The 45,084-nt window shown below is 71.3% G+C and carries 42 protein-coding genes and 1 pseudogene; 18 read left to right on the top strand and 25 right to left on the bottom strand.

What is annotated here, in order from left to right:
- The 4 genes and pseudogenes from ACRDTB_RS17090 to ACRDTB_RS17075 form a co-directional block, all read left to right on the top strand.
- Positions 1 to 599: pseudogene (locus tag ACRDTB_RS17090) on the top strand (hypothetical protein); the annotation flags it as partial.
- A 46-nt stretch (positions 600 to 645) separates the two neighbouring features.
- Positions 646 to 1,425 (top strand): IniB N-terminal domain-containing protein, encoded by a 780-nt coding sequence (locus ACRDTB_RS17085; RefSeq protein ID WP_431431376.1) that lies wholly within the window; start codon positions 646 to 648, stop codon positions 1,423 to 1,425.
- 100 nt (positions 1,426 to 1,525) lie between these two features.
- Complete coding sequence (locus ACRDTB_RS17080; protein WP_431431375.1) at positions 1,526 to 3,385, top strand: dynamin family protein; 1,860 nt, start codon at positions 1,526 to 1,528, stop codon at positions 3,383 to 3,385.
- Positions 3,382 to 4,920 (top strand): dynamin family protein, encoded by a 1,539-nt coding sequence (locus ACRDTB_RS17075; protein WP_431431373.1) that lies wholly within the window; start codon positions 3,382 to 3,384, stop codon positions 4,918 to 4,920. The genes ACRDTB_RS17080 and ACRDTB_RS17075 overlap by 4 nt, the downstream gene beginning before the upstream one ends.
- A 19-nt stretch (positions 4,921 to 4,939) precedes the next feature.
- Here ACRDTB_RS17075 and ACRDTB_RS17070 read toward each other — a convergent pair whose 3' ends face one another.
- The 3 genes from ACRDTB_RS17070 to htpG form a co-directional block, all read right to left on the bottom strand.
- Positions 4,940 to 7,513: a LuxR C-terminal-related transcriptional regulator gene (locus tag ACRDTB_RS17070; protein WP_431431371.1), complete on the bottom strand. Its 2,574-nt coding sequence runs from the start codon at positions 7,511 to 7,513 to the stop codon at positions 4,940 to 4,942.
- 122 nt (positions 7,514 to 7,635) lie between these two features.
- On the bottom strand, positions 7,636 to 8,247 hold the full coding sequence (locus tag ACRDTB_RS17065) for a hypothetical protein (RefSeq protein ID WP_431431370.1): 612 nt from the start codon (positions 8,245 to 8,247) through the stop codon (positions 7,636 to 7,638).
- A 4-nt stretch (positions 8,248 to 8,251) separates the two neighbouring features.
- Positions 8,252 to 10,132 (bottom strand): molecular chaperone HtpG, encoded by a 1,881-nt coding sequence (gene htpG, locus ACRDTB_RS17060; RefSeq protein ID WP_431431368.1) that lies wholly within the window; start codon positions 10,130 to 10,132, stop codon positions 8,252 to 8,254.
- 40 nt (positions 10,133 to 10,172) lie between these two features.
- Here htpG and ACRDTB_RS17055 point away from each other — a divergent pair, with 40 nt between their 5' ends.
- The 3 genes from ACRDTB_RS17055 (at position 10,173) to ACRDTB_RS17045 (ending at position 12,171) form a co-directional block, all read left to right on the top strand.
- A complete protein-coding gene (locus ACRDTB_RS17055) occupies positions 10,173 to 11,261 on the top strand; it encodes a tartrate dehydrogenase (protein WP_431431365.1) in 1,089 nt (362 codons plus the stop codon).
- Between the two features lie 4 nt (positions 11,262 to 11,265).
- Entirely contained in the window at positions 11,266 to 11,622 is a 357-nt protein-coding gene (locus ACRDTB_RS17050; protein ID WP_431431363.1) for an STAS domain-containing protein, read from the top strand.
- Positions 11,623 to 11,883: 261 nt separating this feature from the next.
- On the top strand, positions 11,884 to 12,171 hold the full coding sequence (locus ACRDTB_RS17045; protein WP_431431361.1) for a hypothetical protein: 288 nt from the start codon (positions 11,884 to 11,886) through the stop codon (positions 12,169 to 12,171).
- A gap of 130 nt (positions 12,172 to 12,301) precedes the next feature.
- On the opposite strand, the gene ACRDTB_RS17040 is transcribed toward ACRDTB_RS17045, so the two are convergent.
- Together ACRDTB_RS17040 and ACRDTB_RS17035 are read right to left on the bottom strand one after the other, a co-directional pair.
- A complete protein-coding gene (locus ACRDTB_RS17040; protein WP_431431359.1) occupies positions 12,302 to 12,967 on the bottom strand; it encodes a response regulator in 666 nt (221 codons plus the stop codon).
- Entirely contained in the window at positions 12,964 to 13,806 is an 843-nt protein-coding gene (locus tag ACRDTB_RS17035; protein WP_431431357.1) for a HAMP domain-containing sensor histidine kinase, read from the bottom strand. The genes ACRDTB_RS17040 and ACRDTB_RS17035 overlap by 4 nt, the downstream gene beginning before the upstream one ends.
- Before the next feature lie 365 nt (positions 13,807 to 14,171).
- On the opposite strand from ACRDTB_RS17035, the gene ACRDTB_RS17030 reads away from it, so the two are divergent.
- The 3 genes from ACRDTB_RS17030 to ACRDTB_RS17020 all read left to right on the top strand — a co-directional run bounded on the left by ACRDTB_RS17030 (position 14,172) and on the right by ACRDTB_RS17020 (position 16,433).
- Positions 14,172 to 14,342, top strand: coding sequence for a hypothetical protein (locus tag ACRDTB_RS17030; protein WP_431431355.1), 171 nt, complete (start codon positions 14,172 to 14,174; stop codon positions 14,340 to 14,342).
- 178 nt (positions 14,343 to 14,520) lie between these two features.
- Entirely contained in the window at positions 14,521 to 14,979 is a 459-nt protein-coding gene (locus ACRDTB_RS17025) for a CBS domain-containing protein (RefSeq protein WP_431431353.1), read from the top strand.
- 167 nt (positions 14,980 to 15,146) lie between these two features.
- The gene (locus tag ACRDTB_RS17020) at positions 15,147 to 16,433 is read left to right on the top strand and encodes an SLC13 family permease (RefSeq protein ID WP_431431352.1); all 1,287 of its coding nucleotides are present in this window, start codon (positions 15,147 to 15,149) and stop codon (positions 16,431 to 16,433) included.
- 90 nt (positions 16,434 to 16,523) lie between these two features.
- Here ACRDTB_RS17020 and ACRDTB_RS17015 read toward each other — a convergent pair whose 3' ends face one another.
- From ACRDTB_RS17015 to ACRDTB_RS17005, 3 genes are read right to left on the bottom strand one after another with little or no spacing between them, the layout of a single operon-like run.
- Complete coding sequence (locus ACRDTB_RS17015) at positions 16,524 to 16,964, bottom strand: SRPBCC domain-containing protein (protein ID WP_431431349.1); 441 nt, start codon at positions 16,962 to 16,964, stop codon at positions 16,524 to 16,526.
- Positions 16,961 to 17,281 carry an ArsR/SmtB family transcription factor gene (locus ACRDTB_RS17010; RefSeq protein WP_431431346.1) on the bottom strand — a complete coding sequence of 107 codons (321 nt, stop codon included), beginning with the start codon at positions 17,279 to 17,281 and terminating at the stop codon, positions 16,961 to 16,963. Before ACRDTB_RS17010 ends, ACRDTB_RS17015 begins: the two co-directional genes overlap by 4 nt.
- Complete coding sequence (locus tag ACRDTB_RS17005; protein WP_431431344.1) at positions 17,278 to 17,703, bottom strand: SRPBCC family protein; 426 nt, start codon at positions 17,701 to 17,703, stop codon at positions 17,278 to 17,280. Before ACRDTB_RS17005 ends, ACRDTB_RS17010 begins: the two co-directional genes overlap by 4 nt.
- A 179-nt stretch (positions 17,704 to 17,882) precedes the next feature.
- Here ACRDTB_RS17005 and ACRDTB_RS17000 point away from each other — a divergent pair, with 179 nt between their 5' ends.
- The gene (locus tag ACRDTB_RS17000; RefSeq protein WP_431431342.1) at positions 17,883 to 18,668 is read left to right on the top strand and encodes an HAD family acid phosphatase; all 786 of its coding nucleotides are present in this window, start codon (positions 17,883 to 17,885) and stop codon (positions 18,666 to 18,668) included.
- 80 nt (positions 18,669 to 18,748) lie between these two features.
- Entirely contained in the window at positions 18,749 to 19,378 is a 630-nt protein-coding gene (locus ACRDTB_RS16995; RefSeq protein WP_431431340.1) for a class I SAM-dependent methyltransferase, read from the top strand.
- A gap of 33 nt (positions 19,379 to 19,411) precedes the next feature.
- Here ACRDTB_RS16995 and ligD read toward each other — a convergent pair whose 3' ends face one another.
- The 4 genes from ligD to ACRDTB_RS16975 form a co-directional block, all read right to left on the bottom strand.
- On the bottom strand, positions 19,412 to 20,419 hold the full coding sequence (gene ligD / locus ACRDTB_RS16990; RefSeq protein ID WP_431431337.1) for a non-homologous end-joining DNA ligase: 1,008 nt from the start codon (positions 20,417 to 20,419) through the stop codon (positions 19,412 to 19,414).
- Positions 20,412 to 21,023 carry a class I SAM-dependent methyltransferase gene (locus ACRDTB_RS16985; RefSeq protein ID WP_431431335.1) on the bottom strand — a complete coding sequence of 204 codons (612 nt, stop codon included), beginning with the start codon at positions 21,021 to 21,023 and terminating at the stop codon, positions 20,412 to 20,414. Before ACRDTB_RS16985 ends, ligD begins: the two co-directional genes overlap by 8 nt.
- Positions 21,001 to 22,581, bottom strand: a complete 1,581-nt coding sequence (locus ACRDTB_RS16980; protein WP_431431333.1) for a WD40/YVTN/BNR-like repeat-containing protein — start codon at positions 22,579 to 22,581, stop codon at positions 21,001 to 21,003. The genes ACRDTB_RS16985 and ACRDTB_RS16980 overlap by 23 nt, the downstream gene beginning before the upstream one ends.
- A 73-nt stretch (positions 22,582 to 22,654) precedes the next feature.
- Positions 22,655 to 23,005: a YchJ family protein gene (locus ACRDTB_RS16975; protein ID WP_431431378.1), complete on the bottom strand. Its 351-nt coding sequence runs from the start codon at positions 23,003 to 23,005 to the stop codon at positions 22,655 to 22,657.
- A gap of 175 nt (positions 23,006 to 23,180) precedes the next feature.
- On the opposite strand from ACRDTB_RS16975, the gene ACRDTB_RS16970 reads away from it, so the two are divergent.
- On the top strand, positions 23,181 to 24,653 hold the full coding sequence (locus ACRDTB_RS16970; RefSeq protein ID WP_431431331.1) for a protein kinase domain-containing protein: 1,473 nt from the start codon (positions 23,181 to 23,183) through the stop codon (positions 24,651 to 24,653).
- Between the two features lie 56 nt (positions 24,654 to 24,709).
- Here ACRDTB_RS16970 and ACRDTB_RS16965 read toward each other — a convergent pair whose 3' ends face one another.
- The 5 genes from ACRDTB_RS16965 to ACRDTB_RS16945 form a co-directional block, all read right to left on the bottom strand.
- Positions 24,710 to 26,038 carry a PLP-dependent aminotransferase family protein gene (locus ACRDTB_RS16965; RefSeq protein WP_431431329.1) on the bottom strand — a complete coding sequence of 443 codons (1,329 nt, stop codon included), beginning with the start codon at positions 26,036 to 26,038 and terminating at the stop codon, positions 24,710 to 24,712.
- A gap of 12 nt (positions 26,039 to 26,050) precedes the next feature.
- The gene (locus ACRDTB_RS16960) at positions 26,051 to 27,145 is read right to left on the bottom strand and encodes an alpha-hydroxy acid oxidase (protein ID WP_431431328.1); all 1,095 of its coding nucleotides are present in this window, start codon (positions 27,143 to 27,145) and stop codon (positions 26,051 to 26,053) included.
- Entirely contained in the window at positions 27,138 to 28,076 is a 939-nt protein-coding gene (locus ACRDTB_RS16955; protein WP_431431326.1) for an alpha/beta hydrolase, read from the bottom strand. Before ACRDTB_RS16955 ends, ACRDTB_RS16960 begins: the two co-directional genes overlap by 8 nt.
- Positions 28,066 to 29,304: a cytochrome P450 gene (locus ACRDTB_RS16950; RefSeq protein WP_431431323.1), complete on the bottom strand. Its 1,239-nt coding sequence runs from the start codon at positions 29,302 to 29,304 to the stop codon at positions 28,066 to 28,068. Before ACRDTB_RS16950 ends, ACRDTB_RS16955 begins: the two co-directional genes overlap by 11 nt.
- Before the next feature lie 77 nt (positions 29,305 to 29,381).
- The gene (locus ACRDTB_RS16945; protein ID WP_431431321.1) at positions 29,382 to 30,695 is read right to left on the bottom strand and encodes a GDSL-type esterase/lipase family protein; all 1,314 of its coding nucleotides are present in this window, start codon (positions 30,693 to 30,695) and stop codon (positions 29,382 to 29,384) included.
- A 359-nt stretch (positions 30,696 to 31,054) separates the two neighbouring features.
- Here ACRDTB_RS16945 and ACRDTB_RS16940 point away from each other — a divergent pair, with 359 nt between their 5' ends.
- The 5 genes from ACRDTB_RS16940 (at position 31,055) to ACRDTB_RS16920 (ending at position 36,570) form a co-directional block, all read left to right on the top strand.
- Entirely contained in the window at positions 31,055 to 32,659 is a 1,605-nt protein-coding gene (locus ACRDTB_RS16940; protein ID WP_431431319.1) for a class I adenylate-forming enzyme family protein, read from the top strand.
- Positions 32,656 to 33,909: an MFS transporter gene (locus ACRDTB_RS16935; RefSeq protein ID WP_431431318.1), complete on the top strand. Its 1,254-nt coding sequence runs from the start codon at positions 32,656 to 32,658 to the stop codon at positions 33,907 to 33,909. Before ACRDTB_RS16940 ends, ACRDTB_RS16935 begins: the two co-directional genes overlap by 4 nt.
- Positions 33,910 to 33,963: 54 nt before the next feature.
- Positions 33,964 to 34,665 (top strand): SGNH/GDSL hydrolase family protein, encoded by a 702-nt coding sequence (locus tag ACRDTB_RS16930; protein ID WP_431431316.1) that lies wholly within the window; start codon positions 33,964 to 33,966, stop codon positions 34,663 to 34,665.
- A gap of 86 nt (positions 34,666 to 34,751) precedes the next feature.
- Entirely contained in the window at positions 34,752 to 36,143 is a 1,392-nt protein-coding gene (locus tag ACRDTB_RS16925) for a helix-turn-helix transcriptional regulator (protein ID WP_431431315.1), read from the top strand.
- A gap of 52 nt (positions 36,144 to 36,195) precedes the next feature.
- Positions 36,196 to 36,570 carry an ASCH domain-containing protein gene (locus ACRDTB_RS16920; protein WP_431431313.1) on the top strand — a complete coding sequence of 125 codons (375 nt, stop codon included), beginning with the start codon at positions 36,196 to 36,198 and terminating at the stop codon, positions 36,568 to 36,570.
- Between the two features lie 13 nt (positions 36,571 to 36,583).
- Here ACRDTB_RS16920 and ACRDTB_RS16915 read toward each other — a convergent pair whose 3' ends face one another.
- The 8 genes from ACRDTB_RS16915 to ACRDTB_RS16880 all read right to left on the bottom strand — a co-directional run bounded on the left by ACRDTB_RS16915 (position 36,584) and on the right by ACRDTB_RS16880 (position 44,964).
- Positions 36,584 to 37,927, bottom strand: a complete 1,344-nt coding sequence (locus tag ACRDTB_RS16915; protein ID WP_431431312.1) for a hypothetical protein — start codon at positions 37,925 to 37,927, stop codon at positions 36,584 to 36,586.
- 5 nt (positions 37,928 to 37,932) lie between these two features.
- A complete protein-coding gene (locus ACRDTB_RS16910) occupies positions 37,933 to 38,901 on the bottom strand; it encodes an alpha-ketoacid dehydrogenase subunit beta (RefSeq protein WP_431431310.1) in 969 nt (322 codons plus the stop codon).
- The gene (locus ACRDTB_RS16905; RefSeq protein WP_431431308.1) at positions 38,901 to 39,875 is read right to left on the bottom strand and encodes a thiamine pyrophosphate-dependent dehydrogenase E1 component subunit alpha; all 975 of its coding nucleotides are present in this window, start codon (positions 39,873 to 39,875) and stop codon (positions 38,901 to 38,903) included. The genes ACRDTB_RS16910 and ACRDTB_RS16905 overlap by 1 nt, the downstream gene beginning before the upstream one ends.
- Positions 39,876 to 39,898: 23 nt before the next feature.
- A complete protein-coding gene (locus tag ACRDTB_RS16900; protein ID WP_431431306.1) occupies positions 39,899 to 41,308 on the bottom strand; it encodes a condensation domain-containing protein in 1,410 nt (469 codons plus the stop codon).
- Complete coding sequence (locus ACRDTB_RS16895; protein ID WP_431431304.1) at positions 41,298 to 42,566, bottom strand: MFS transporter; 1,269 nt, start codon at positions 42,564 to 42,566, stop codon at positions 41,298 to 41,300. The genes ACRDTB_RS16900 and ACRDTB_RS16895 overlap by 11 nt, the downstream gene beginning before the upstream one ends.
- A 200-nt stretch (positions 42,567 to 42,766) precedes the next feature.
- Positions 42,767 to 43,741: a hypothetical protein gene (locus ACRDTB_RS16890; RefSeq protein WP_431431302.1), complete on the bottom strand. Its 975-nt coding sequence runs from the start codon at positions 43,739 to 43,741 to the stop codon at positions 42,767 to 42,769.
- 1 nt (position 43,742) lies between these two features.
- Positions 43,743 to 44,018, bottom strand: coding sequence for a phosphopantetheine-binding protein (locus ACRDTB_RS16885; RefSeq protein WP_431431300.1), 276 nt, complete (start codon positions 44,016 to 44,018; stop codon positions 43,743 to 43,745).
- 10 nt (positions 44,019 to 44,028) lie between these two features.
- Complete coding sequence (locus ACRDTB_RS16880) at positions 44,029 to 44,964, bottom strand: 3-oxoacyl-[acyl-carrier-protein] synthase III C-terminal domain-containing protein (protein ID WP_431431299.1); 936 nt, start codon at positions 44,962 to 44,964, stop codon at positions 44,029 to 44,031.
- Positions 44,965 to 45,084 lie beyond the last annotated feature (120 nt).

Genomic DNA, 45,084 nt, shown 5'->3' with positions numbered 1-45,084 from the left:
GCGGTGAGGGCGAGGGCGGCGACGGCGGCGACTCGGCCGCGGTGGGTGCCGGACACGGCGGCGGCTGGCCGTTCGGCGGCAACGGCCTCGGCCTGGGCTTCTCCTTCGGTGGCGACGGCGGCGAGGGCGACGGTGGCGCGGGCGGCGACGCCGACGCGGACGCCGACGCGGATGCCGATGCCGACGCGGACAACGACACCTCCTCCGGCCCGTCGAGCGCGGACGGCGGCGTCGGCGGCGCGGGCGGCACGGTTTCCCAGACGTCGAGCCAGTCCACGAGCGTGTCGAACGTGTTCGAGAACGTCGGGAACGACGACAACGACGTGACCTTCATCAAGGACTCGTTCAACCAGGACAACGACGGCGTCGACAACAGCCACGGGAGCATCGCGAATAGCGTGGTGGCCGGCGACGACATCAGTGACTCACTCAACAGCACCGAGACTGTAAACATCAGCGACTCGTACAACGACACCTACACCGAGACCAACGTCGACGCGTCGCACGACACCACGTACGACCACTCGTTCAACGGCAACCGCTTCGACAACGACGGTCTCGACCTCGACATCGACGACGTCGAGATCGAGATCGACTGAGACCGACGCGGGCGTGCCAACGGAGCGGAAAGGCAGGAGGTGAGTGATGGCGACGACGACGATCTCCTCGCTCATCGATTTCCTGCTGGCGTTGCTCGGTGACGAGGAGCTGCAGGCTGAGTTCCAGCAGGACCCTGAGGGCGTACTCGCGAAGTACGGCCTGGACAGCACGTGTGGGCTGGACATCAGGGACGTGCAGCCGATGGTCGCCGACCACGTGGGGGTACAGGCCACGGGAGGCCCCCCGCACTTCGCGAACAGCGATGACGCGCTGCCCGAGATCTCGGTCATCACCAAGCATTACGTGGTGCACGAGGGACCGGACATCAACAACTACAACTACTACTACGTCGACGACGAGGACATCATCATCAACGTCGACGACCGCGACACCGTCGACATCCACGCCGAAGGCGACCTGACGATCACGGACTCGTTCAACGAGGACAACGACATCACCGTCATCGACGACTCGTTCAACCAGGACAACGACGGTATCGACAACAAGGGTGGCTCGATCGACCACAGCACCGCCGCGGGCGACGACATCGACTCGTCGCTCAACTCCGACAGCGACACCTCGCTGTCCGGCTCGGAGAACACGACGGTGACCGAGACGAACACCGACGCGTCCACGGACACGACGGTCGACGCCTCGTACAACCACAACACCTCCGACGACGACCTCATCGACACCGATGTCAGCGTCGAGGGTGTGTCGGGCCAAGCGGCACCGACCGCGGTACACGAGGCGGACAGCCTCTGGCCGCAGGAGGACGCCGACGCGGCGGTCGGGCTCGACCCCGCGGACGCGGTCTCGCAGTAGCCGCCAGTAGCCGCCACTGTCGTCCGCCCGGGGTGTTCGGATCACCGGACACCCCGGGCGGACCCGGTGTGTGGGGACTGATTTCCCTGAGGAGGACGGAATGGGGTCGGAGCCGCTCGAGGCGCTGGATCAGGCGCTCAGCGCGATCGCGCCGTACGGGCGGACCGACCTGGAGGAGCGGCTGCGGCGGACCGGGTACCGGCTGCGCACCGGCCGGGTCCGCGTGCTCGTGGTCGGGGAGTTCAAGCAGGGCAAGAGCATGCTGGTGAACGGTCTGGTGCGGGCGCCGGTGTGCCCGGTGTTCGACGACGTCGCGACCTCGGTGCCGACCGTGGTGCGCTACGCCGAACAGCCCAGCGCCGCACTGGTTCGCGTGCTGGAGCCCGCGGAGGACGGCGATCCGGAGCGGGCGAAGGTCGAGCGCGTGGAGCTGCCGATCGAGGAGCTGGGCCACCACATCGCCGAGACCGGCAACCCGGGCAACCGGGAAGGCTGGCGGGAGGCCGAGATCGGCCTGCCCCGCGCACTGCTCGCCGGCGGCCTCGAGATCGTGGACACCCCGGGCGTCGGCGGGCTGAACTCCGTGCACGGCGCGGCGACCTTGGCCGAGCTGCCCGCGGCGGACGCCGTGCTGTTCGTCTCGGACGCGTCCCAGGAGTACACCGCGCCGGAGCTGGAGTTCCTCCGGCAGGCCACCAAGATGTGCCCCAATGTCCTCTGTGTACTGAGCAAGGTGGACCTGTACCCGGAGTGGGAGCGCATCGCCGAGCTGGACCGCGGCCACCTCGCCGCGGAGAAGATCCACGCCGACCTGCTCGTCGTGTCCTCGGCGCTGCGGGTGCACGCGATCCGCAACGGCGACGAGACCGCCGACGAGGAGTCCGGCTTCTCGGTGCTGGCCTCGTATCTGCGCGAGCAGGTCGTGGCTCAGGCCGACCTGCTCGCCCGGCGCTCGACCGCGCACGACATCGTCGCGGTGACCGAGCAGCTCGCCACCGCGCTGCTGGCCGAGCGGACCACCTACACCGACCCCGAACAGGCCCAGCTCGTGGTCCGCGAGCTCACCGAGGCGAAGGCCCACGCGGTCGCGCTGAAGGAGCGCTCAGCACGCTGGCAGCACACGCTCAGCGACGGCGTGGCCGACCTCAACGCCGACATCGACTACGACCTGCGGGACCGGATGCGCGACATCGTCCGCGAGGCCGAGGAGGAGGTGAACAAGGCCGGCGACCCGCGCAAGATCTGGGACCAGCTCTCCGCCTGGGTCGAGCAGGAGGTCGGCGCGGCGGTCGCGGCGAACTTCCTGTGGACCGCCCAGCGGTCGCGCTGGCTCGCCGCTCAGGTGGCCGAGCACTTCTCCGGCGGGCAGGAGCTGCTGCCGAGGATCCGTACCGGGCACGAGGACCCGCTCGCCGGCATCCAGGCGATGGAGCTACGTTCGGGCGAGCCGTTCGGCCTCGGCCAGAAGGCGTTGAGCGGGCTGCGCGGCGGGTACGTCGGCGTGCTGATGTTCGGCATGCTCGGCACGATCGTCGGCCTCTCGCTGATCAACCCGTTTTCGATCGGCGCGGGGCTGCTGCTCGGCGCCAAGGGCCTCACCGACGACCGGCGGCGCGTGTTCGCCAAGCGGCAGGCCGACGCGAAGGCCGCCATCCGCCGCTACGCCGACGACGTGATCTTCCAGGCCGGCAAGGAGTCCCGCGAGCTGCTCCGCCGCGTGCAGCGCGACCTGCGTGACTACTACATCGACCGCGCGGAGGAGACGAACCGGTCGCTGAAGGAGTCGCTGGCCGCGGCCGAGCAGTCGGCACGCGCGTCGCAGGACGAGCAGCGCCGCCGGCTCGCGGAGATCCCCGAGGAGCTGGCACGGCTGGAGACGTTGCACAAGCGCGCCCGGTCACTGATCCCCGGCGCGGTCGGCCAGAGCCGCGAACCGAAGCTGCTCGAGGCGGCGCAGTGAGCGCCACCCTGACCTCCCAGCACAGCTTGACCGCGGCGGTGCGCGGCGTGCTGCGCCGTGCGGTGCGGGTCTACGCGAACGAGCCGGACATCGTGGCGGAGCTGCGCGCCCAGTTGAACCGGCTGGACGAGCCGCTGCGGGTCGCCATCGCCGGCAAGGTGAAGGCCGGCAAGTCCACGTTGCTCAACGGTCTGGTCGGCGAGCTGATCGCACCCACGGACGCGGGCGAGTGCACGAAGGTCGTCACCTGGTACCGGGACGGGCCGACGCCGCGCGTGGTGTCCTATCCGGACAGCGAGTACGGCGACGACGCGCCCCGGTCGCTGCCCATCCGGCGCGACAACGGCGCGCTCGCGGTCGATTTGCACGGCATGCCGGCCGACCGGCTGCGCAAGCTCGTCGTGGACTGGCCGTCGCGCAGCCTGCGTGGGACCACGCTGATCGACACGCCGGGCATCGCGTCGATGTCCGGCCAGTACTCGCGCCGGGCGCTCCGCATGCTGACGCCCGACGACGACTCACCCGCCGAGGCCGACGCGGTCGTCTACCTGATGCGCCACCTGCACGCCACGGACGCCGAATTCCTGGAGTCCTTCCGGGACCAGGGTGTCGCGCGGGCGAGCTCGGTGAACACGATCGCGGTGATCTCCCGCGCGGACGAGGTGGGCGGCGGCCGGATCGACGCGATGCTGTCCGCGCGGCGGATCGCCCGCCGCTACCGGACCGAACCCGCGCTGCGCGGCCTGTGTCAGACAGTCATCCCGGTGGCCGGCCTGCTCGCCGCGACCGGACGGACGCTGCGGCAGGCCGAGTTCGACACGCTCGCGATGCTCGCCGCCGCACCGCGTGCGGACATGGACGACGTGCTGCTGTCCACCCAGCGGTTCCTGCGGTCGGACCGGGTCGCGGCGCTCGCCGGGCTGACCTACGAGCGCCGCAAGGACCTGCTCGAGCGGTTCGGCATCTTCGGCCTGCGGCTCGCGATGATGTACATCCGGCAGGGCCGCGGCGACTCCCCCGCGCTGGCCGCCGAGCTGGTGCACGCCAGCGGTCTGCACGAGCTGCACGACGTGCTGTCGGTGCAGTTCACCCAGCGCCGGGACCTGCTGAAGGCACGCAGCGGCCTGCTGGCGACCGAGCGCGTGCTGAGCTCCGGCACGCACGCCGCGGACCCCGCGGAGGTCAAGGCGCTCGCGGCGGAGGTCGAGCGCATCGGCTCGGGCGCGCACGAGTTCGTCGAGCTGCGCCTACTGTCCGCACTGCGGTGCGGGGAGGTGGACCTGCCGGAGCGGGAGTCGCGGGAGGCGCAGCAGTTGCTCGGCGGCAACGGAGTGGCGCCGGCGCATAGGCTCGCGCTCGGAGCGGACGCCTCGGACGGCGCCGTGCGTGCGGCCGCGCTGCACGAGCTGGGGCGCTGGCGCCGCAGAGCGGAGGACCCGTTCGCGGACCGCCCCGCGGTGCGTGCCTACCGCGCGGTTGCCCGGACGTGCGAGGGCCTGGTCGACGCCCTCACCCCGGCGCGCTCGCGGGCCTGATCTGGCCCCCGCGGGAGCGTCACGAGGGCTGGGCGTCACCGATCAAGTTGCGCAGCATGCCGAACAGCTCGTTGCGGCCGTCGGCGCCCAGGCGGTTGCGCATGCGCGCCACGTGGTGCTCCACGGTCTTCGCCGAGATGAACAGCCGCGCGCCGATCTGCTTGTGGGTCAGGCCGGCGAGGATCAGGCGGCCGACCTCCACCTCGCGTTCGGACAGCAGCGGGGCCGCGGCCGGTTCCGGCTCGGGAGCCGCGCCGGCCGGCTCCGCGTCGCCGCCGGCCGGTGGCGTGCTCACCGGGTCCTGACCGAATCCAGTGCTGTCGCTGAGGTTGCGGGCGAACGCCATCAGGCCGGCGCCGTCCTTGCGGTCCGCGGTACGCACCGACGCCGATGCGGCCAACTGCGCCCCGTCCGCGATCAGGCCCGCGTGATGCAGCCCGATGGCGGCCGCACGCACCTCGTCCGGGTCGACGTCGCCGCGGGCCACCCGCAGCCAGCAGGCGGCCGCGGCCGCGAACCCCTTGGCGTGCCGGGCGTTCACCGCCGCCAGCGCGCGCGCCCGGCCTTCCGCCGCGTCGAGGTCGCCGGCCGCGAGGTCGGCGTGCAGCCCGCTCCAGTACAGCGGGACTATCCATAGTGGCGGATCGCCGAGCTTGGCCAGCAACGTCCACGCCTGGTCGAGGTGCGGGGCGATGGACTCGCGCTCGCCGAGCAGTGCCGCCGCCACGGCCAGCTCGCCCAGCGGCCGCAGGACGTACAGGTCGACCGGATGCCGGATCAGGGCCGTGCGTCCGCGTGCGAACGCACCGGCGAGGGCCGACGAGTCGCCGCGTCGTCGGGCCAGGCCGCTCGCCAGGGCGGCGACGAGCAGCTCGTCCCCCGGCTCCAGCGGCGTGGCGCCGACGCGGTCGAGCACGCCCTGCGCGGTGTCCAGCGCCCCGCGGGTCAGCGAGTGCCAGCCGTACAGCAGCAGGTGCCGGGTGTGTGCGAGCCCGCCGCCGAGCTTGCTGGTGACCGCGTGGCCGAGGGTGGCGTCCGCGAGTGCCGCCTCCCCGCTCTGCACGGCGACGACCGCGACCAGCTCGACCGGGCTGTACGGCAGCAGCACCGCGTCACCGGCGGAGTCGAGCAGCCCGGCCGCCTGCGTGAGGTGGGACAGCGCCACCGCGGCGTCCCCCACGACGGACTCGAGCGCGCCGCCCGCGAGCAGGCGGATCGCCGAGGCAGTCAGGGTCGGCGCGTCGTCCTGGCTCGGCGGCGCGTTCGCGAGGACCTCTCGTGCCCGGTCCAGCTCGCCGGCCGCGAGCAGTGCGGGCACGGCGAGCAGCACGTCCGGACCGGACAGGCCCTGGTACAGCTCGGCGGTGCGCAAGGCGAAACCCCGCCTGGCCAGGATCGCGGCGCTCACCGACACCGCGCGGCGGCGGTCCTGCTCCGTGGCGTCCGCCGCCGTGAGGATCTCGTCGGTGAACCGCAGGGCCTGCGCGCAGTCTCCCGCGAGCGCCGTGGCCTGCGCCCGGCGCGCGACGACGGCCGGCGTGCTGCCCCCGGCCCGCACGGCCGCGTCATACAGCTCGATCGCCAGGTGCGGGGAGGTCCGCAGCGCCTCGTCGGCCGCGGCCGCCATCACCGCGGACGCGCGAGCGCCGGCCGCCCGGGACTCGGCGAGCTGGCGGCCGACGGTCAGCATCGGACCGCCGCTCGCCAGCTGGAGCTCGGCCAGCCGCCGCTGCAGGTTCCGGCCGCGCAGCACCGGGATGAGGCGCAGCACGAGGTTGCGCACGAAGACGATCAGCTCGCTCGAGTCCGTGAGCAGGCCGGTGGCGAATGCGGCGTCCACCGTGTCGGCGAGGTCGGCCGGGTCGGCGTCGAGCAGCGGGCAGAGCACCTCCGCGTCGAGGGGAGCGCCGATCGCCATGGCCTCGAGGACGGCGTAGATCCGCGGGTCCAGCCCCTCCAGCAGGTAGCGGAGCCGCTCGGCGAGCCCCGGCGAGACGGAGACCCGCGGCGGGCGCCGGAAGCGCTCGGGGTGGCGCGGGTCGAAGCGGCCGGTGTCGAGCATCGCCTGGGTGACCAGGCCGACGAACATCGGCAGCCCGCCCGACTGTTCGTACACGAGCGCGACGAGCGCGTCCGGCGGCGGGCCGCCGACGCGGCGGGCGACCTGGTCGGCGACCTCCTCGCGGCCGAGGTGGCCGAGGACGGTCGGCGAGTGGTGCCGGGACAGCTGGGCGCCCAGCGCGGAGAGGCCATCCGGCCGCGGCCACGGACGGTAATTAACCACCATCCGCGCATCCGCTGCCCGTGCCCGCCCCCGCAGGGCCGCGAGCGTGTCCGGCGAGAGCCGGTGAGCGTCGTCCACGAGCAGCGGCGCCCCGTCGGGAACGGTGGCGAGATCCGTCTCCGGGTCGACGCGCACGGCCTCGATCCCGGCCTCCCGGTAGGCCGCCGCGATGGCCTTGAGCAGTGCGGACTTCCCGGTGCCACCGGGCCCGACGATCGCCGCGGTCAGCGGGGCGCCCGGTTCCGACGCGATCTGCGGGAGGATCCAGCCGGCCTGGGGAACGACGGTGTCGGCGTGCGCCAACGGCACGGCAACCACCACGCCTGCCCCCCTTCGTCGGGATCCTCCCTCCCATTCTTCGGTTACCGAGCGTGTTCCATTACAGATCAGCCACGGGCAGCCATACGCCGAGCTGTCCCCGCTGCTGGACGCTACCGGGCGGAGTCGTCGACCTGCACGGGATAACCCGCGCGGAGCACGGCGACGGTCGACGGCGGCGTGAGCACGAGCGCGGTCCCCCGCCGCGGCCGCCGGACCCGCTCGCCGTAGCCGTCGTGCGTCCACCGGGTCAGGTGGGTGCCCACCACGACCGCGGGAGCGTCGTCGAGACGGACGAAGGTGCCGTCCGGCAGGCCGGCCCATGCCACGTCGTGGTGCCGCCTGCGGTGCGTGCCGCGGACGATCCGCTCGCCGTGCAGCCGCCGGTTCATCTCCTTCGCCGACGGCGGTTCGACGCCGAGCTCGTCCGCCCACCTGTCCCGGTAGTCGGTGTAGCTCGCCCGCCGGCACTCGCCGCAGGGCCGGTGGCCGGCGGCGAAGGACACGGCCTCGTCGTGGAAGTACAGCCAGGTCAGGTGATGCGGCCGCCACTGCTCGTGCCAGCGGCCCCGGAACCGCAGCGCACAGGTGATCCACAGGTCGCTCGCGTGGAACCGCACGACCCGCGTGCCGGAGTGGAGGATGCCACGGTTGCCCGTCCACGCCCCGCGCAGCGGGATCGCGACGAGCTCCCCCGTCGGCGTGATCCTGTTGCGGCTGGGCACCGCCTCAGATTACGTGCTCCAGGCGCTTCGCCAGTACCTTCACGAACCGGGCCGGGTCGGCCAGCTCACCACCCTCCGCGAGGACGGCCATGTCGTGCACGAGCTGGGCGGTCTCGGCGAGCTCGGGGTCGTCGCCGCGCGAGCCGTGCGCGGTGCGCAGGCCGGAGATCAGCGCGTGCGCCGGGTTCAGCTCCAGGATGCGCTTGACCTGCGGCAGCTCCTGGCCCATCGCGCGGTACATCCTCTCCAGTGTCGGCGTGATGTCGTGCTCGTCGCCGACGATGCAGGCCGGCGACGTGGTGAGCCGCGACGAGAGGCGGACCTCCTTGACCGTGTCGGCGAGTGTCGAGGTCATCCAGGAGAGCAGCGCGGCGAAGTCCTTCTCCTGCTCGGCCCGCTCCGCGCCGGCCGCCTCCTTCTCGGCCTCGTCCTCGAGGTCGACCTGGCCCTTCGCGACGGACTGGAACTGCTTGCCCTCGAACCCGGGGACGGCCTCGACCCACATCTCGTCGATCGGGTCGGTCAGCACCAGCACCTCGAAACCCTTGGCCTGGAAGGCTTCCAGGTGCGGCGAGTTCTCGATGCTCGACCGGGACTCGCCGGTCAGGTAGTAGATGTGGCCCTGGCCCTCCTTCATCCGCTCGACGTACTGGCGCAGTGTCGTCGGCTCGGTGGCGTCGTGGGTGGAGGCGAACGAGCAGATCTCCAGGATCGCGTCCCGGTTGTCCGGGTCGGCGACGAGGCCTTCCTTGACGGCCTTGCCGAACGCCGTCCAGAACGTCGCGTAGCGCTCGGCCGGCATCGCCTTGACCGTCGACAGCACCTTCTTGACCAGGCGGCGGCGGATCAGCTGGATCTGCCGGTCCTGCTGGAGGATCTCGCGCGAGACGTTGAGCGAGAGGTCCTGCGCGTCGACCACGCCCTTGAGGAAGCGCAGGTACTCCGGGACGAGCGACTCGCAGTCGTCCATGATGAACACGCGCTTGACGTAGAGCTGGATGCCGCGCTTGGCGTCGCGCACGAACAGGTCCAGCGGTGCCCGGGACGGGATGAACAGCAGGGCCTGGTACTCGAACGTCCCCTCCGCCTGGAGCCGGACGGTCTCCAGCGGCGGGTTCCAGTCGTGGCTGACGTGCCGGTAGAACTCGGTCAGCTCGTCGGAGGAGACGTCGCTCGCGGAGCGCGCCCACAGCGCCTTCATCGAGTTGACGGTCTCGGGCTCGCCCGACTCCCCCGTCATCCTGATGGGCCAGGTGATGAAGTCGGAGTAGTGCTTGATGATCTGCCGGACCTTCGCCGGGTCGGCGTAGTCGTGCAGGTTGTCCTCGGTGTCCTCGGGCTTGAGGTGCACGGTGACCGCCGTACCCTGCGCGGCGTCGGCGACGGGTTCGATCGTGTAGGTGCCCTCGCCGCTGGACTCCCACCGCACGCCCTCGTCCGCGCCGGCGCGCCTGGTCACGAGGATGACCTTGTCGGCCACCATGAACGTGGAGTAGAAGCCGACACCGAACTGCCCGATGAGGTCGGCGGAGGCGGCGGCGTCCTTCGTCTCCCGCAGCTTGGCCAGCAGCTCCGCGGTGCCGGACTTCGCGATGGTGCCGATGAGGCTGACGACCTCGTCGCGCGTCATGCCGATGCCGTTGTCACGAACGGTGAGCGTGCGGGCCGCCCGGTCGAGCTCGATCCCGATGTGCAGGTCGGAGATGTCGGCCCGCAGGTCCTTGTCGCGAAAGGTCTCCAGCCGCAGCTTGTCCAGGGCGTCGGACGCGTTCGACACCAGCTCCCGCAGGAACACGTCCTTGTTGGAGTAGATGGAGTGAATCATCAGCTGCAGGAGCTGACGGGCCTCGGACTGGAACTGATGAGTTTCGATCGACGTGGTCACGGCACTCGATGATATCGACGGCGCTTCGTACGATGCGCTGATGTCCGAACACCACGCCGGAGCGCGGCGCATCGCGGTCATCCCCGGAGACGGAATCGGCACGGAGGTGATCGACGTCGCCCGGCGGGTGCTCGACGCGGTGGCCGCCCGCCACGGCTTCGAGCTGGCCTACACCGAGCTCGACTGGTCCTGCCGGCGCTACCTCAGCGAGGGCGCGATGATGCCGGCCGACGGGCTGGACACGCTGCGCGGCCACGACGCGATCCTGCTCGGCGCCGTGGGCTGGCCGGAGGTACCCGACCACGTCTCCCTGTGGGGCCTGCTGATCCCCATCCGGCGCGGCTTGCGGCAGTACGTGAACCTGCGACCGATCCGGGTGTTCGACGGAGTGGTGAGCCCGCTGCGCGACGCCCGCGCCGGACAGGTGGACTTCGTCGTGGTGCGGGAGAACATCGAGGGCGAGTACAGCGAGGTCGGCGGCCGGGTCAACCGCGGCTTCCCGGACGAGCAGGCGATCCAGGAGTCGATCTTCACGCGGGCCGGGGTGAGCCGGATCGCCGACTACGCCTTCGAGCTGGCGGCGAGCCGGGGCGGCCACGTCACGTCCGCGACCAAGTCCAACGGCATCGTGCACACCATGCCGTTCTGGGACGAGGTCGTCGCCGAGCGCGCCGCCGCGCACCCGGACGTCCGGTGGGACGCCGAGCACATCGACGCGCTGGCCGCGAAGTTCGTGCTGGCGCCGGAGCGGTTCGACGTGGTGGTCGGCTCGAACCTGTTCGGCGACATCCTGAGCGACCTGGCCGCGGCGGTCGCGGGCAGCATCGGCATCGCCCCGTCGGCGAACCTCGACCCGACCCACACGTACCCCTCGATGTTCGAGCCGGTGCACGGATCGGCGCCGGACATCGCCGGCACCGGGGTGGCGAACCCCGTCGGCGCGGTCTGGTCGGCGGCGCTCATGCTGGAGCACCTCGGCCACCCCGAGGCGGCCGCCGACGTCCTGGCCGCCGTCGAGACGACCCTGGCCACGCCGGCCACTCGCACCCGCGACCTCGGTGGCACGGCCACCACCGGTGAGGTCGCCGACGCGCTCCTCGACCGGATCCGCCGGGCCGGCGAGGTGTGATCTCGTGACGGATCCGCTGCGGACGCGCCAGACGCCGTACCGCGACGACCTGTTCGTGCTCACCGTCGCCGGCGAGCTCGACATGCGCACCGCCCCGCAGCTGGCCGAGGCCCTCGGCGGGGAGGTCCCGCCGGTGCTGGTGGTGGACCTGACCCGGGTCACGTTCCTGGCCGCGGCCGGGCTGCGGGAACTGGTGGCCGCGGCGGAGCGCGCGCAGGAGCACGGGGGCCACCTCGGGCTCGTCGCGGATGGTGCGATGGCCTTGCGCGTGCTGCGGATGAGCGGCGTGGCCGCGTCCATCCCGACCTTCGAGTCCCTCTCCGACGCCGTGCGCGAGCTCGCTCCCCGGCCACCCTGCTAGTGGATCATGTCGGGTGGGTAGCGTTCGGGTCGTGGCCCGGTTCAGCGGCGTAGCCGGGGTCCTACATGGTGCGCTGCCCGCAAGATGGGTGTGGGACCCGATGGCGACCGTCGGCCGGATTGCTGACACTGAAAGTACCCAGGTGCTGTGTGTGTCGCACCTGGTCGGTCAAGGGACCGGCCCGCTGCGGGTACGGCGTACTCGCGAACGCGTCGGCCGGGCGTAGGAGGTGCCTGCGACGTGGAGATTGTCCGCACGACCGTGCCGGGTGTCGGCACCATGCATCACTTCACCACACGCAGCGGGCAGCGGTTCGGTGTGCTGGTGGAGGGCAGCAAACACGGCCTCGTCGTCTTCGGGTCCGAAGACCAGGACACTCCATCACAGACCATCGTGCTGGAACAGGACGAATCCGATCTGCTCGCCGATGTCCTGCACAGCCGGTCGATCATGGACCGGCTTGCCGAGCTCGAACGACGAGTCGACGCGGTCGCCAGGAACGGGGATGAGCAAGGCGGTGCGACGCTTCGGCCACAGCTCACCGGTTGACGTCGGGTGAGCGGGTGAGCGACCCCGTGGCGAACGCTGCGCTGGTGCTGACATGAGCGAGTTGCCAGCCCCGGCACCGAGTCGCGCATCGTCAACACCGGTGTCGGTGTGGGTGCTCGAGACTCCCGATCTAGGGTTCGATCAGTCCGGCGCGGATCGCGTAGCGGGTGAGTTCCAGCCTGTCCCGCAGGCCAAGCTTCTGCAGCAGGTTCGCCCGGTGCCGCTCGACGGTCTTCGCGCTGATGAACAGCAGGTCGGCTATCTCCTTCGAGGAGTGGCCTTCGGCGACGAGTTTGAGGATCTCCTCCTCGCGGTCGGTGATCGTCCTGGCGGGAATGCCGTCGCCGTCGCGTGCGCGGTCGAGGTAGTTGCGGATGAGAGAGGTGACCGCACCGGGGTAAAGGAACGGCTCGCCGCGCATCGCCGCACGGCACGCCTCGACCAGGTCGCGGTCGGCGACGGACTTGAGGACGTAGCCGGAGGCACCGGCTTTGAGTGCCTCGAAGAAGAACTGCTCGTTGTCGTACATCGTCAGGATGAGGATGCGCAGGTCGGGTTGAAGACGGGACAGCTCGCGTGCCGCCTGCAGCCCGGTCAGCCGCGGCATCGCGATGTCGAGGATGGCCAGGTCCGGTTCGTGAGCCCGCGCCTTGGCGATGGCGTCCGCGCCGTCGCCCGCCTCTGCGACCACGGTCAGGTCCGGCTCGTTGTCGAGGATCAGCCGGACTCCTCTCCGGACCAGGGCGTGGTCGTCGGCCAGCAAGATGCGCACCTTGTCCATGCCAGGGGATGTCATCGGCTCTCCTTCGCGACCGGCACGACGAGCCGCACCTCGGTACCCGAGTTGGGGACGGGGCCGACCGTGAGCTGTGCGCCGATCAGCAGCGCGCGTTCGCGCATCCCGGTGATCCCGGCCCCTTCGGCCGCGCCGTCGAGCCCGCGGCCATCGTCGCGGACGCACAGCTCGACACCGTCCCGTGTCGCGCGCAGCATCAGTTCGACATGTTCGGCTCGAGCGTGCCGGAGTGTGTTGGTAAGGCCTTCCTGCGCGACGCGGTAGATGACGAGTTCGACCTCGTCGTCGAGCCGCGGCAGGCCCTTGTCGAACCTGCGCCGCACCGTGAGGTCGGCATGGTCGGCGATCTCGGACGCCAAGGCCTTCAGGGCGCTGATCAGTCCCAGTTCCTCCAGCACGCCGGGGCGCAGCCTGCGGGCGATGCGGCGGATCTCGTCGAGGGTGCTGCGGGTCGCCTCCCGTACTTGGAGCAGTTCGTCGCGCACCGGTGCGGGCACGTCATCAGCGACCCGTTTGAGCCCGAGCAGCACGGCGGTGAGCGACTGCCCCACCTCGTCGTGCAGTTCCTGGGCGATGCGGCGACGCTCAGCCTCCTGCACGGACAGGGCACGCGCGGCGCTGAAGCCGCGTTCGGTCTCCAACCGGTCGAGCATGGTGTTGAAAGTCCTGATGAGCTCGGCGATCTCGCCGTGCCCCTCGGCGGGTAACCGGGGCCCGGGACGCAGCAGGTCGATGGTCGTCATCGCGCGGGTGAGCCGTTTCAGCGGGACCAACCCGACCCGGAGCAGCACGGCATTGGCGACCAGCACCACCGCCAGTCCCGTCACCAGGATCAGCACCTCAGTGAACAGTGCCGGTGTCGACACCGTGACCGGCCCCAACAGCAACAGCGTGGTGGCCGCGCTGAGCACCGCGGCATTCAGCAGGAAGATCCGCCCGAACAGGGACACGTGCGCTCCTCCCCTCGGTCGGCTTCACCACACCCCACACCTGCGAGGGTGGCGAGGAATCCGTCGCCTGTCCATCCGGGGCACCACCCATGTTCCCCCACGCGAGGCCATCCCACCCGGGCGGGAATGAGGTCGGCCACGGATGGTGGGCGCCGCACCCGGAACCGATCGTGAGACGCGAGGGTCTCGACCGCTGCTCGACACCACTCGACACCGCTGGCCCGCCGCGACCGGGCCGGGACGAGGAGGTACCCATGCCCCGGAGCGACCGGCGACGCAACCCGCGCACCTCGCGACGAACGGCCTGGCTACTGATCGCGATCGCCCTGCCCCTCATGGTCGCCGGTATCGCCGTGCCCAACGGACTGCTCATCGCAGCCGGCCTCATCCTGGCGGGACTCATCGGCATCAGCGACCATCGCTGATCGTTGCTGACCAGCCGCCTCTACATGTCACGCCCCCGCGGGGATGGGTGCTGTCCCCGATGGTCGCGGACCTGCCGGCCGCAGAGACTGAAGCCGACCACGGACGGCCCGCTGAGAACGGAGGCATCGCGACATGTCCACACCGCAGCCGGCCCCGCACATTGAACGGGCTGATGCCATGCAGGCACGCGACATCGCCATCCACATCCCAACGGTCACCGTCAACGATCCCGTTGCGCAGGCCGTCCGGGTGATGGCGGTGAGCCGGCTGCCGGGACTCGTCGTCGTGGACGATCGCTCCCGGCCGTGGACGGTGCTGCCCGGCACCCAGGTGCTGCGCCTCGCGGTGCCTGGCTCCTACCAGGAGGACCCGGCGCTCGTTCGGGCGATCGACGAGGACCACGCGGACCGCTTCTGGCTGGAGCTGGCCGACCGGACCGTCGGTGACTGCGCACCCCGTCAGCCCACCAAGCCCGTGACGGTGCGCTCCGATGCGACCCTGCTCGAGGTCGCCGCGCTGATGGCCCGGCAGCACACCCCGCTCGTCGCCGTGGTCGACGACGCCGGCGTGCTCGTCGGCGCCATCACCCTCGAACGGCTGATCACGAGCCTCGCCGTGTTCGGCGCAGACGAGTAACGGCCACCTAGCCACCTGTCGAAGTCGCCGCCGGCGTGACCACCGCCGGTGGCGACGCCCATTCGCTCGGAGGTCCCTTCGGTGTGCCCTCGTACCGTCGCGCCTGACGCGCCCTGCCGTCACACCCCACACACCGTCGAGCGCACCGGGCCGCCGGGTCTCACGCAGTGAACGCGATCCTCGCACTGACGATCTTCGTGGTGGCGTTCTTCTACATCGCCACGGAGAAATCGAACAAAGTCAAAGTCGTACTGGTCGCCTCCGGCCTGATGGCCGTGCTGGGACTGATCCCCGGCGCGGAGGTGTTCTTCTCCGAACACGCCGGCATCGACTGGAACGTCATCTTCCTGCTCTTCGGCATGATGATCATCGTCGGCGTCGTCAAGCAGACCGGGGTGTTCGACTACCTCGCCATCTGGGCGGCCAAGAAGGCCAAGGGACAGCCGTACCGCCTGATGGTGATGCTCATGACGATCACCGCGGTCGCCTCCCCGTTCCTGGACAACGTCACCACGATCATGCTCGTCGCCCCGGTGACGGTGGTCATCTGCGATCGGCTGCGTGTCTCCGCCCAGCCCTACCTGATCGCCGAGATCCTCGCCTCGAACATCGGTGGCGCGGCCACCCTGATCGGAGACCCTCCGAACATCATCATCGGCAGCCGCGCCGGACTGACCTTCACCGACTTCCTCATCCACATGGCACCCGCCGTGACCGTCGTCTTCATCGCGTTCGTGCTGTTCACCAGGGTGCTGTTCCGCAAGTCCTTCCAGTACCACCCCAAGCACGTGGCCGCGGTGATGGCGTTGCAGGAACGGCGGGCCATCACCGACATGGCCATGCTGCGCCGCTGTCTGATCGTGTTCGGCGGCGTGGTGATCGGCTTCGGCCTGCACGCCGTGGTCGATCTCGATCCCGCGATCGTCGCCCTCGTCGGCGCCGGCCTCATGCTCATGGTCACCCGCGCCGACGTGTCCGACGTGCTCGCGGAGGTCGAATGGCCCACACTCGCGTTCTTCATGGGTCTGTTCGTCATGGTCGCCGGGCTCGCGCACACCGGTGTCATCGAGACTGTCGGCTCCTGGACGACGCAGGCCTTCGGGGACAACCACTTCCTCGCGGCGACCTCACTGCTGTTCGGGTCGAGCGCGCTCGGCGCGTTCTTCGACAACATCCCCTACGTCGCCACCATGACCCCCATCGTCGAGGACATGGTCGCCGAGATTCCCGGCGACAGGACCGGACAGGCCCTGTGGTGGTCCTTCGCACTGGGAGCCGACTTCGGTGGTAACGGCACAGCGGTCGCCGCCAGCGCCAACGTCGTCGCCATCGGCATCGCCGCCCGCACCGGACATGCCATCACCTTCTGGCAGTTCACCAAGTACGGCATCGTCGTCACCCTGCTGAGCACCGCGATGGCCTGGGGGTACGTCTGGCTGCGCTACTTCACGTGAACTACGGATGGTTCTGCCAGGGTCTGTCGTAGTGGGGCGATGCCGCACTGGCACGGTCATCCGCACAGGGTGGCGCTGCCGGGCTCGGGTCTAGGCGCTCGCGGCGCTGACGAAGTGCGGCAGCAGCGTCGCCCAGCCCTGCTGGTTGCGCTCCCGCCAGACCGGGCCGTCCGCGCCGAGGCGCTCCCAGCCCTCGTGCTCGATGTCGACGCGGGTCCGGCCCGGCTCCACCGGGACGAACCGGATCCGCACGTCCGTCGCGTCCGCGCGGTCGCGGCGCGGGTGCCAGCGGTAGGCCAGCCGGTCCGGCGGCGCGAACTCGGTCACCTCGCCCCAGTCGATCTCCACGCCGGCCGGGTCACGCTGGAAGATCCGGCCGCCGACCCGTGGCTCGAGCGTGACCACCAGGCCGTCCTCGCCGGTCGCGGTGTGGTCGGCGGGCCACCACAGGTCGATCCGGTTCGTCCACACGTCGAACGCGTGCGCCTGGCCGCAGCCGACCTCGAACGACATCCGCAATGGCTCGATCATCGCTCCTCCGCCTCGGGCAGGTTCTCCGCCGCCATCCTGAACCGGGTGGCGACCGATCCCCACACCTGCCGCAGGTACTCCTCGACCGCGCGCACCCCGTCGTCGTGCAGACGGTAGACGCGCCGGGTGCCGCGCGGCTCCTCCACCACCAGACCCGCGCCCCGCAACAGCTTCAGATGCCGCGACACCGCCGGCCGGCTGATCGGCAACCGGTCGGCGATCTCCTGCACCGACCGCCCGCCGCCGGCGAGCAGCCGCAGGATCTCGCGCCGGTTCGGGTCGCCGAGGGCGTCCAGCGCGGCACCCGAGCCGGTCATGTCCCGGTCTCCACCCGCTGCTTCAACCCGTTCGCGAACTTGTCGAACGACGGCTGCAGGTCGGGCATCGACCGCCAGATCAGGGGCAGCAGTGGGCCGGTGTACTCCTCGCGCATGGTGAACTCGGTGACGCCGTCCGACATGGGTCGCAGCGTGTAGCGGCGCACCCCGCGGAACAGCCCGAGCGGCATCCCGCCGGCGAAGGTCATCCCGCGGGCCGGCTCGATCCCCGTGACCTTCAGCGGGAACGCCCGGCCGGGGCTCGCCTCGGAGTAGATCTTCAGCTTGGCGGACTCGGCGATGCGGCCCTCGACCCGCTCGACCCCGGACTCCCAGTCCGCCCAGCGGGCGCCGTCGGACAGGACCGACCAGACCCGGTCGGGGGTCGCGTTGATGCGTGCGCTCGACTCGTAGACCTTCATCGTCTCTCCATCACAGGTTCGGTAAACGGGCCGTTACCGTAACACTGGGGTTACCGATGGGCCAGCCCCTCTTTCCGATCGCCAAACGGTGTGTACTTCGGACTAATCGGGGGTTGGAAAAACGCGGGTTCTTGCCTAGGTTCCCTGGGTCCACATGAATCAATCGGGAGTCGGGGAACATGAAACGCCCACGGATGTCCACAGTCACCAAGATCACCGGCGTAGCCGCCGCGGCGGCGCTACTGGCCGGCGGAGCCTACGCGTGGGCCGGCGAGCCTGTGTCCACATCGGACGGCCGGCCCGGCGGCGGTCCGGAGCCCACGAACCTCGGGCTGGTCAAGACCGAGATCCTGGAGTACTACGGCGACGTCGAGGACGAGGACGGGCATCACCACGCGTCGCCGGACAGCGACTGGGCCGAGGACACCGCCCGACAGATCGACAAGGCCCGCCGCGACCTGCAGCGCGCACTGGACCAGGACGTCCGCAACCCCGCGATCGTGCTCGACGTCGACGACACCTCCGAGCTCACCTACGGGCACAACGCCGACCACGACTTCGGCTACGACCCGGAGAGGTTCGACGAGGCCATCAAGAACGGGGAGTTCCCGGCGATCGAGCCCACCGTGGAGTTCGCCAACTTCGCCGCGCAGAACGGGGTCGAGGTCTTCTTCGTGACCGGTCGCCATGAGGAGCTGCGTTCGGTGACGCTCAAGAACCTGGCCAGCGGGGGCTACCCCACGCCGACGGAGGCGGTCCTCAAGCCCGACGAGAACCCGCCCGACTGGCTGCCCTGCGGCCTGGAGTGCACGACGGTCGAGTACAAGTCGAGCGCCCGCACCCACCTCGAGGACGCCTACGATGTGACGATCGTGGTCAACATGGGCGACCAGCTCAGCGACCTCGAGGGCGGCCACGCGGAGAACACGGTCAAGCTCCCGAACCCGATGTACTTCATACCCTGACCGAATACCCCGACCGAATACCCCGAGGCGATGATATGGCGGGGGCGGCCGCCTGGCCGCCCCCGGTCGCGGAGGGGCACATGACAGGCACATCGAAACGTACGGCACGGTGGCGGCGGTACTGGGACAAGCAGGCCGGCAGCTACGACCGGACGATGGCGGTCTGGGACCGCCGGCTGTTCGGCGACTCGCGCCAGTGGGCGTGCTCGCGGGCGAGCGGGGCGGTGCTCGAGGTCGCCGTCGGCAGCGGCCTGAACCTGCCGCACTACCCGGCGGACGCCACGGTCACGGGCACCGACCTGAGCGACGCGATGCTCGAGCTCGCCCGGCGCCGAGCCGACGAGCTGGGCCGGGCGGTGACGTTGCGGCAGGGCGACGCGCACGCGCTGCCGTTCGAGGACGCGTCGTTCGACACCGCGGTGTGCACGTTCGGCCTCTGCGCGATCCCCGACGCCGACACGGCGCTCGACGAGATGGTGCGGGTACTGCGCCCCGGTGGCCGGCTGATCCTCGTCGATCACGTGGTGAGCTCCACCTGGCCGGTCCGCGTGGTGCAGTGGCTGCTGGAGCGGGCGACAGTCCCCCTCGCCGGCGAGCACTTCCGGCGGCGGCCGTACCTGACCGTCGTGGCGCGTGGGCTCGACGTCGCGGAGCGGGAGCGCTTCAAGGTCGGGCTCGTGGAACGACTCGTCGCCCGCAAGCCGAGCTGACCGGTCGAGCTGACCGGGTCGAGCGATGAGGGCTCAGGGTTCCTTGCGCGCGCGGCTGGGGGCGACCCGCGGCGGCTCGTTGGGCATCTTCGGGTAGACCGGTGGCCAGGGGGCGTCCATCAGGCCGTCGGCCATGTCCCGCTCGTGCAGGGCCAACAGCGGTTCCAGGGACTCGGCGGACATCGTGGCCCACGGGTCACCGCGCTCGGCGACGCGGGCGGGCACGGTCGCGAGGGTCAGCTCGCGCGGCTCGACCGACGCCAGCTCGTCCCAGGCGAACGGGGTGGACACCTGGCCGTGCGGGTTGGCGCGCACGCTCCACGCACCGAACACCGTCTTGTGCGGCGCGTTCTGGTTGAAGTCCACGAACACCCGGCTCCCCCGCTCCTCCTTCCACCACGCCGCGGTCAGCAGGTCCGGCCGCCGCCGCTCCAGCTCGCGGGCCACGGCGACCGCAGCGGCCCGCACCGCGTAGCCGTCCCACCTCGGCTCCAGCCGGACGTACACGTGGATGCCGCGGTTGCCGGTGGTCTTCGGAAAGCTCGCCACGCCGAGCCCGTCGAGCAGGGCCTTCGTCTCCGCCGCGCCCTCCTGGATCATCGCGAACGTGACCCCCGGGCCGGGGTCGAGGTCGATGCGCAGCTCGTCGGCGTGCTCGGGGTCGGCGGCGGTGTTCGGCCAGACGTGGAAGCCGAGGCAGCCCATGTTCACCGCCCACAGCACGTGCGCGAGGTCGACGGCCACCAGCGCGTCGGCCGTCGTGCCGTTCGGCGTGGACACACGCGACGTCGTCAGCCACGGGTCGGCCTTCGTCGGCGCGACCCGCTTCTGGAAGAACGACGACCCGCCCACTCCGTTGGGAAAGCGCTGCAGCAGCACCGGCCGCCCGCCCATCGCCGCCAGCAGCGGCCCGGCCACCGCCAGGTAGTAGCGGGCGAGGTCCAGCTTCGTCTCGCCGCGCTCGGGGAAGAACACCTTGCCCGGGTTGGTGATCCGCACCGCGCGCCCGGCCACCTCGAGCACCTCGACGTCCTCAGCCACGGGACGACGGTACCCGCTGCGCCCGGCCGCCGGAGCCGTAGAGGATCGCGCCGTGCCTGGTCACGCGGACGTCGAGTGCCCAGCCGAGCCCGGCCGCCGCGGCGGTGAGCTCCTCCAGCTGCCAGAAGCGCTTGACGACCGTGAACCGCCGGCCGTCGCCCAGCACCCGCTCCTGCGTGTGACCGGCGAGCGGCTCGGGGTGGTAGCTGTCGACGAGGAACACCCGACCGCCGGGACGCAGCGCGGTGCCGACCGTCGCCCAGAACGCCGCCAGCCGGTCCGCGGGGACGTGCGAGAGCCAGTACCCGAAGAAGCAAACGTCGAACCGGCCGGCGGGCGGTGTCCAGGCGAAGACGTCGGCGTGGACGTAGGTGACCGGCCCGCGCACGCGCGCCCGGTTGCGCGCGATCATCTCCGTGGACGAGTCGACTGCCGTCACGTGGCCGGCGTGCTGGATCAGCCGGCGCGTCCACAGTCCGGTGCCGCACGCGAGCTCCACGACCTCCCCGGAACCACCACTCGTCGTACTTCTCCGCCCGTTGGCGGTAGTACACCTTCTGCTCGTCGAGCGGGTCCATCGGTCAAGGACGCAGCGCCAGCTCACGCCAGTGCACGCCGTCGGCGGAGAACAGGATCGGGCCGCCGGGAATCACGCTCGTCACGTAGCCGGCCCGGGTCCAGTACACGTAGCCGTCGAGGCGCTGGTCGGACCTGGTGAACGTGCGGCCGCCGTCCCGGCTGACCAGCGTCGCCCCGCTCCCGGTGGTGACGACGAGCGTGCCGTCGGCCGCCGCCACGAGCTGTCCCGCGGACGTGTCCGGCATCCGGCCGCCGGTCCGCGTCCACGACCGGCCGCCGTCCGTGCTGCGGAAGATCGCCAGCAGGCCGTACTCGCTGTCGCCCTGCTCACCGCGGACCGCCGCGTACAGCGTGTCGCCGTTGGCCACCACGGACCACATCTGGTCCTCGGTCTCACCGCGCCACGGCAACCTCGCCGTCGTCCACGTGCGACCGTCCCGGCTCAGGGCCACCACCGGCCGCCGAGTGCCCGGGTCGAGGCCGGCCACCCACCAGTACTCGCCGCCGGCCGGCACGTCCCCCGGGAACGGGCTCAGCAGCCGGGGCAGTCCCGCGAGCCACGCGGACTCCCCCGTGCCCGGCCGCACCACGACGACCTGCGACCCTCGGCACCGTTGCACGGGCCGTAGGCATCGCGGCCGCAGGGTCGCGCCGGGCGGGATTTCCCGCACGCTGCCTCGCACCGCGGCCGACACCCGCTCCCACGTCCGGCCGCCGTCGGTGCTGTGCACCCGGGCCACCGGTTGCGTGTCTTCCCGCATGAGCCAGTCGACGGCGACCTCGTCCGGGCCGAGCGCGGTGACCACGCCGACCGCCTTCGGCGGCGCACCCGCCCTCGGCACCGACCGCGACGACCAGTGCTCGCCGTCGTCGGTCGCCAGCAGCTCCATGGCGCAGGTCTCCTGCTCGCAGGTGGTGGCGTGCATGGCGTAGCCGTGCCGGGCGTCGGCGAACACCACGCCGTAGATCATGTCGTTGCTCTCCAGCGGCGCGGGCCCGGTCGGCGTCGACGGCAGGACCGGTGCCGACCGCGTCGGATCCTCCTCGACACGCAGCAGCGGGACCGCGACGGCCAGCACCAGGACCGCCACCGCCGCGCCCGCGAGCATGCGCCGGCGGGTCCCGCGCTGCCGGGACCGTTCGAGCACGCGGGTCACGCTCGGCTGCCGCACGCTCGCCCAGGACACCGGTCCGGCGTCGGCCAGGTGGGCCTCGACCGTCGCAACCGGAATGTCCACAATGGAGGCTATGGTGTCCGCGGAGAGGCCCGCGAGGTCGTGCAGCCGTCGCACGGTCGCTCGGTCCCGGCCGGCGGACGGCTCGCGGCGGCGCAGGTGGTCGAGCATGGTTCGGCTGGCCCGCCAGCGCAGCCGGCGGCGGGCCAGCCGGACCACCACCGTCCGGACCCACTCCTGCGGGCTCTCCGCCCGCTCCAGCCGGGCGCGGCGCTCGTGGGCGAGTGCGAACGCCTCGCGGGTGACCTCCTCCGCCGCCGCGGCGTCCTCGAGCAGCGCGTGGGCGGTGAGCAGCAGTTCGCGATGGTTTCGCCCGTAGAACTCGACGAACCAGTCCGCGGTGCTCACCGCGTCAGGCTCCTACAGCGGCCGGTAACGCACAAGCACCACCCCGGACCGGAACGGCCGCGCCTCGAGCGGTTCATACCGCCGCCACGTACCGCCAGGCGCCGTCCTCCCGGACGAACCTGCTGTTCTCGTGCACCACGCCGGCCCGGCCGCCGAGCCGGTGGTGCGCGCGGAACTCGACGGTGCCCTCGGAGTGAAACGGCCCGCCGCCCGTGCGGTCGAGGATCTCCAGCCGCGTCCACTCCCGCGCCGGGTCGAGCCGTACGTGCTTCGGGCGGGTCGACGAGTGCCACGAGGCCAGCAGGTAGGCCTCCTCGCCGAGGGCGAAGGCGCTGTACCGCGAGCGCATCAGCTGCTCGGCCGTCGCCGCGCTCGTCCGGCCGGAGTGCAGCCGGCCGCAGCAGGCGACGACGGGCTCACCCATGCCGCACGGGCACGCGTCGGTTCGAGGCACCGCGCCATTCTGCTCCCCGCCGCCGGCCGGCCGCGCCCGACACCGTGACGGTGACCCGCGTCGCGATGGCATCCGACCGCCGCCAGTAACAGTTTTGGCGCGTGATGCAATAACCCGTACGGGTGGGATCGAACGGGGTGTATCGATGAGTGCTGACCAGATCGTCGCGGGCCGCTACCGCCTGGGCGAACGGCTCGGCGGTGGTGGCATGGGCGTGGTCTGGCAGGCCCACGACGAGCGGCTGCGCCGGACCGTGGCGGTGAAGCAGGTCATCCTGCCGCCGAGCCTGGAGCAGGCGCGGCTGGAGGAGATCCGGCGGCGCACCATGCGCGAGGGCCGGATCGCGGCCAAGCTCCACCACCCGCAGCTGATCACCGTGTACGACGTGATCGAGGACGACGGCCGGCCGTACCTGGTCATGGAGTACCTGCCGTCGACGAGCCTGTCCAAGCGGCTGGCCGAGGTCGCCACGCTGCCACCGGAGGAGACCGCCCGGATCGGAGCCCAGGCCGCGGCGGCGCTGGCCGCCGCGCACGCCGCGGGCGTGGTGCACCGGGACGTGAAGCCGGGCAACGTCCTGGTCGGCGACAGCGGCACCGTGAAGATCACCGACTTCGGCGTCTCCCGCGTGGTCGAGGACGTCACCGGCACCGCGACCGGCACCTTCGTCGGCACGCCCGCGTACCTCGCTCCCGAGGTGGCCCAGGGCAAGGACGTCACGTTCGCGTCCGACGTGTACTCGCTCGGCGCCACCCTCTACACCGCCGTCGAGGGCCGTTCGCCGGCCGGTTCGAGCGACAACCCGATGCTGCTGCTGCATCGGATCGCCTCCGGCGCGACGGTCCCGCCCACGCAGGCGGGCCCGCTCGCGGGCATCCTCGTGCGGATGCTCAGCGTCGACCCGAACCAGCGCCCCACGATGGAGGAGGCGAGGGCGGCACTCGAGGACGTCGCCGCCGGAGGCACGACCAGATCCGCGACCCCGGCCGCCGCACCCGCGGCGACACCGACCACCACGCCGGCGACCGGGGACGGAACGCCGCGGCGCCGCCGGGCCGTCGCGCTGCTCGCCCTGGTCTGCGTGCTGGTCGCGGTGACCACGACCGTGGTGGTCCTCAACACCACCGGCCAGCCGACCGCCGGCACCGCCGCGCCGAGCTCGTCCACCGCCCAGGCCGGGGACGGCGAGCGGGCCGGCACCCAGCCCGAGCCGACGACCGGCGCGACCACCACGACCACCACCGCGACCACGCCCGCCACGCCGCCCGCGAAGAACCCGCCGGCAACCCCGCGGCCACCCGGCAACCCGGTCGCCGCGGTCACCGGCTACTACGCGCTGATGCCCGGCGACCCCGACGCGGGCTGGACCCGGCTCACCCCGAGGTTCCGGCAGAGTCCCGCCGGCGGCCCGGACGGCTACCGGCGGTACTGGGCCTCGATCAGCTCGGTGCGCGCCTCCGGGGCGTCCGGGCGGGGCTCGACCGTCGAGGTCACCGTGAACTACACGTTCGAGAGCGGCCGGAAGGTACTCGAGCGGCACCGCTACCAGCTGGTGAACCAGAGCGGGAGCTGGCTGATCGACGGGGTCGCGGTCCTGCGCAGCACCGACGTCGCGTAAAGCCAGGAAGGACGCCTTACAGACACTGGGCGTCCGGAAGGCGTCCTTCCTGGCGGTCAGCCCGGGCGGGCCAGCTCGTCGGACACCAGCGCGGCCAGCCGGTCGAGCCCGAGCTCGATGTCGGCCGCGGTGACCGTGCTGCACGACAGCCGCAGGGACCGCACCTCGCCGGCGCCGTCGTAGAAATGGTGCATCGGCGTCCACAGCACGCCGTAGTCCCGGGCCGAGCGCTCCAGTAGCGCGTCGTCGACCGGGAAGGGCACGTTCACCACGACGAAGAAGCCGCCCCCGGGCACGTTCCAGGAGACCGGGAGCCCGGCGAAGCGGGCCGCCAGGCCGCCGGTCATGACCGACCTGTTGCGCGCGTACACCTCCCGCTCGCGCATGGTCGCCTTCACCAGGCTGCCGTCGTGCTCGAGCAGCTTGCCGGCGACGATCGCCTGCGCGAGTGCCGGCGTGTTCACCGTGAGCATGCTCTTGATCTTCGACAGCTCGTCGGCGAGCAGCCCCACCGTGTCGTCCGCGCCGCGCACCCGCTGGTCGGCCACCACGTAGCCGACCCGCGCGCCGGGCAGCACGGTCTTCGCGAACGAGCCGAGGTACACCACCCGGCGGCGGTCGTCGATCGCCTTGAGCGTGGGGACCCGGTGGTGTCCGGCGGAGTGCACCTCGTAGAACAGTCCGTACGGGTTGTCCTCCAGCAGCAGGACGTCCTCTTCCTCCGCGAGCGCGAGCAGCCGGCGCCGGGTCGGCAGGTCCATGCTGATGCCCGACGGGTTCGCGAAGTCCGGCATCACGTAGCAGCCGCGGGGTCGCAGTCCCTCGCCACGTGCCCGGTGGATCGTGGTGCGCAGCTCGTCGAGGTCGATGCCGTCCACGCCGCCCGACACGGGCAGCACCGGCATGTCCACGAGCCGGGCCGCCCCGGTCAGCCCGACGTAGGTCGGCGACACCGCGAGCAGCACGTCCCGCGGTCCGGCCCGCAGCGCGCGCAGCGTGAGGACCATCGCCTCCTGGCAGCCGACGGTGACCACAATGGACTCGGGGTCCACGTCGATCCCCTCGTCCAGCTCGAGGTTGGCGGCGACGAGCTCGTGGATGATCCCCTTGGTGCGCCCGTACTGGAACAGCGTGCGGCGAGCCTGTGCCTCGTCGTAGCCGCGCTCCTCGACGAGGTGGCGGTGGAAGGTGTACAGGTACCGCGGCAGGGCGTCGACCTCGTAGAAGTCCTCGTACGGCCGGCCGGCGGCGAGCGAGATCGCGTCCGGGTAGTGGTTGGCGACCTCGTTGAGGAAGTTCATCGAGTTCAGCGCCGGATCCTCGAGCGACGAGTGCAGGTCCGCCGTACTCAGGTCCGCGGCGTCGATGCTCTCGGCAAGGCTCATGCGTTCCCCCCGTCAACACTCCACAGTAGACAGATCTCGGACTGCCGCGACGTCCGCGCAGCCGGCGAGCGTCATGGCCTCGCGGAGCTCGGTCGCCAGCAGCGACAGTACCTGGGCGGCACCGCGCGCTCCGTCGACCGCGAGACCGTGCAGGATCGGCCGCCCGACGAGCACGCCGCGGGCGCCGAGCGCGAGCGCGCGCAGGATGTCGGTGCCCGACCGGATGCCGCCGTCGAGCAGCACCTCGCACCGGTCGCCGACCGCGTCACCGACCGCCTTGACGACCGCCGGCAGCGCGTCGATGCTCGCTGCCGCACCGTCCAGCTGGCGACCGCCGTGGTTGGACACCACGACGCCGTCCATTCCGGACTCCACCGCGAGCACCGCGTCCCGCGGGTCGAGGATCCCCTTGAGCACCAACGGAAGCGAGGTCCGCGCACGCAGCCACTCGATGTCCGGCCAGCCGAGACCGGCTTCGAACGCGGCCGCCGCGTGCGCGGCGATCGCCGACTCGCCGGTCACCGTGTCGTGCGCGCGGCTCGGCGCGCCCTCGAGGTTGGCCGCGACGACGTCGGCCGGCAGGCTGAACGCGTTGCGCATGTCGCGCAGCCGCCTCCCCAGGATCGGCAGATCCACGGTCAGCATCAGCACCTGGCAGCCCGCCTGCTCCGCACGCGCGATCAGGTCTTCCACGACGGCACGGTCGCGCTGCCAGTACAGCTGGAACCAGATGTCCGCGCCGACGTTCGCGATCTCCTCCAGCCGGATGCTGGCCACCGTGCTCACCACGTACGGGATCCCGGCCACCCGCGCGGCTTCGGCGGCCGCGAGTTCCCCATCCGGGTGCACCAGACGCTGGTACGCCATCGGTGCCACGCCCACCGGCATACTCGCGTCCGTGGCCAGCAGTCGGCAGCCGGTGCACGCGCGCGCGAACCCGCCGAGCACGCGGGGCAGCAGAGCGATGTCGTCGAGCGCCGTCCGGTTCGCGGCGAGCGTCGTCTCCGCCCCGCTGCCGCCGGACACGTAGTCCCACACCTCCGGCGGCAGCGCGGCCTCGGCAAGGCGCGCCATGTCGGCCAGGCACAGCGGGCCGGTCTCACCCATCGGTCAGGTTCTTCCGCAGGTACTCGGCCGCCTGCGCGACGGCCTGTCGGGCCGGCTCGAGCACGCCCGACATCGTGAAGAACCCGTGCGCCATGCCGTCGTAGCGGGTCAGCTCGACCGGCACGCCCGACTCGCGCAGCCGGTCGGCGTACCGCTCGCCCTCGTCACGCAGCGGGTCGTACTCGGCGGTGATGACCAGCGCCGGGGGCAGCCCGGACAGGTCCTCGGCGAGCAGCGGCGACACCCGCGGGTCACGCCCGTGCTCCGGAGTGGACAGATAGTTGCGCCAGTACCAGTCCACCGAGTGCCGGTTGAACATCCAGCGGTCGTCGTTGTCCCGCAACGACTCCGTGTCCGCGTGGTAGCAGGTGTTGGGGTAGACGAGCAGCTGCGCCGCGAGCGGCGGGCCGCCCCCGTCGCGGGAGAGCTGCGAGACCACGGCGGCGAGGTTGCCGCCCGCGCTGTCCCCGCCGACCGCGATCCGGGCCGGGTCGCCACCGAGCGCGTCCGCCTCCGCGGCGACCCACCGCGCGGCCGCGAGGCAGTCGTCGACGGCGGCCGGGAACGGGTGCTCGGGCGCGAGCCGGTAGCCGGGGGTCACGACCTGGCAGCCGGCGGCGTTGGCGAGCGCGCGGCAGACCCCGTCGGAGGTGTCGATGCTGCCCAGTGTCCAGCCGCCGCCGTAGAAGTACACGAGTGTCGCAAGTGGACCATCGTGGCCCGGACGATAGATCCGGACCGGCAGCTCGCCATCCGGCCCGGGAAACGTGCGGTCCGCCACGCGGTGCACCGGCTCGACGTGGCCGCCGCCCGCGCGGATGTCCGCCAGGTCGGCAGCCCGCGCCTCGGCGAGCGACATCTCGTAGAGCGGGGTCACGTTCGCCTCGATGCGCTGCCTGCGCAGCTCGGCCAGCCGTGGGTCAAGCGGCACCGCTGCCTCCCCGCGGCTCGCCGGTCGTCACCGGGATGACACTGTACCCGCGCAGCAGGAACCCGTCCGCGCGTATCGGCTCCCCCGCGACAGCCAGGTCGGGGAACCGGCTGAACAGCCTGGGAAACGCGAGCCGGCCCTCCAACCGGGACAGTGCGGCGCCGAGGCAGAAGTAGCCGCCGCCACCGAAGCTGAGATGGCCGACGTCGGCACGGTCCGGGTCGAACGCGTCGGGGTCGGCATGCTTACGCGGGTCGCGGTTCGCCGCGCCGAGCAGCACCATGATCATGCCGTCCTTGGGGATGGGCACGCCCGCGAGCTCGGTGTCGTCGCCGGCCACCCGGGTCAGCAGCTGCACCGGGCTGTCGTGGCGGAGGATCTCCTCGACGCAGCGTGACGCGAAGTCGGCGTCGGCACGCATCCGGTCGACCAGCTCGGGGCGGGCGACCAGCGGCAGGAGCCCGTTGCCGAGCAGGTTCATGGTCGTCACGAAGCTCGCGTTCAGCAGGACGACGAGGTTCGCGACGAGCTCGGTGTCGCTGAGCCGGTCGTCGCCCGAGTCGATCAGCTTGACGAGGTCGCTCACCAGGTCGGTGCCGGGCCGCGCGCGCCGCTCGGCGATGAGGCGCAGGTAGTACTCGGTGAGCTCGAGCACCGCGTCGTCGGCCGACCGCAGCCGGTCCGGGCTCTTGCCGCCGAGGTCGAGGTACCGGTCGATGCGCCGCGCCCGCTCACGGAACCAGGCGAGGTCGGACTCCGGCAGGTGGAGCAGCAACCCGATCACCTTGGTGGGGAACAGGTAGCCGAACTCGCCGATGAAGTCGACCTCGCCTCCGCCGGCGCCGAGCTCGGCCATCCGGTCGAGCAGCTCGTCGATCGCGCGCAGCAGGTCCGACTCGAGGGCGGCCACCCGGCGCGGGGTGAAGATCTTGTTGAACAGCCGCCGCATCCGGCCGTGGTCCGGCTCCAGGCTGAACATCATCGAGCGGGACAACGTGGCGAGCACCGGGTGGTCCAGCTTGTCCGCCGGGCCGATGACCTTGAGGAAGCGCGGGTCTCGCAGTACCTCGTCGACGGCGTCGAAGCCGTTCGCGACGGCCGCGTACACCCGCGCCTTCGGGTCGAGCGCCGACACGGTGCCCAGCTCGTGCAGCTTCGCGTACCACGGGTTCGGATCGTGCCGGGCCGCCTCGGTATACAGCTCCGCGACGATCGCGTCGGCGTCCACTACTCGTTCTCGTCCTTCCGTGCCAGGACGTGACGGGTCCCGGTGGCGCGCCGGGGCGCCACCGGGACCACGCACCGTCAGCGAACGATGAGGTTCAGCGGGATGGTCTCGGCCATCGCCTTCGAACCGGCGTCGTTCGGGTGGATGTGGTCACCGGAGTCGAACTCCGGCTTCAGCTTCGTCGGGTCGGCCGGGTCGCGGAGGACCTTGTCGAAGTCGGCGACCGCGTCGAACTCGTAGCGGTGCTCGCGGATGTAGGTGTTGACCGCGTTGCGGGTCGCCTCCTTCTCCTCGGTCCACACCTCTTCCGGCACCGCGAGACCGTTGAACGGCCCGAGCGTGCCCATGATCACCTGGATGTCGCGCGCGCGGGCCTGCTGGTTGATCTGTCGCAGCGATGCGATGATCTTGTCGGCGGGCTCGTTGTTCATCCAGATATCGTTGATGCCGAGGTCCACGACCACCGTGTGCAGCCCGGTCTCGGAGAACACGTCGTCGTTCATCCGGGCCAGCGCGTTGGTGCCGAGCTCGAAGAAGCCGGGGAAGTCGCCGTCGCCTGGTTCATTGCCCTCGTGGTTGAGCCGCGAACCGCCGAGGCCGAAGTTCAGCACGCCGGGGACGTCGCCGTGCCGGACCCGCAGCAGCCGGTCGGTCAACTGGTCGGGCCAGCGCAGGTTGCCGTTGAACGTCGTGCCGTGGCCGTCGGCCATCGAGTCCGCGAAGACCCCGACCGAGCCGCCCGCGTCCGGGCGCAGCACGTCGACGCCGGACAGGAAGAACCAACAGCAGGTCCGCTCGGTGGTGTAGCCCTCGCCGCCGGGCGTGGCCGCCAGGTCACCGTCGCCGACGAAGTTGGTCTGCCGGGTCGTCGAGTGGAACGTCGTCAGGCCGGTCGGGGTCGGGAAGTACACGCTCACGACGAGGTCCTGGTCGTCGGCCACGCGCAGGTCCACCGGGTCGCTGACCAGCTCGGCGCCCCGGTTGATGACCGCCGTCGCGGAGCCGTTGAAGCGCAGCTCGGTGGTGGTCGCGGGGTCCACGTCGGACAGCGCGGGCGTCGAGGTGTTCGGCTTGGCGACCGTGGCACGGCCGACCTCGACGGCCTGCTCGCCGTGGATGTTGGTCAGCCGGATCCTGGCCTTGGCGCCCCCGACGGACGTGTGCACGATCATGCGCACGCTCTGGTTGTTCAACCCCTCGAAGGTCGAACCCGAGTCGTTGCCCCGGGTCACGGACGTGGCCCAGGTACCTACCCACTCAGGGGACTTGTGGCCCCTGCCCCCCTGCTCGGCCGCTTCGCCGGCAGTGGAGACCAGCACGGTCGAGACGACTGCGGTGAGCAGCCCCGTGGCGATCAGCGACCTCGATCGCCACTTTTTTGGGATCGTCATTCGGTGGAACCTCCAGAAAACGACCGAGAACAGACGGGTACCCGGCCACGAGTTGGTGGCCGGAACGTAGTACGCCGCCGATTCCAGGTCAATCGTGACCGCGGTTTTCGGCGCATTGTTCGTATGTCCAGCCCAACCAAAAATGCCCATCCGTACCAGGTGGCGACGCAGCGCGATCCCGCGGTCGCGCGGTGCTACGCACTGCTCGGAACCGTTGTCGGATTGTGGCCCGATCCACCGCACAGCAAAGCAAAGCGCCCTAGCCTACGCCAGAGGCTGGCGGTAATGTGCACAACGGTATCGACCTTCACTCGTGGTTAATGTGCTATCCCCTTGAATGGTTGCGTGGAGTAGTGGGCATGGATTTCGAGAACGGCCGGTGGCCGACTTATGTCCTGCGCGCCCTGGAACTGTTCGACAGTTATGGCGAGCGCGAGGCATTGGTCGGCGGCGAGCGCCGGCTCTCCTATTCCGAAGTCCGTAACGAAGTACTCCGAATGGCCGCCGCGCTGCGCGCGTTCGGCGTCACCCCGGGTGCCGGCATTCTGGTCATGGTGGCGAACCCGGTCGAGGGTCCGATCCTCCAGCTCGCCGTCCACCTGCTCGGCTGCCGGTCGTTCTGGGTCGCACCGGTCACCGCGCGTCGCGAGATCGACGAGTACGTGCGGCTGTCGGGCGCCGACGTGTTCGTCTACGACACCCGCTCGCAGGGCGAGCTCGGCGCGGAGATCGGTTCGGCGCTCTCCGTTCCCGTCGTGTGCCTCGGCCCCGCCGGCGTCGGCCCGGACCTCCTGGCCGCCGACCCGGGGGTGGACCTCGACCCGGCCGCCATCGTCTCGGGCGGCGTCTCGGGCGGTGTCTCCGGCGGTGAACCGGAGGCCGTGTTCCAGACCAGCGGCACCACCGGCACGCCGAAGCTGGTGCACCTCCCCCACGACTTCTTCCTGCAGGTGCTCGCGATCGCCGAGCAGCAGTTCCTCGCCGCCAAGGCGCCCCTGCTGCGGCACCTGTCCAGCTCGCCGATGTGGTTGGTGAGCGGGCAGATCACCGCGTTCGTCAACCTGTTCACCGGCGGCGTGCTTTTCCTGGAGGACGCGTGGACGGCCGGGAAGTTCCTGGCCACCGTGGACCGCGAGAGGATCAACTCGACGTTCATGTCGCCGCCGATGCTGTACGAGGTGCTCGACCACCCCGCGGCCGCCACCACCGACATGAGCACCATGTTCATGTTCAACGTCGGCGCGGGCCCCGCCGCCCCGGCACGGCTGCGGCAGGCCATCCGCAGGTGGGGTCCGGTGATCCGCATCGTCTACGGCCTGTCCGAGTCGGTGGTGACGACGGCTTTGCCCGGGCTGACCGAGGACCCCGAGCACGCCGAGCGGCTGCGCTCGGCCGGCACGCCGTACGGCGACGTGCGGCTGGAGATCCGCGACGCGAACGGGAAACCCGTGCCGACGGGTGAGGACGGCGAGATCTGGATCTCCAGCCGGCTCAACTTCGCCGGCTACTGGGGCGCCCCGGAGCTCACCGCGGAGACCCTCGTCGACGGCTGGGTACGCACCCGCGACGTGGGCCACCTCGACGAGCACGGCTTCCTGTACATAGTGGACCGCACGACCGACATGATCATCACCCACCGCCGGTCGTGGAACATCTACTGCCGGCCCATCGAGGACATCCTCGCCGCGCACCCGCAGGTCCGCGCCGCCGCGGTGATCGGCGTGCCCGACGCGGGCGTCGGCGAGGTCGTGCACGCCTACGTCGTGCGCACCCCGGACGCGACGGTGACCGGTGACGAGCTGGCGGCGCTGGTGGGCGAGACCCTCAACGACATGTGGCAGCCGCGCGCCGTCGACTTCATCGACGCGCTCCCGCTGACCAGGGCCAACAAGGTGGACAAGAAGGCGCTGCGGGTGCGGTGGGCGGCCGAGCACGCGGCGGCGGGAATCGGCAGCGCCGGGTGAGTCCTCGCGGGCGGTTCGTCGCCCTCTTCGCGGCGGATGTCATCTCGGTGCTCGGCACCCGGGTGTCGATGCTGGCCATCCCGTGGCTGGTGCTCGTCACCACCGGGAGCCCGGCGAAGATGGGGCTCGTCGCGGGCGCGGAGATGCTGCCGTACGTGGTCTCCGGCGTGGTGGCCGCCCCGCTCGCCGACCGGTTCGGGCTGCGCCGCACCACGATCGTCACCGACGTCGGCAGCGCGCTGGCCATGGCCGGCATCGCCGCCGCGCCACAGCTGGAGTTCGGCGCGCTGCTCGTGCTCGTCGCGATCGCGGGGGCGCTGCGCGGGCTCGGCGACCGGGTCAAGCACGTGATGCTGCGCCCGCTCGCCGAGGCGGCGGGCATTCAGGTGCTGCGGGTGACGACCGCGTACGAGGGCTTCTCCCGTACCGCGATGCTGGTCGGCGGCTCGATCGGCGGGCTGCTCATCTACTGGTTCGGCGCGCCGGGCGCGATCTGGCTGGACGCGGCGACGTTCGCCCTGTGCGCGGTCATCGTGGCGACCGTCGTCCCGGCCGCGGACCCGGCCGCCGCGCCGCCGGACAAGGCGGACCGCGAGCCCTACCTCGTGGCACTGCGTGGCGGGTTCCGGGCGCTGTGGGCGGACCCGCTGCTGCCCAGCATGATCGCGATGCTGTTCGTGCTGAACCTGTTCAACCAGGCGCTGGTCGCGGTGTTCATCCCGCTGTGGGTCGAGGAGACCACGCACACGCCGGCCGCGTTGGGCCTGGTGTTCGGCACATTCGCCGCGGGTGCGGTGCTCGGCAGCATCGTGTTCACCGTGCTCGCGCCGAAGCTGCGGATGTACCAGGTGTTCATGATCGGCGCGGCGCTCGCCGGAGCGCCCCGGGTGCTCGTACTCGGCGTGAGCCACGAGCTGGTGCTCGTCTGCTCGGTGACGTTCGTGTCGGGCCTCGCCATGTCCGCGGTGAACCCGGTCATCGGCGCGATGCTCTACGAGCGGATCCCGCCGAACGTGCAGACCAGGGCGTTCGGCGTGTGCACGGCCATCACGTTCACCGGCGTTCCCATCGGCGGTGTCCTCGGTGGACTCGCGGTCGCCGGATTCGGCCTGACCCCGGCGATCCTCGTCGGCGGGTCGTTGTGCCTGGCCGCGACCACAGTCCTGTGGCTGTGGTCGCGCTCGGTCGCCGGCACCGCACGGAGCGCGCAGCAGCCCGCCGAGGAGGCCGTGGAGGCTCAACCGTCCTAACAGGACGGATCCGACCAGCACTCCGTACGCGTGGAAACTGGGTTATCGTTGGCCATGCCGAAGTTCGAGGAGACGACCGACCCGTACTGCCTGCGGGACGGGGAGAGCGTACGGCTGCTCGCCGGGCACCCGTGGCGCCGGTTCGTCGTGCTCGGCGACAGCGTGGCGGAAGGTCTGGCCGAGCCCGTCGAGGGTTACAGCGAGCTGCAGCTGGCTGACCGGCTCGCGGCGGAGCTGTCCGCCGCGAGCCCGCTGGAGTACCGCAACCTCGGCCACCGGGGGCTGCGGGCGCGCGAGGTGCGGGCGCGGCAGCTGCGGCCCGCGCTGGACTTTCGGCCGGACCTCGCGCTCGTGGTGTGCGGCGGCAACGACGCCTTCCCGGCCACGTACAAGCCGGACGTCGTGGACGTGGAGCTGGCAGCGATGATCACTGCCTTGCAGGACGCCGGCGCGGACGTGATCACGGTGGGCATCTACAACGTGTCCTACGGCCCGAACATCGCCGACTGGCTGCGGGCGGGACTGCGCGAGCGGATGCGCACCCTGTCCGAGCACACCGGCGCGCTCGCCGCGAAGCTGGGCACCCTGCACGTGAACCTCTCCGCGCACCCGCTCGTCACCGACCCGTCCCTCTACTCCAGCGACGGCCGCCACGGCAACGCCCGCAGCGACGCGATCGCCGTCGCGGAGGCGGTGCGCGTGCTCGGCGCCCACCTCGCCTCGACCCACGCACGCAAGCCGTGCACGTCCTCGTAGCCCGCCGCTGGACATAGCCGGCTCGCTGTGTCCCGGACAGTCGGGCGTGCACTGCTGTCACACGGTTGTCACCTGCGATTACTCTGGTGGCGGTCAGAGGACGACAACACGGTGAAGCGTGGATCGAGATGGCCCGGGAACCGGTGGATATCGTCGAGCTACGGCGTGCACTCGGCGAGCGGCTCGCCATCTTCCGCAAGGCTGCCGAGGTCACCCAAGGGCAACTCGCCTCGGCGGCCTACCTCGACCGGACCACGGTGTCACACATCGAGAAGGGGCGTGCTCGCGCCGACGAAGCGTTCTGGCAGACCGCCGACCGTGTGACGGACGCGGGCGGCCAGTTACTCAAGGCCTACCACCAACTCGAAGCCGCGATGCGCGAGTACGAGGCAGCTGTCCGGTCCAGCGAGCTGGCTGCGATCCGCGCAAAGACGGACGGCTACCGGAGCGTGCCGCTGACGTCGTGGCGTACGCCGCCAACAGGCGTAGATGACGAAGCGGCGGCCGTTGAGCTGGTCCGCCGCGTCGCCGCGAGTGACGTGGGGGATGAGACGCTGGCACGCCTTGAGCTCGCCTTTGATGATCTCGCCACGGCCTATCCGGTCGCCTCTCCGGCTGAGTTGCTTGTGCGCCTGCGCCATCACCTGGCCTACATCGGCACCCTGCTCGACAGCCGAATGACGCTCAGCGAGCGGAGGCGACTGATCGTGGTGGCCGGCTGGCTGTCGCTTCTGACAGCCACCGTGCACGTCGACCTCAACCAACCGGCCGCGGCGGCGGCACGGCTTCGCACGGCGGCGAGCTTGGCTCAACATGCCGAGCACAACGAGATTCGCGCCTGGTGCCTGGAGACCGAAGCGTGGCGCGTACTGACCGAAGGTGATCATCGTCGCGCGCTTGAGCTGTCCCGCGCCGCGCAGGACCTGGCGCCAGTAGGTAGTTCCGTCGCGATCCAGGCCACCGCCCAAGAAGGGCGAGCATGGGCACGACTGCGGCAGGCACGTGAGACCTATGACGCAATCGAGCGCGTCAACAAGTTGGTGTCGCCGCTCGAACGGCCGGACAAGCCCGAGCACCACTATCGCTACGACCCGGACAAGTCCGTGGGCTACGTTGCCACGACCTTGGCATGGGTCGGCGACCCCGCGGCGGAGACCTACGCCAGGGAAATCATCGCCAGACTCCAACCAAACGCCGGCAACGGCAACTGGCCCCGGCGGGTCGCGACCGCAAACCTCGACTTGGCGCTAGCGCTACTGGTGACCAACCGGCTCGACGAAGCTTGCGACGCGGCCCAACAGGCGATTCTGTCGGGCCGTGTCGTGCCGTCGAGTCACTGGCGGGCCGAGGAAGTCGTCAACGCGGTCGAAGCGCGTCAACTTCCGGAAGCGCGTGATCTACGCGAGGCCTATGAGGATCCGCGCCCAGGCACTGGGTCTTCGGCTGCCAGTTCGTCTACGGGGCACTCGGCATGTTGAACACCCCGCCAGCCCACATTCCGATCCGGATCTTAAGGAACTTGGCCGACTGATGACCGCACGTCCCACCGAACCCGCCGTTCGCGCCCACGAGATGGGCATCTGCAATCGCTACTTCGACCTCGTCGCCACCGGCCGCAAGACCATCGAGATCCGGGTGAATGACTCCAACCGCAAGAAGATCAAGGTCGGCTCGCTGATCCGGTTCCGCTGCCAAGGCGACCAGGTCCTCACCCGTGTCACCCGCGTCGCTCGCTACGCGAACTTCGACGAGATGTTCGACCGCGAGGAAGTCGCCTCGGTCAATCCGTTGACCACACGTGAGGAGCAACTCGCCAACATTCGCCAGATCTATCCGCCCGAGCGAGAAGCCCTCGGCGTCGTAGCCATAGGCATTGAACTGGTCGACCAGCCCCGCGCGGTGTGAGCAACCCGTGCTACTAGTCGACGAGGAGTAGGCCGCTGGTCAGCGCGCCCTGGCCGAGGTTGACCACGGAACCCGCGCCCGGTACGGCGAACCGCAGGTACGCGCCCGACGCCTTCCCGCCGAACAGGAACGGCGCGACGCAGTACGGCACCGTCTCCCGGCGCACCTCGCCGGTGGCCATCTCGACGAAGTGCATGTCCAGCCAGTCGGCCGCCACGTACTCCTGGACGATGTGCCCGCCCGTGGCCACGCCCGCCTCGACGGCCTTCCGCCAGGTCGCGTCGTCGACGTCGTGGCCGAGCACCACGCCGGAGCCGCCGTAGGTCCCGGTCGGCTTCAGCACCAGCGAGGCGCGCCGCTCGATCGCCGACGAGGCTGTGGTGTCGTCGAGCAGCTCGGTGCGCGGTACGTGCCGGCGCAGTAGCTCGGCGTCCGGTGTGGACAGTTCGTCGACGTCCTGCCACAGCCAGGCGAACGTCGTCTTGTTCGCGAGCAGCCACGCGGCCGTCGAGGTGAACATCTTGACCGTCCGCTTGCCCAGCGCGGTGGCCAGCGCGTCGAAGCCGGCGCCGTGCGGCACCTCCTGTGGGATGAACATCCGCAGCACCGAGTCCAGCACGACGTCCCCGGCCAGCAGCCGGTTCCCGGCGTCGAGCGTCAGCCACTCCAGCGGGCGCACCACCACCTCGAGCCCCGCCTCGCGGCCGCGGTCGCGGACCGGTTCGAGCAGCCGGATCAGCGTGTGGCCGTCCTGGGTGTCGGGGTAGTCGCTGCCCATGTGGAACAGGACCAGCGAGGTCGACCCGTCGGGGAGGTCCAGCTGCTCGCGCATGGCGTGGAACCGGGCGTCCACAGCGGACCCGGCGTCGGTGATGCCCACCGCGTCGGCGATCCCCATCTCGCGGTAGGCGGCGAGAAACCGGTGGGCGATGCCGTCGGAGTCGAACGCGCCGCCGAGCGCGCTGTCGATATTGCACTCCACGAAGCGCGGCACGCCGCCGGACAGCAGGACGTCCGGGCGCATGGCCACCAGCAGCTCGGGGGTCAGCGGCTCGGCCCCGTCGAGGAACTCGACGTACCCCTCCGGCACCCCGAGCAGCCGACGGAGTTCCCCCGCCGTGCTCGCCCTGCGCAGACACGCGGCCAGGATCAGGTCCCCGAGCCACGCGGTCAGGTCGGTGATCTCCCGGTAGTCCGCGCGCGTCAGCACCGGCGGCCGCAGCGGGCGCCAGGTCTTGTTCTTCGTCGCCACGCCGCGGTAGATGTCCGACCAGGACTCCTCGCCACACGCCAGCATCGCCGCCCGCACCCGGTCGGGCAGTGCCTCCCAGGCGGCCGGCACCACACGTTCCGGCATCGCTCTCAGTCCTTCTTCAGTGTCTGGTTGATCGCCGCGGTGAGCTGCTCCCGAGTCGGCTGCACGGCGCGGTCCAGCTCGAGGGAGAACGGGAGCACGGCACCGTCCGGGCGGGTCACGCGCGCGGGCGGGGCCAGCAGGGGGACCTGCTCGGCCACCGTGGCGACGATCTCCGCGCCGATGCCCGAGAACCGGTTGGAGTCGTCCACCACGACCAGCCGGCCGGTCCTGCGCACCGACGCCAGGAGGCCGTCCCAGTCGAACGGGTACAGCGTGCGCGGGTCGAACACCTCGACCGACACGTCGTCCAGCTCGTCGGCGACCGCGAGCGCGTCGTGCACCAGGTGGCCGACGGCGACGACCGTGATGTCGCCGCCCTGCCGGTGCACCCGGCCCGACCCGAGCGGGATCGCCGCCAGGGTCGCGAAGTCGACGTCGTCGCGCACCGCGAGCGCGCCGGCCGGGGCGAACACCACCACCGGGTCGTCGTCGCGGACCGCGGAGACGAGCAGCCCGTACGCGTCGGCCGGGGTGGCCGGCACGACCGTCTTGATCCCGACGTGGGCGAACAGGCTGTAGGGGTTGTCGGAGTGCTGGCCCGCCCACCCGGTGCGCGAGCCCGCCCCGGTCACCACGTAGGTCACCGGCACCCGGCACTGCCCGCCGGTCATCAGTGAGAACTTGTGCGCGTGGTTGACGATCTGCTCGAACGACAGGAACAGCAGCGCCGGGATCTGGAACTCGATCACCGGCCGCATGCCGGCGAGCGCGGCGCCCGTGGCGAACCCGGTGAACCCCTGCTCGGACAGCGGCGTGTCGATCACCCGGTCCGGCCCGAACCGCTTCGCCAGGCCGGCGGTGAGATTCGATGCCGCGACGCGGACGTCCTCGCCGAGCACGAACACCGTCTCGTCGGCGGCCAGCTCGTCGGCCAGCGCGCGGTTGAGTGCCTTGAGGTAGGACAGCCACGGCATCAGGCACCACTCCCCTGCCGCGGGCGCAACCCGCTGGCGTACAGGTCATCCAGCGCACCGACCGGGTCCGGGAACGGGCTCTGGAGCGCGAACGCGACCGCGTCGGCCAGCACCGCCTCGACCTCGTGGTCGATCCGCTCCCGCTCGACCCGCGCGAGCCGTGTGCCCTGGATGTCAACCGGGTCCCGGGTACGCGCCCGCTCGAGCTCGTCGGCCGACCGGTACCCGAGCCGGGCCCGGTGCTCGAACGTGTGGTGCGCGTCGAACCGCTCGGTCCGACACTCCAGGAAGCTCGGTCCCTCCCCCGCCCGCGCGCGCTCGACGGCCGCACGCGCCGCGCCGCGCACCGCCTCCGCGTCCTGGCCATCCACAGTGGACGCCGGGATGCCGAACGCCTCCGCGCGCGCGGTGATCGTGCCGGCCACCGCGTCCTCGACCCGCATCGTGGTGGCCCAGCCGTTGTTCTCGCACACGAACACCACCGGCACGCGCCACAACGCGGCCAGGTTGAACGCCTCCAGCAGCACGCCCTCGTTGACCGCGCCGTCGCCGAAGAAGTTCACCGCGACCGACGCCACGCCGAGCCGCCGCCGGGCCCACGCCGCGCCGGTCGCGATCGAGCCCGCCGCGCCGACGATCGCGTTCGCACCGAAGATGCCCACCCCGAAGTCCGCCGCGTGCATCGAGCCGCCGCGGCCCCGGTTCAGCCCGGTGACGCGGCCGCACAGCTCCGCGAGCATCCGCGCCGGGTCGGCGCCCTTCGCCAGCACGTGCCCGTGGCCGCGGTGCGTGCTCGTGATGATGTCGTCGGCACCGAGCGCGGCGCACACCCCGGCGGCCACCGCCTCCTGGCCGACGTAGGGGTGGATGCCGCCGACGATCTCGCCGGAGCGCACCAGCTCGATCGCCCGCTGTTCGAACCGCCGGATCAGCCGCACCGTCCGGTACAGCGCCAGCGAGTCCTCGGTGGACACTCTCGACACCGTAGGCATGGGTGTCACTGGACCGCGCCGGCGGTCACCGGCCGGCTGATCCGGGTGGGCGCGGCCGGGTCGACCGCGGCCTGCACGGCGGCCTCCTCCACGTTGCGCATGATCGCCTCCATGTCCGGCCGTGCGAAGTATCGGGTGTCCACCGACATGACGAACTCGATGGCGCCGGGCGGATCGTCCACATTGAAGTAGACGTTGCGCTGCGGCATGCTGATCTCCGGTTCCCAACTGATCTCCGTGTCCGCCAGCGCGTCCCGGATCCGCTGCGGCGTGTCGAGCTCCTCGCCCGCGTGGCCGCGCTCCTGCTGTCGGCGGTCGTTGTAGAAGCACGAGAGGTCCAGCTCCTCGCCGCGGTCGGCCTCGACCCGCTCGATGACCTCGTCCTGCTCGTAGGGGTTGTAGTAGGCGTTCTTGTACGCGTTGATCGCGCTGCCCGCCGCGCGTTCCACGGCCTGGCCCATCGTGATGCCGGCGACGTCGATGAGGTACGGGCTGATCTGGATCAGGGCGCTGACCGAGTCGGCCAGGCCGGGCCGGAACCGGTTGCCCACCATGAGCATCGCCACCACCGGGTTCACGCCGGTGAACCGGGCGAGGCCCACGGCGAAGCTCGCCAGCAGCACGGGCGAGTCGTCGATCTTCTCGCGGGCGGCGACCGTGCGGACGGCGAGCAGCGTGGCCGGCGACCGCAGGTGGATCATGTCGATGGTGCGCTCGCCGCCGTAGCGCGGCTCGCCGAACCGGCTGGGCGTCATTGTGCGCAGCACGCGGTCGAGGTACTTCAACGAGGTCGCGTTCTGCCGCCGGCCGGCCGGGCTCGCCTGCTTCGCGGCCTGCTCCAGTGGCTGCGACGCGGTGACCGGGCCGGCCGCCTCCCCGGTCTCCGGGTCGCGCGCGGCGATGTCGCGGGCGAGGGCGCTCAGCCCGTACGCGTCGATCGACGTGTGCAGGACGACCAGCACGGTGTGGGTGATGACGTCCTCGTGGCGGATCGCCGCCAGCCGGACCGGCCACTCGCTCCCGTACTCGAACGGGACGCTCTGGTACCGCTGCGACGTCGCCTCGGCGATGTCGGCCGGGTCGGCGCCCTCGGTGTCCACGACCTCCAGGGTGACCTCGCCGGACGTCGCGCAGCGCTGCCGCGGCGGCCCGTTTTCGCGCAGCACCAGCCGGGTGCGCAGCGCCTGGTGCCGGCTCACCATGAAGCGCAGCTCGTCGGCGATGTGCTCGACCGTCGTACCGGGCGGGCGCTCCTCGGTGTAGAACACCGTCTTCGACATCCCGGAGAGCTCGATCGACTGCCACAGGCCGATCTGTCCCCACGTCAGCTCCGCCTCGCCGGAGCCCTCGCCTTCGAACGGCACCGGGACCCGTTCCACCACCCGGCCCGCCGGCAACCCTTCCTCACCTGGCATGTTCGACAGCTCCGCCCTTCTCGTCCTTCTCTTCTACGGCCACCGCGTGGGCCTTCGTGATCTGGGCACTCGCCGCCTCCACGGCGGGGCGCAGGAGGGCACCGGCGAGCAGCATCAGGACCGCGAGCCCGAGCCACCCGAACGAGCCCTGCTCGACGACGCCGACCGTGATCAGCACCGGGCCGACCATGTACATGGCGGCCACGCCCAGCCAGAACACCGCGAGGTACTCACCCTGCCGCTCGCGGGGCGCGAGGTCGTAGGACACCCCGATCCCGCCCGCGACCTGCAGCACCTCGCCGAGGGTCAGCAGCACCATGCCGCCGACGAGCAGCACCGTCGCGCCCACGGTGTCGAGCCGGTCGGCGAACGCGATCACCACGGCGCAGCCGGCGAGCGAGACCGCCGCCCGGCGCAGGGCGCGGACACCGCCCTCGCGGGTCTCCGTGCCCCGGCTGAGCCGGACCTGCAGCAGGATCACCAGGATCGTGTTCAGCACGATCAATGGCCCCACGATCAGCGGCGGCGCCTCGGTGTGCAGCGTCGCCCACAGCGGGAGGCCGATCGACAGGATGGGAATGTGCAGGACGATCACCGCGTGCAGCCCCGCGACCGCCAGATACCAGCCCTGCCGCAGGGACTTAGGCCAGCCGCGCACGGCGGGCCGCTCGGGCGCGTTGTCGGCCAGCAGCGGCACCCTCGCCAGCAGGATGCCGGCGATCACGAACGTCACCGCGTCGCCGAGCACGATCGCGATGAACGCCGGCCGCGTGCCGATCGCGATGATCAGCGTGGCCAGCAGCCCCCCGAGCATGAAGCCGACGTTGTAGACCACGCGGAACGCGGCCATCACCCGCGTCCGCAGCTCGGTGCCGATGTGCCGGTCGACGTACATCTGGTTGATCGGGTCGACGGCTCTGGCCGGGATGCCGACGATGCAGGCCACGACCACGAAGGTCGGGAAGTCGGACACGAAGGCGTAGGCGAACATCCCCGCGCCGCGCCAGAAGTGCAACAGCACCGCCGCGGGCCGCGGCCCGATCCGGTCGGCGAGCATGCCGAGCGGGGTGAGCGCCACCAGCCCGCACAACCCGGCGATCGTGAGACCGACACCGACCTCGGTGATGGACAGGCCCGCGCCGCGGGTGAAGTACACCGCCGAGCCGGCGATGAACAGGCCGGTCCCGGTGGAGTCCACCAGACCCACCCACACCAGCAGCCGGCTCCGGGCCGGGAGGCCGAGCCCGGGTATGCGCATCGGGTACCTCGCTCGACGTACGATTGCCGGGAGACCGTGCGGGGGCGGATGTCGCCCACCCCCGCACGCGGACGCCCGCTACGCGGGGCGTCCATGCCTCACGGCATCAGTGGTTTCGCTTCCAGGAGCGATGAATTCACTTGACCGCCATCTGGGCTACACCTCCTCCTGTTCTCGAACGGCCGGCTGGTCATGGATCCCTAGCCGGAGGCAGGTACGGGCCGCGCGAGCGCCGGAACCTCGTCCGGTGTCTCCGCGGCCGTCTCGGTTGCTGTCTCGGTAGATGTCTCGGTGGATGTCGCGCCCCACCGCAGGGCGGCCACGCTCAGGTAGCCGAGGACCGGGTCGTGGTCGGCCAGCAAGACCGGCCGGCCCCGGCCGGGTTCGCCCGATCGCTCGCCGGGCGTTTCACACAGCCGTGACCAGAGGCCCGTGAACGGCAGGCCGGCCGGCGCGCGCCGGACCTCGCGGACCGCGGCCGCCGTGCCGGGCTCGAGCTCCACGCCGTGGCCGGCCACGAGCAGCACGTCCGCCCGACCACCCGCGAGCTCGGCGACCTCGGCCGCGAGCACCGCGCCCACCGCCTCGGCCGGCACCCCGGCGTGCTGGCGCACCCGCACCGGCGGCGCGTCAGTGTCGACCTCGAACAGCAACGCCGCCATGGCGTGCCGGTCGGGCACGGGGCCGGGCGCGGCCGGCGGGTAGTGCAGTGCCGCCTGCTCGGCGACGAGCAGCAGCGCGCGGGCCGTACCGCCGGTGGCGACGTAGTCGCCGATCACCCGCAGCCCGGCGAACGCGGCGGCCGGACCCTGGTCCGTGACCGCGAACGCGAGTGGCTCGCCGGGGCAGCGGCTCGCCAGGTGCAGCGCGACGTTGCGGCCGGGTTGGACATCGTGCACGCCGTAGGCCAGCACGAGCAGGTCGACCGGCGCGTCCAGCGACGTGACCGACTTGATCAGCGGCAGCGCCATCTCGGTGTACGACTGCCCGGCCCCGGTGGCGAACACCTCCTCGCGCACCGGGAGACCCTGTCGGCCGGCGAGGTCGGTCAGGTACGTCCGCAACGCCGGGTCCCGCGCCAGGCTCGAGGCACCGTCGAACACCCGGTGCTCGGCGCGGCACAGCCGCGGCCCGGCGCCGGGCCGGCCCGCGGCCGGTGGACCCGTGACGATCACGTCAGTCCTCGACCGTGTGCGTGACGACGAAGTCGGCCAGCGAGCCGATCGAGGCCAGGTGGCGGCGCTCGATCTCCTCGACGTCGACCTGGATGTCCAGGTCCTCCTCCAGCACCAGCAGCAGCTCCAGTGTCTTCGACGAGCTGAGGCCTAGCTCGTCGAACAGCCTGGTGTCCGCGCCGACGTCGGGCAGCTCCCGGCCCAGCATCCGTCCCAACAGGACACTCAGGCTGTCGACCACGCGCTCGCGCAGATCGGTCAGGCTCACGTCGGTCATCCCAGGCTCCCTAGTGTTCGAAGATCATCGCGGCGAAGATCGAGCCGAGGCCCGCCGCGGTGACGAGGTAGCGCTCGCCGTCGCGGAGCCGGCCCTGCTCGACCGCCGACACGTGGTTGACGAAGGCGTCCGCCGACGGGGTGTGCCCGACGAGCGCCACGTTGTCCAGCAGCACCTTCTCGACCGGGATGCCGAGCCTCCTGCACACCCGCCGCCAGGACACCAGGTTCACGTTGTGCGGCAGGACCAGGCCGAGCTCGTCGAGCACGAGACCGGCCTCCTTGACCGCGGCGAGGATGACCTCGCCGAGCAGCTCGGTGTAGTCCTGCGCGAACAGGGACATGGCGGCCTCGCCGTCGGTTCCCCAGTGGTCCAGGTCCCCGCGCTGGCTGACCACATAGGACAGCAGCCGGTCGCGCGTGCCGCCGGCGGACACCAGGCAGGCGCCCGCGGCCTCACCGAACACCCGCTGGTCCGGTGCGAGCCTCGGATCCTGGGTGAACACCTGCTCGCCCGCGACCACCAGCGCCAGCGCACCCGGCTCGCCGTCGTTCGCGAGCAGCCGGCCGGCGAGGTCGATGGCGAGCAGGCCGGACGCACAGGCGTGGTGGGTCACCGTGAGGCCGACCGCGCCGGTGAGCCCGAGCCGGCCGATGAGCTCGTGGACCGGGTTCACCGGGTAGGGCGTCACCACGGGCACACCGCGCGCGTGGAGCACGTAGCGCACGAGGTGTTCCCTGCCGCGCAACGGCTCCAGCGCCCGGGCGGCCCCGTGCAGCAGGTCCGCCAGCGTCTCGCCCGGCCGCTGCCGGCGCACCTCGGCGAACCCGTTGAACCGCCGCAGCACCCGTAACTGGGTCGGCGAGATCTCCAGCTCCGCGCCGAGCTCCCCGATCGGCACTCGCCGGTCGGGCAGGTGGGCGGCCACCGCGTCCAGGGCGGTCATGTCAGGGTGGCCGGGAGGGTGTCGTAGCCGCGCAGCATGAGGGTGTGGCGTTGGCCGGGTGGGGTGGTGAGGGTGAGGTGGGGGAATCGGTGCAGGAGCATGGGGAGGGCGAGTTGGCCT

Source organism: Actinophytocola sp., assembly GCF_050699935.1.
In the GTDB taxonomy this organism is placed as follows: domain Bacteria; phylum Actinomycetota; class Actinomycetes; order Mycobacteriales; family Pseudonocardiaceae; genus Actinophytocola.
This window is presented reverse-complemented; position numbering and strand designations above follow the sequence as displayed.

Excerpts from the sequence above, each read along its gene's own strand:
- ACRDTB_RS17085 (WP_431431376.1), top strand. The coding sequence starts at position 646 with ATGGCGACGACGACGATCTCCTCGCTCATCGATTTCCTGCTGGCGTTG.
- ACRDTB_RS17080 (WP_431431375.1), top strand. The coding sequence starts at position 1,526 with ATGGGGTCGGAGCCGCTCGAGGCGCTGGATCAGGCGCTCAGCGCGATC.
- ACRDTB_RS17055 (WP_431431365.1), top strand. The coding sequence starts at position 10,173 with ATGTCCGAACACCACGCCGGAGCGCGGCGCATCGCGGTCATCCCCGGA.
- ACRDTB_RS17040 (WP_431431359.1), bottom strand. The coding sequence starts at position 12,967 with ATGACATCCCCTGGCATGGACAAGGTGCGCATCTTGCTGGCCGACGAC.
- ACRDTB_RS17030 (WP_431431355.1), top strand. The coding sequence starts at position 14,172 with ATGCCCCGGAGCGACCGGCGACGCAACCCGCGCACCTCGCGACGAACG.
- ACRDTB_RS17025 (WP_431431353.1), top strand. The coding sequence starts at position 14,521 with ATGCAGGCACGCGACATCGCCATCCACATCCCAACGGTCACCGTCAAC.
- ACRDTB_RS17015 (WP_431431349.1), bottom strand. The coding sequence starts at position 16,964 with ATGATCGAGCCATTGCGGATGTCGTTCGAGGTCGGCTGCGGCCAGGCG.
- ACRDTB_RS17010 (WP_431431346.1), bottom strand. The coding sequence starts at position 17,281 with ATGACCGGCTCGGGTGCCGCGCTGGACGCCCTCGGCGACCCGAACCGG.
- ACRDTB_RS17005 (WP_431431344.1), bottom strand. The coding sequence starts at position 17,703 with ATGAAGGTCTACGAGTCGAGCGCACGCATCAACGCGACCCCCGACCGG.
- ACRDTB_RS17000 (WP_431431342.1), top strand. The coding sequence starts at position 17,883 with ATGAAACGCCCACGGATGTCCACAGTCACCAAGATCACCGGCGTAGCC.
- ACRDTB_RS16995 (WP_431431340.1), top strand. The coding sequence starts at position 18,749 with ATGACAGGCACATCGAAACGTACGGCACGGTGGCGGCGGTACTGGGAC.
- ACRDTB_RS16975 (WP_431431378.1), bottom strand. The coding sequence starts at position 23,005 with ATGGGTGAGCCCGTCGTCGCCTGCTGCGGCCGGCTGCACTCCGGCCGG.
- ACRDTB_RS16970 (WP_431431331.1), top strand. The coding sequence starts at position 23,181 with ATGAGTGCTGACCAGATCGTCGCGGGCCGCTACCGCCTGGGCGAACGG.
- ACRDTB_RS16965 (WP_431431329.1), bottom strand. The coding sequence starts at position 26,038 with ATGAGCCTTGCCGAGAGCATCGACGCCGCGGACCTGAGTACGGCGGAC.
- ACRDTB_RS16960 (WP_431431328.1), bottom strand. The coding sequence starts at position 27,145 with ATGGGTGAGACCGGCCCGCTGTGCCTGGCCGACATGGCGCGCCTTGCC.
- ACRDTB_RS16945 (WP_431431321.1), bottom strand. The coding sequence starts at position 30,695 with ATGACGATCCCAAAAAAGTGGCGATCGAGGTCGCTGATCGCCACGGGG.
- ACRDTB_RS16940 (WP_431431319.1), top strand. The coding sequence starts at position 31,055 with ATGGATTTCGAGAACGGCCGGTGGCCGACTTATGTCCTGCGCGCCCTG.
- ACRDTB_RS16930 (WP_431431316.1), top strand. The coding sequence starts at position 33,964 with ATGCCGAAGTTCGAGGAGACGACCGACCCGTACTGCCTGCGGGACGGG.
- ACRDTB_RS16920 (WP_431431313.1), top strand. The coding sequence starts at position 36,196 with ATGACCGCACGTCCCACCGAACCCGCCGTTCGCGCCCACGAGATGGGC.
- ACRDTB_RS16915 (WP_431431312.1), bottom strand. The coding sequence starts at position 37,927 with ATGCCGGAACGTGTGGTGCCGGCCGCCTGGGAGGCACTGCCCGACCGG.
- ACRDTB_RS16910 (WP_431431310.1), bottom strand. The coding sequence starts at position 38,901 with ATGCCGTGGCTGTCCTACCTCAAGGCACTCAACCGCGCGCTGGCCGAC.
- ACRDTB_RS16900 (WP_431431306.1), bottom strand. The coding sequence starts at position 41,308 with ATGCCAGGTGAGGAAGGGTTGCCGGCGGGCCGGGTGGTGGAACGGGTC.
- ACRDTB_RS16895 (WP_431431304.1), bottom strand. The coding sequence starts at position 42,566 with ATGCGCATACCCGGGCTCGGCCTCCCGGCCCGGAGCCGGCTGCTGGTG.
- ACRDTB_RS16885 (WP_431431300.1), bottom strand. The coding sequence starts at position 44,018 with ATGACCGACGTGAGCCTGACCGATCTGCGCGAGCGCGTGGTCGACAGC.
- ACRDTB_RS16880 (WP_431431299.1), bottom strand. The coding sequence starts at position 44,964 with ATGACCGCCCTGGACGCGGTGGCCGCCCACCTGCCCGACCGGCGAGTG.